Origin of the sequence: Agromyces subbeticus DSM 16689 (assembly GCF_000421565.1) — a bacterium.
GTDB classification, from domain to species: domain Bacteria; phylum Actinomycetota; class Actinomycetes; order Actinomycetales; family Microbacteriaceae; genus Agromyces; species Agromyces subbeticus.
On the sequence record NZ_ATXG01000013.1, the window covers coordinates 1 to 57387 of the forward strand.

At 69.9% G+C, this 57387-nt stretch carries 51 protein-coding genes; 42 read left to right on the plus strand and 9 right to left on the minus strand.

Translation table 11 applies throughout. The features are described 5' to 3' along the window. Nucleotides 1-1133, plus strand: a 1133-nt coding sequence (locus H521_RS23760; RefSeq protein ID WP_022893965.1) for an IPT/TIG domain-containing protein, incomplete at its 5' end; no start/stop codon positions are given. Nucleotides 1134-1227: 94 nt separating this feature from the next. On the opposite strand, the gene H521_RS0115660 is transcribed toward H521_RS23760, so the two are convergent. Beyond that, complete coding sequence (locus H521_RS0115660) at nucleotides 1228-1599, minus strand: TraR/DksA family transcriptional regulator (protein WP_022893966.1); 372 nt, start codon at nucleotides 1597-1599, stop codon at nucleotides 1228-1230. A gap of 78 nt (nucleotides 1600-1677) precedes the next feature. Between H521_RS0115660 and H521_RS0115665 the strand changes: the two genes are divergently transcribed. From H521_RS0115665 to H521_RS0115675, 3 genes are read left to right on the plus strand one after another with little or no spacing between them, the layout of a single operon-like run. Further along, nucleotides 1678-4206, plus strand: coding sequence for a DNA polymerase III subunit gamma and tau (locus H521_RS0115665; protein ID WP_022893967.1), 2529 nt, complete (start codon nucleotides 1678-1680; stop codon nucleotides 4204-4206). Nucleotides 4207-4209: 3 nt separating this feature from the next. After that, a complete protein-coding gene (gene recR, locus H521_RS0115670) occupies nucleotides 4210-4806 on the plus strand; it encodes a recombination mediator RecR (RefSeq protein ID WP_022893968.1) in 597 nt (198 codons plus the stop codon). Between the two features lie 39 nt (nucleotides 4807-4845). Then, nucleotides 4846-5205, plus strand: a complete 360-nt coding sequence (locus H521_RS0115675) for a nuclear transport factor 2 family protein (protein WP_022893969.1) — start codon at nucleotides 4846-4848, stop codon at nucleotides 5203-5205. 27 nt (nucleotides 5206-5232) lie between these two features. On the opposite strand, the gene H521_RS0115680 is transcribed toward H521_RS0115675, so the two are convergent. Then, complete coding sequence (locus H521_RS0115680) at nucleotides 5233-5724, minus strand: hypothetical protein (RefSeq protein ID WP_022893970.1); 492 nt, start codon at nucleotides 5722-5724, stop codon at nucleotides 5233-5235. A gap of 112 nt (nucleotides 5725-5836) precedes the next feature. Between H521_RS0115680 and H521_RS0115685 the strand changes: the two genes are divergently transcribed. The 10 genes from H521_RS0115685 (at nucleotide 5837) to H521_RS0115730 (ending at nucleotide 17495) form a co-directional block, all read left to right on the plus strand. After that, nucleotides 5837-7111, plus strand: a complete 1275-nt coding sequence (locus tag H521_RS0115685) for an aspartate kinase (RefSeq protein ID WP_022893971.1) — start codon at nucleotides 5837-5839, stop codon at nucleotides 7109-7111. A 166-nt stretch (nucleotides 7112-7277) separates the two neighbouring features. Further along, the gene (locus H521_RS0115690; RefSeq protein WP_026482356.1) at nucleotides 7278-8339 is read left to right on the plus strand and encodes an aspartate-semialdehyde dehydrogenase; all 1062 of its coding nucleotides are present in this window, start codon (nucleotides 7278-7280) and stop codon (nucleotides 8337-8339) included. 41 nt (nucleotides 8340-8380) lie between these two features. Beyond that, nucleotides 8381-9067, plus strand: coding sequence for an SGNH/GDSL hydrolase family protein (locus tag H521_RS0115695; RefSeq protein WP_245561004.1), 687 nt, complete (start codon nucleotides 8381-8383; stop codon nucleotides 9065-9067). 185 nt (nucleotides 9068-9252) lie between these two features. Further along, complete coding sequence (locus H521_RS0115700) at nucleotides 9253-10551, plus strand: ABC transporter substrate-binding protein (RefSeq protein WP_022893974.1); 1299 nt, start codon at nucleotides 9253-9255, stop codon at nucleotides 10549-10551. After that, nucleotides 10548-11564, plus strand: a complete 1017-nt coding sequence (locus H521_RS0115705; RefSeq protein WP_022893975.1) for a carbohydrate ABC transporter permease — start codon at nucleotides 10548-10550, stop codon at nucleotides 11562-11564. Before H521_RS0115700 ends, H521_RS0115705 begins: the two co-directional genes overlap by 4 nt. After that, nucleotides 11561-12508 carry a carbohydrate ABC transporter permease gene (locus tag H521_RS0115710; RefSeq protein ID WP_022893976.1) on the plus strand — a complete coding sequence of 316 codons (948 nt, stop codon included), beginning with the start codon at nucleotides 11561-11563 and terminating at the stop codon, nucleotides 12506-12508. Before H521_RS0115705 ends, H521_RS0115710 begins: the two co-directional genes overlap by 4 nt. Continuing rightward, complete coding sequence (locus tag H521_RS0115715) at nucleotides 12505-14274, plus strand: amylo-alpha-1,6-glucosidase (RefSeq protein ID WP_022893977.1); 1770 nt, start codon at nucleotides 12505-12507, stop codon at nucleotides 14272-14274. Before H521_RS0115710 ends, H521_RS0115715 begins: the two co-directional genes overlap by 4 nt. A gap of 82 nt (nucleotides 14275-14356) precedes the next feature. Beyond that, nucleotides 14357-15673 carry an ABC transporter substrate-binding protein gene (locus H521_RS0115720; RefSeq protein ID WP_022893978.1) on the plus strand — a complete coding sequence of 439 codons (1317 nt, stop codon included), beginning with the start codon at nucleotides 14357-14359 and terminating at the stop codon, nucleotides 15671-15673. Further along, a complete protein-coding gene (locus H521_RS0115725) occupies nucleotides 15673-16593 on the plus strand; it encodes a carbohydrate ABC transporter permease (RefSeq protein WP_022893979.1) in 921 nt (306 codons plus the stop codon). The genes H521_RS0115720 and H521_RS0115725 overlap by 1 nt, the downstream gene beginning before the upstream one ends. Next, complete coding sequence (locus H521_RS0115730) at nucleotides 16590-17495, plus strand: carbohydrate ABC transporter permease (protein ID WP_022893980.1); 906 nt, start codon at nucleotides 16590-16592, stop codon at nucleotides 17493-17495. Before H521_RS0115725 ends, H521_RS0115730 begins: the two co-directional genes overlap by 4 nt. An 11-nt stretch (nucleotides 17496-17506) precedes the next feature. Here H521_RS0115730 and H521_RS0115735 read toward each other — a convergent pair whose 3' ends face one another. Beyond that, the gene (locus H521_RS0115735; protein WP_022893981.1) at nucleotides 17507-18163 is read right to left on the minus strand and encodes a GntR family transcriptional regulator; all 657 of its coding nucleotides are present in this window, start codon (nucleotides 18161-18163) and stop codon (nucleotides 17507-17509) included. A gap of 141 nt (nucleotides 18164-18304) precedes the next feature. On the opposite strand from H521_RS0115735, the gene H521_RS23765 reads away from it, so the two are divergent. From H521_RS23765 to H521_RS25140, 6 genes are all read left to right on the plus strand, one after another. Then, entirely contained in the window at nucleotides 18305-20425 is a 2121-nt protein-coding gene (locus tag H521_RS23765) for a beta-galactosidase (RefSeq protein WP_022893982.1), read from the plus strand. A gap of 7 nt (nucleotides 20426-20432) precedes the next feature. Next, the gene (gene gcvPA, locus H521_RS23770) at nucleotides 20433-21878 is read left to right on the plus strand and encodes an aminomethyl-transferring glycine dehydrogenase subunit GcvPA (RefSeq protein ID WP_022893983.1); all 1446 of its coding nucleotides are present in this window, start codon (nucleotides 20433-20435) and stop codon (nucleotides 21876-21878) included. Then, complete coding sequence (gene gcvPB / locus H521_RS0115750) at nucleotides 21875-23449, plus strand: aminomethyl-transferring glycine dehydrogenase subunit GcvPB (protein ID WP_022893984.1); 1575 nt, start codon at nucleotides 21875-21877, stop codon at nucleotides 23447-23449. The genes gcvPA and gcvPB overlap by 4 nt, the downstream gene beginning before the upstream one ends. A gap of 2 nt (nucleotides 23450-23451) precedes the next feature. Beyond that, nucleotides 23452-24594: an ATP-NAD kinase family protein gene (locus H521_RS23775; RefSeq protein ID WP_022893985.1), complete on the plus strand. Its 1143-nt coding sequence runs from the start codon at nucleotides 23452-23454 to the stop codon at nucleotides 24592-24594. Continuing rightward, complete coding sequence (locus tag H521_RS0115760; protein WP_022893986.1) at nucleotides 24584-25342, plus strand: SDR family NAD(P)-dependent oxidoreductase; 759 nt, start codon at nucleotides 24584-24586, stop codon at nucleotides 25340-25342. The genes H521_RS23775 and H521_RS0115760 overlap by 11 nt, the downstream gene beginning before the upstream one ends. Nucleotides 25343-25483: 141 nt before the next feature. Further along, entirely contained in the window at nucleotides 25484-26524 is a 1041-nt protein-coding gene (locus tag H521_RS25140) for an LGFP repeat-containing protein (RefSeq protein ID WP_084512521.1), read from the plus strand. A gap of 85 nt (nucleotides 26525-26609) precedes the next feature. Here the strand turns inward: H521_RS25140 and H521_RS0115775 are convergent, their stop codons facing one another. The 4 genes from H521_RS0115775 to H521_RS0115790 form a co-directional block, all read right to left on the minus strand. Further along, nucleotides 26610-27002 (minus strand): RidA family protein, encoded by a 393-nt coding sequence (locus H521_RS0115775; RefSeq protein WP_022893989.1) that lies wholly within the window; start codon nucleotides 27000-27002, stop codon nucleotides 26610-26612. Nucleotides 27003-27107: 105 nt separating this feature from the next. Beyond that, entirely contained in the window at nucleotides 27108-27839 is a 732-nt protein-coding gene (locus H521_RS0115780) for an IclR family transcriptional regulator (RefSeq protein WP_022893990.1), read from the minus strand. Between the two features lies 1 nt (nucleotide 27840). Beyond that, nucleotides 27841-29568 carry an N-acyl-D-amino-acid deacylase family protein gene (locus H521_RS23785; RefSeq protein ID WP_022893991.1) on the minus strand — a complete coding sequence of 576 codons (1728 nt, stop codon included), beginning with the start codon at nucleotides 29566-29568 and terminating at the stop codon, nucleotides 27841-27843. An 8-nt stretch (nucleotides 29569-29576) separates the two neighbouring features. Then, nucleotides 29577-30893 (minus strand): type III PLP-dependent enzyme domain-containing protein, encoded by a 1317-nt coding sequence (locus tag H521_RS0115790; protein WP_022893992.1) that lies wholly within the window; start codon nucleotides 30891-30893, stop codon nucleotides 29577-29579. Nucleotides 30894-30992: 99 nt separating this feature from the next. On the opposite strand from H521_RS0115790, the gene H521_RS0115795 reads away from it, so the two are divergent. The 10 genes from H521_RS0115795 (at nucleotide 30993) to H521_RS23790 (ending at nucleotide 41933) form a co-directional block, all read left to right on the plus strand. Next, nucleotides 30993-31955 carry a sugar kinase gene (locus tag H521_RS0115795; protein WP_022893993.1) on the plus strand — a complete coding sequence of 321 codons (963 nt, stop codon included), beginning with the start codon at nucleotides 30993-30995 and terminating at the stop codon, nucleotides 31953-31955. Continuing rightward, the gene (locus tag H521_RS0115800; protein ID WP_022893994.1) at nucleotides 31952-32560 is read left to right on the plus strand and encodes a bifunctional 4-hydroxy-2-oxoglutarate aldolase/2-dehydro-3-deoxy-phosphogluconate aldolase; all 609 of its coding nucleotides are present in this window, start codon (nucleotides 31952-31954) and stop codon (nucleotides 32558-32560) included. Before H521_RS0115795 ends, H521_RS0115800 begins: the two co-directional genes overlap by 4 nt. Before the next feature lie 211 nt (nucleotides 32561-32771). Then, complete coding sequence (locus tag H521_RS0115805; protein ID WP_026482364.1) at nucleotides 32772-34436, plus strand: ABC transporter substrate-binding protein; 1665 nt, start codon at nucleotides 32772-32774, stop codon at nucleotides 34434-34436. A 49-nt stretch (nucleotides 34437-34485) separates the two neighbouring features. After that, on the plus strand, nucleotides 34486-35490 hold the full coding sequence (locus tag H521_RS0115810) for an ABC transporter permease (protein WP_022893996.1): 1005 nt from the start codon (nucleotides 34486-34488) through the stop codon (nucleotides 35488-35490). Beyond that, the gene (locus H521_RS0115815; RefSeq protein WP_084512487.1) at nucleotides 35483-36577 is read left to right on the plus strand and encodes an ABC transporter permease; all 1095 of its coding nucleotides are present in this window, start codon (nucleotides 35483-35485) and stop codon (nucleotides 36575-36577) included. The genes H521_RS0115810 and H521_RS0115815 overlap by 8 nt, the downstream gene beginning before the upstream one ends. Then, nucleotides 36574-37491 carry an ABC transporter ATP-binding protein gene (locus tag H521_RS0115820; RefSeq protein ID WP_084512489.1) on the plus strand — a complete coding sequence of 306 codons (918 nt, stop codon included), beginning with the start codon at nucleotides 36574-36576 and terminating at the stop codon, nucleotides 37489-37491. Before H521_RS0115815 ends, H521_RS0115820 begins: the two co-directional genes overlap by 4 nt. Further along, nucleotides 37488-38336 (plus strand): ABC transporter ATP-binding protein, encoded by an 849-nt coding sequence (locus H521_RS0115825; protein WP_022893997.1) that lies wholly within the window; start codon nucleotides 37488-37490, stop codon nucleotides 38334-38336. The genes H521_RS0115820 and H521_RS0115825 overlap by 4 nt, the downstream gene beginning before the upstream one ends. A 54-nt stretch (nucleotides 38337-38390) precedes the next feature. After that, nucleotides 38391-39566 (plus strand): ROK family transcriptional regulator, encoded by a 1176-nt coding sequence (locus H521_RS0115830; protein ID WP_245561005.1) that lies wholly within the window; start codon nucleotides 38391-38393, stop codon nucleotides 39564-39566. 106 nt (nucleotides 39567-39672) lie between these two features. After that, nucleotides 39673-40932 (plus strand): family 4 glycosyl hydrolase, encoded by a 1260-nt coding sequence (locus tag H521_RS0115835; protein WP_022893999.1) that lies wholly within the window; start codon nucleotides 39673-39675, stop codon nucleotides 40930-40932. Further along, nucleotides 40929-41933 carry an N-acetylglucosamine kinase gene (locus H521_RS23790; protein ID WP_040424806.1) on the plus strand — a complete coding sequence of 335 codons (1005 nt, stop codon included), beginning with the start codon at nucleotides 40929-40931 and terminating at the stop codon, nucleotides 41931-41933. Before H521_RS0115835 ends, H521_RS23790 begins: the two co-directional genes overlap by 4 nt. Nucleotides 41934-41946: 13 nt before the next feature. On the opposite strand, the gene H521_RS0115845 is transcribed toward H521_RS23790, so the two are convergent. Further along, nucleotides 41947-42567: a MerR family transcriptional regulator gene (locus tag H521_RS0115845; protein ID WP_022894001.1), complete on the minus strand. Its 621-nt coding sequence runs from the start codon at nucleotides 42565-42567 to the stop codon at nucleotides 41947-41949. 88 nt (nucleotides 42568-42655) lie between these two features. On the opposite strand from H521_RS0115845, the gene H521_RS0115850 reads away from it, so the two are divergent. From H521_RS0115850 to H521_RS0115900, 10 genes are all read left to right on the plus strand, one after another. Then, nucleotides 42656-43075 (plus strand): hypothetical protein, encoded by a 420-nt coding sequence (locus H521_RS0115850; RefSeq protein WP_022894002.1) that lies wholly within the window; start codon nucleotides 42656-42658, stop codon nucleotides 43073-43075. Nucleotides 43076-43215: 140 nt separating this feature from the next. Next, nucleotides 43216-43662 carry a VOC family protein gene (locus H521_RS0115855; RefSeq protein ID WP_022894003.1) on the plus strand — a complete coding sequence of 149 codons (447 nt, stop codon included), beginning with the start codon at nucleotides 43216-43218 and terminating at the stop codon, nucleotides 43660-43662. A 65-nt stretch (nucleotides 43663-43727) separates the two neighbouring features. After that, entirely contained in the window at nucleotides 43728-45230 is a 1503-nt protein-coding gene (locus H521_RS0115860) for a malate:quinone oxidoreductase (protein ID WP_281167457.1), read from the plus strand. Nucleotides 45231-45582: 352 nt separating this feature from the next. Continuing rightward, nucleotides 45583-47448: an ATP-binding cassette domain-containing protein gene (locus H521_RS23795; protein ID WP_022894006.1), complete on the plus strand. Its 1866-nt coding sequence runs from the start codon at nucleotides 45583-45585 to the stop codon at nucleotides 47446-47448. Between the two features lie 86 nt (nucleotides 47449-47534). Further along, on the plus strand, nucleotides 47535-49685 hold the full coding sequence (locus H521_RS26315) for an intein-containing Rv2578c family radical SAM protein (protein WP_022894007.1): 2151 nt from the start codon (nucleotides 47535-47537) through the stop codon (nucleotides 49683-49685). A 92-nt stretch (nucleotides 49686-49777) separates the two neighbouring features. Then, nucleotides 49778-51088, plus strand: coding sequence for a sensor histidine kinase (locus tag H521_RS0115880; RefSeq protein WP_022894008.1), 1311 nt, complete (start codon nucleotides 49778-49780; stop codon nucleotides 51086-51088). Continuing rightward, complete coding sequence (locus H521_RS0115885; RefSeq protein ID WP_156891493.1) at nucleotides 51085-52236, plus strand: hypothetical protein; 1152 nt, start codon at nucleotides 51085-51087, stop codon at nucleotides 52234-52236. Before H521_RS0115880 ends, H521_RS0115885 begins: the two co-directional genes overlap by 4 nt. After that, the gene (locus H521_RS0115890; protein ID WP_022894010.1) at nucleotides 52223-52906 is read left to right on the plus strand and encodes a response regulator transcription factor; all 684 of its coding nucleotides are present in this window, start codon (nucleotides 52223-52225) and stop codon (nucleotides 52904-52906) included. Before H521_RS0115885 ends, H521_RS0115890 begins: the two co-directional genes overlap by 14 nt. After that, on the plus strand, nucleotides 52907-53521 hold the full coding sequence (locus H521_RS0115895) for a thymidine kinase (RefSeq protein ID WP_022894011.1): 615 nt from the start codon (nucleotides 52907-52909) through the stop codon (nucleotides 53519-53521). Between the two features lie 76 nt (nucleotides 53522-53597). Further along, on the plus strand, nucleotides 53598-54458 hold the full coding sequence (locus tag H521_RS0115900) for a universal stress protein (RefSeq protein WP_026482368.1): 861 nt from the start codon (nucleotides 53598-53600) through the stop codon (nucleotides 54456-54458). Nucleotides 54459-54476: 18 nt separating this feature from the next. Here the strand turns inward: H521_RS0115900 and H521_RS0115905 are convergent, their stop codons facing one another. Continuing rightward, nucleotides 54477-55133 carry a CPBP family intramembrane glutamic endopeptidase gene (locus H521_RS0115905; RefSeq protein ID WP_026482369.1) on the minus strand — a complete coding sequence of 219 codons (657 nt, stop codon included), beginning with the start codon at nucleotides 55131-55133 and terminating at the stop codon, nucleotides 54477-54479. 174 nt (nucleotides 55134-55307) lie between these two features. On the opposite strand from H521_RS0115905, the gene H521_RS0115910 reads away from it, so the two are divergent. Both H521_RS0115910 and H521_RS0115915 read left to right on the plus strand, forming a co-directional pair. Beyond that, complete coding sequence (locus H521_RS0115910; RefSeq protein ID WP_022894012.1) at nucleotides 55308-56735, plus strand: tyrosine-protein kinase domain-containing protein; 1428 nt, start codon at nucleotides 55308-55310, stop codon at nucleotides 56733-56735. Nucleotides 56736-56746: 11 nt separating this feature from the next. Next, nucleotides 56747-57343: an arsenate reductase/protein-tyrosine-phosphatase family protein gene (locus H521_RS0115915; protein WP_281167455.1), complete on the plus strand. Its 597-nt coding sequence runs from the start codon at nucleotides 56747-56749 to the stop codon at nucleotides 57341-57343. Nucleotides 57344-57387: the final 44 nt, after the last annotated feature.

Consider the following 57387-nt stretch of genomic DNA (forward strand, 5'->3'; position numbering starts at 1 on the left):
CGGCTCCGGCGCTGACGTCGCTGGCTCCCGATGAGGGTCCGGTCGCGGGCGGCACGTTGGTCACCATCACCGGCACCGACCTGTCGGATGCCTCGGCCGTCACGATCGACGGTGCATCCGTGCCGTTCACGCAAGTGAGCAGCACCGAGATCACGTTCGTCACTCCGCCGCACGCAGCAGGCGCGGTCGACGTGGTGGTGACGACACCGGGCGGCCCGAGCAATGCCTTGCCGTTCACCTACCTGGAGGTGCCAGCGCTGACGTCGCTCGCGCCCGATGAGGGACCGACTGCAGGTGGCACGTTGGTGACGATCACCGGCACCGATCTCGCCGGTGCGACCGAGGTGACGATCGACGGGGCATCCGTGCCGTTCACGCAAGTGAGCGCTACGGAGGTCACTTTCGTGACTCCGCCGCACGCAGCAGGCGCGGTCGATGTCGTCGTGACGACGCCGGGCGGTGAGAGCAACGCGTTGCCCTTCACCTACGTGCCGGTTCCGGCTCCGACGAGTCTCAACCCCGACAACGGTCCCGAGACGGGTGGCACCACGGTGACCATCATCGGTACCGACCTCGGCGGGGCGACGAGCGTCACGGTCGACGGGGTGGAGGTGCCGTTCACCCAGGTGAGCGACACCGAGATCACGTTCGTGACGCCGCCGCACGCACCCGGTGAGGTGGACATCGTGGTCACCACCCCCGGTGGCCCGTCAGCACCGCTCGTGTTCACCTACACGCCGGTCACCACGATCGACGGGGTCACCCCGCCGAGCGGGCCGACGACGGGTGGCACGCAGGTGACCATCTCGGGCCACTGCTTCACGGGTGCGACCGGAGTGCTGTTCGGCTCGAAGCCTGCCACGTCGTTCCGGGTCGTGAACGACACGACGATCGTGGCGGTCTCGCCGGCCGGCACCGGCAAGGTCGACGTCACGGTGATCGGAAGCGCGAGCTGCGGCACGGCGATCCTGCCGGGCGGATTCACCTACATCGCGGCGGGCGCTTCGGCCGGGGGCGGCATCGCCGCGACCGGCATCGAGGCGATCGCGCCGATCGCACTCGGCGGAATCGCGATCGTGCTCGGCATGGTGGCGCTGTTCATCGCACGACGCCGGCGGCTCTCGCAGCACTGATCGGTGAACGGATGACCCGGGCGAGCGATCGCCCGGGTCATCCGTCTGCGCGGCTCGCGATTCGTCGGGGGAGTGCCCGGTCGTGTCGCGACCGTCAGCGGGCGAGCCGAGCGCAGTCGATGCAGAGCTCGGCGGTGGGTCGCGCGTCGAGCCGGGCTACGGTGATGCGCTTGCCGCAGTTGCGGCAGATGCCGTAGGTACCGTCGACGATGCGGGCGAGCGCGTGATCGACGTCGGCGAGCTCCGCGCGGGCATCGGCGAGCACGGCGCTGCGCTGCGACCACTCCTGCGTCATCGTCGGGCCCTCGGGGTCGTGCTCGTCGTCGGCCGACGCACCCGATCTGGCGGCGCGTACCTCGCTCATGACGTCGTCGAACTCGGCGAACCGGCCCTCCGCGTCCGCGCGCTCCTTCAGGAGCTTCGCCTGGAACCGCTCGAGTTGCGCTGGGGTCATCGTCGAGGTCATCACCCCTCCTTCCGATCCCCGAATGCTACGCCTTCGGCATCCGGCCGTGGTGTCGGACGCGGCAACTACGATTGAGTCGTGGTCACCGCCCTCTATCGCCGCTACCGGCCCGAGACATTCGCCGAGATGATCGGCCAGTCCCAGGTGACGGAGCCGCTCATGACGGCGCTCCGCACCGATCGTGTCAATCACGCCTATCTCTTCAGCGGCCCTCGCGGCTGCGGCAAGACGACCTCGGCGCGCATTCTGGCGCGCTGCCTCAACTGCGCAGAAGGGCCGACGGATGTCCCGTGCGGGGTCTGCCCCAGCTGCGTCGAGCTCTCGCGGGGCGGCGGTGGTTCGCTCGATGTCGTCGAGATCGACGCCGCGAGCCACAACGGCGTCGACGATGCCCGCGACCTGCGCGAACGCGCGGTGTTCGCGCCGGCCCGCGACCGATTCAAGATCTTCATCCTCGACGAGGCCCACATGGTCACGCCGCAGGGCTTCAACGCACTGCTGAAGCTCGTCGAAGAGCCGCCCGAGCACATCAAGTTCATCTTCGCGACGACCGAGCCCGACAAGGTGCTCGGCACCATCCGCTCGCGCACCCACCACTACCCGTTCCGGCTCGTGCCACCCGGGCCGATGCTCGAATACGTGCAGCAGCTCTGCACCGAAGAGGGCGTCGAGGTCGCGCCCGGCGTGCTGCCGCTCGTGGTGCGTGCCGGTGGTGGCTCGCCGCGAGACACACTGTCGCTGCTCGACCAGCTCATCGCCGGCTCAGAGGGGCCCACGATCGACTACGAGCGCGCCGTGGCGCTGCTCGGCTACACCCACGGCGCCCTGCTCGACGAGGTCGTCGACGCGATCGGAGCCGGCGATGCCGCCGGTGCGTTCGCAGCGGCCGACCGGGTCGTGCAGACCGGGCAAGACCCGCGGCGCTTCGTCGAAGACCTGCTCGAGCGCCTGCGCGACCTCATCGTGGTCGCCGCATCTTCGCCCGAAGCCGCTGCGGCGGTGCTGCGGGGCATGCCCGAAGACGAGTTGGTCCGCATGGCGGCGCAATCGGCTGCCTTCGGGCAGGCAGAGCTCTCGCGGGTCGCCGACCTGGTCAACCAGACCCTCACCGAGATGACCGGGGCCACGTCGCCGCGGCTCCACCTCGAGCTCATGCTGGCACGCGTGCTCGTGCCGGCCGCCGACGCGACCGAGCGCGGTGCGCTCGCCCGGGTCGAGCGACTCGAGCGTCGGGTCGGCGTCGCCGGCTCGTCTGCAGCTGAGGCGCAGGCACCCGTTGCATCGCAACCGCCCGCGCGAAGCTCGCGTGCGGCCGAGTCCGGCGCGACCACGGGCAACGCAGCGCCCGAGGGGGTCGCCGTGCGGCCGAGCTCCGGTTCGCCCGCCATTCCTGCACGTGCAGAATCAGCGGCAGCGGCCGAGCCGTCTCCCGTCGAACCGCCCGTCGCCGTTCCGGCCGCGGGTGCGTCGCCCACCGCGGCGGCGGTGCCTGTTGCGGGCTCGGACGCCCAGCCATCGACCGCAGCCTCCGAGGCGGTGAAACCCGTCGGTCCGGTCACCCTCCAGCAGATTCGCGATGCCTGGCCCGAGGTGCTCGCCTCGCTCCAGCGCACGAAGCGCAGCGCGTGGATGGTGGCCTTCACGGCGCAGGTGCGCGACTTCCGCGACGGTGACGTGCTCGTGCTGACCTTCCAGAGCGAGCACGACGTCGCGGGCTTCCGCGGCGGTGCGCCCGGTCAGAGCGTCAGCGAGTTGCTGCGCGGCGCCATCGTCGACGTGCTCGGCATCCGCGTGAAGTTCATCGCCAAGGTCGACGGCTCCGGGGGAGCGCCGGCGGCACCGCCGGTGCCGCCGCCCGCGGCACCGACCGTCGCCCCGTCGGCCCCGGCCGGTCCGTCGGCTCCGGCAGCCCCGTCGGGCCCGGAAGCGGCACAGACGTCTCAGCAGGCACCGGCATCCGCGCCATCCTCGGCATCTCCGGTTGCCGCGTCCGGCCGACCCGCTGGGCCGAGCAGCGCAGCGCGTGCGGCCGCCACAGGGTCGGGCGGAGCGACATCCGTGCCGCAGGCGTCGCCAGTGCCCTCCGGCCCGGTCGACTCCTGGGCGACGGTGGCGATCCCGCGCGATCCGGTGGCCGACGACAGCGAGACCGTCTCGACGGCGTCGCGCACGGTCACGGCCGTGGCCGAGCGCCCGGCCGTCACGGCGTCCGATGGTGCGCCGACGGTCATGACCGGCGCCGCTCAGGCTCCGGGGCGCGACGACGACGGTGACGTGCCCGACGATGCAGACGCGCCGCCCGAAGACGAAGAGCCCCCGTTCGATCCCGGCCCCGTGCCCGACGGCTTCGAGACGCCGGCGGCCGTTCAGGCTCCCGCGGCCTCGGTTCAGGTCGCTCCGGTCCAGGCCGCTGCCGCTGCCGCTGCGGCTGCGGCCGCGGCCCCCGCTCCGCGTCGCGCCCCCCGGTCGTCGCCGACCATGGGCCCGGCGTCGGGCAATGGCGGCATCCAGCGTTACGGCGAGGCCGTCGTGCGCGAGGTGCTCGGCGCCACGTTCCTCGAAGAGGTCGAGGCGCCGGCGCGCCCCGGCTTCGGGGAGCGTGGGTAGACCATGTACGAAGGCATCGTTCAAGAGCTGATCGACGAGCTCGGCCGCCTGCCCGGCATCGGGCCGAAGTCGGCGCAGCGCATCGCGTTCCACATCGTGCAGACCGAGCACTTCGACGTCACCAGGCTCGCCGAGATCCTCATGCAGATCCATGAGAAGGTGCGGTTCTGCGAGATCTGCGGCAACGTCTCCGAAGAGGCGACGTGCGGCATCTGTCGCGACCCGCGACGCGACCCCGCCCTCATCTGCGTCGTCGAAGAGGCCAAAGACGTCGTCGCCATCGAGCGCACCCGCGAGTTCCGCGGGCTCTACCACGTGCTCGGCGGGGCGATCAGCCCGATCGACGGCATCGGCCCCGATGAGCTCCGCATCCGCCAGTTGATGCAGCGCCTCGCCGACGCCACCGTCACCGAGGTGATCATCGCGACCGACCCGAACCTCGAGGGGGAGGCCACCGCGACCTACCTCAGCCGGCTCCTGACCACCCTCGAGATCCGCGTCACGCGCCTCGCCTCGGGTCTGCCCGTCGGCGGCGACCTCGAATACGCCGACGAGGTCACCCTCGGTCGTGCGTTCGAGGGCCGCCGCGTCGTCAGCTGACCCTTGACGCTCCCGGCACGCGCAGCTAGAACGGGAGACATGGCGAGCAACGCAGAGAACTGGGTCGCGGGCTACGTCGCGGCATGGGAATCGAACGATCCCGAGCAGATCGGGGCGCTCTTCACCGACGATGCCCGGTACCTCCCGAACCCCGATGACGAGCCGCGCGTCGGCCGTGATGCCATCGTGGAGGGCTGGCTCGAAGACCTCGACGAGCCCGGCACCTGGTCGTTCGAGTGGCACATCGTGCACGAAGACGGCGACTTCGTCGTGGTGCAGGGCCGCACCGAGTATCCCGCGAGCAAGGACTACCTGAACCTCTGGATCCTCCGTCTCGCCGATGATGGCCGGGCGACCGAGTTCACCGAGTGGTACATGGCGAGGCCGCACGAGAGCTGAGGCGCGAGGCCAGCCGTTGCGGCTGCGTCAGCGCAGCACCTCGACGAGCACGATCCACGCGTGCAGGATCGCTGAGGCGACGGCCAGGATGCACGCGGCGGCGAGCAACCCGAGCCCCGCTTCCGGGGCGCCGGCCAGCACGGCGACCGCGCCGGCGACGAAGAGTGCGACCGGCAGCCACCCGGCGGCGGCCTTCGCGATCGGCGACCCGTGCTCGCGGCCCTCTGCGACGATGAGGCGCATCGCTCGGTACTCGAACACCGTGGCGAGCACCGCCGCGAGCAGCGCCCCGAGTCCGTACACGATGACGGGCATGTCGGGCACGAGCCCGAGCGCAGTCACGATGATCGCCGCCATGAGTGCCGCGAGGGCGGCTGCCGCGCGACCGGGCAGCGACGGTGTCTTCAGGATCTCGCCGATGTTCACCGACATCGCGACGATCAGAAGGCCGGCGAGGGCGGCGGTCGCGCCGAGCATCGCGACGTTGAACTCCGACCATCCATCGAGGAGCGTTGCCATGCCCGCACTCTAGCGCCGTCACATAGCGAGCGGCGTATACGCGCCGCCGTATGATGGTGACTCCGGCGTTCCGAGGTGCAATCCGGCGCCATTCCTACCCCTTGGAGACCACGTGAGCTTGATCGTGCAGAAGTTCGGCGGGTCATCCGTCGCCGATGCCGAGAGCATCAAACGGGTCGCCAAGCGCATCGTCGAGACCCGCAAGGCGGGCAACGACGTCGTCGTGGCCGTCTCCGCCATGGGCGACACGACCGACGAACTGCTCGATCTCGCGAACGAGGTCACACCCCTTCCCGCGCCGCGCGAACTCGACATGCTGCTGTCGGCCGGCGAGCGCATCTCGATGGCCCTGCTCGCGATGGCGATCAAGAGCATGGGGCACGACGCACGCTCGTTCACGGGCAGCCAGGCCGGCATGATCACCGATGCCACGCACGGCGCGGCCCGCATCGTCGACGTGACTCCGGTGCGACTGCGCGAGGCGCTCGACGACGGCGCGGTCGTGATCGTCGCTGGCTTCCAGGGCTTCAATCGCGACACCCGCGACATCACGACCCTCGGCCGCGGCGGCAGCGACACCACGGCCGTCGCCCTCGCGGCGGCGCTCGACGCCGACGTCTGCGAGATCTACACCGACGTCGATGGCGTCTTCACCTCCGACCCGCGGGTCGTGAAGCAAGCGCGCAAGCTCGATCGCATCACCAGCGAAGAGATGCTCGAGCTCGCGGCATCCGGGGCCAAGGTCCTGCACATCCGCGCGGTCGAGTACGCACGCCGCCACGGCGTGACCCTGCATGTGCGCTCGTCGTTCAACAACAGCGAGGGGACCATCGTCTACGACCCCGCTCGCCTGCCCGAAGGAGAAGCTGTGGAAGAGTCCGTCATCGCCGGAGTCGCCGTCGATCTGACCGAGGCGAAGATCACGGTCGTCGGCGTGCCCGACAAGCCTGGCGTCGCCGCGAAGATCTTCAAGATCGTGGCCGGCACGAACGCCAACGTCGACATGATCGTGCAGAACGTGTCAGCGGCCTCGACCGGGCGCACCGATATCTCGTTCACGCTGCCCAAGTCCGACGGTGAGAAGGCGCTCACGGCACTCGCGAGCGCGCAAGAGGCGATCGGCTTCCTCTCGCTCCAGTACGACGACCAGATCGGCAAGCTCTCGCTCGTCGGCGCTGCGATGCGCTCGGCCGCGGGCGTCTCCGCCCGTCTCTTCGAGGCGCTGTACACCGCCGGCATCAACATCGAGATGATCTCGACGAGCGAGATCCGCATCTCGGTCGTCACGCGCGCCGACAGCGTTCACGCCGCCGCACGGGCCGTGCACACGGCCTTCGAGCTCGACGGCGATGAAGAAGCCATCGTGCACGGCGGCACCGGGCGCTGACGCCCGATCGAGCGGAAGCGGCATCCGCTCGGTCATCGAAATCCTCGCGGATGCCGGGGCAATCCTGCCAAGATTCCGCGAACCGCCGAGAGCTGCCGCTGCGGCTGGGACAATGGAAGATCGCTTCCCGCGGGCCGGATGGCCCCTGGGTGACAGAGGAGTGCACGTGAGCAACACCAGTGGAGTGAACATCGGCGTCGTCGGCGCGACCGGCCAGGTCGGCGCGGTCGTGCGCAAGCTGCTCGAAGAGCGCGATTTTCCGGTCGCCTCGATCCGCTACTTCGCCTCGGCGCGCTCGGCCGGCTCGACGCTGCCGTGGAAGGGCGACGACATCGTCATCGAAGACGCCTCGACCGCCGACCCGAGCGGCCTCGACATCGCGATCTTCTCCGCCGGCGCCACGCTCTCGAAGGCGCAGGCGCCGCGGTTCGCGGCCGCCGGCGTCACCGTCATCGACAACTCGAGCGGCTTCCGCATGGACCCCGACGTTCCGCTCGTGGTCAGCGAGGTCAACCCGCACGCGATCGACGAGGCCGTCAAGGGCATCATCGCGAACCCCAACTGCACCACGATGGCCGCGATGCCCGTGCTCAAGGTGCTGCACGACGAAGCCGGCCTCGAGCGACTCATCGTGAGCACCTACCAGGCCGTCTCTGGCGCCGGACTCGCGGGTGGCGAAGAGCTGCTCGAGCAGGCCCGTGCCGCCGTCGGGCAAGACACCATCGGGCTCGTGCACGACGGGGCATCCGTCACGTTCCCCGTTGCCGAGAAGTTCCCGCGCACGATCGCGTTCGACGTGATCCCGCTGGCCGGCACGATCGTCGACGACGGCGACTACGAGTCCGACGAAGAGAAGAAGCTCCGCAACGAGAGCCGCAAGATCCTCGAGCTGCCCGGCCTGCGGGTCGCCGGCACGTGCGTACGAGTGCCGGTGTTCACCGGCCACTCGCTCTCGATCAACGCCGAGTTCGCGAACCCGATCACGCCCGAGCGCGCCACCGAGCTGTTGTCGGATGCCCCGGGCGTCGAGCTCTCCGAGGTGCCGACACCGCTGCAGGCTGCCGGCAACGACCCGAGCTACGTCGGTCGCATCCGCCAAGACCAGTCGGCGCCCGACGGCAAGGGGCTCGTGCTCTTCGTCTCGAACGACAACCTGCGCAAGGGCGCTGCCCTGAACGCCGTGCAGATCGCCGAGCTCGTGGCCGCGAAGCTGCCCGCGCGCGTCTGACGACGGGCGGTCCCGCCATGGCGGCACGATCGGTTCGGGCGGTGACGTCACACGTCGCCGCCGCATTGATCGCGGTCGCGGCCTCCGTGGCACTCGTGGCGTGTTCGGCCACGGGTGGCGACGCCCGATCGCCCGCGTCACCCACTGCGGGAGCAACGGTGGTCGCCTTCTATGGCGACTCGTACACACGTGGCACGGGTGCGACGTCGCCCGAACGGCGCTGGTCGACGATCGTCGCGGCCGACCGGGGCTGGTTCGAGTTCAACCCGAGTGTCGACGGGCTCGGCTTCGTGAACAATCGAGGCGGTGGCCTCGCAGGCCCGGGCGTCGACCTCGTCGATCAGATCGTCGACCATGAGCCGGCGCCCGACATCGTCATCGTCACGATGGGGCTCAACGACAACTTCTCGATGCCGAGCCGTGCCGACGAGATCGAAGCGGCCATCACCGATGACCTGGAGCGACTCCGCGAGGAACTGCCTTCCGCACGCCTGATCGTCGTCGAGCCGTTCTGGTACTCCGACGACCGGCCCGAGTCGGTCGAGCAGATCATCGGATGGGTCGAGGACGCTGCAGCCGAGGTCGGTGCCGACCACATCGCCGGCGCCTCGCGGTGGCTCGAAGGGCATCCCGAATGGATGGCCGCCGACCTCATCCATCCGAACGACGAGGGATACGCCGAGATGGCGCGCCGCATGGATGCGGAGCTCTCCGAGCTCGGGCTCTGAGATCGAACGACGGATGTCCCGTGGCCGGTCGGCCACGGGACATCCCTTCGTCGTTCGCGCCGCTCAGGTCTCGATTCTGCGTCGGGGCTTGACGAAGCTGAGTTTTGTATACAGAATACTGACGAAGCGATTCCCCGAGCCCCACCCAGGCGCGGCCCCCTTGCAATGACGAAAGAGGTAGCGGAATGCCCCGCGCGAACTCGAAGATGAGGCGCCTGTTGGCGATCGGTGCAGCAAGCGCCGTCGCCATCGGCTTGGCAGCATGCAGCGGCGGGGGAGGTGCGAAAGACGAGAACACCGTCGTGTGGTCGACGTGGGGCACAGCCGAAGAGCTGACCCGCTACGAGGACTTCAACGCCGAGTTCATGAAGCGCCACCCCGACATCACGGTCAAGCTGCAGCCGGTCGCGAGCTACGAGGAGTACCACTCGAAGCTGCTCGCCCAGCTCACCAGCAACACCGCTCCCGACGTCTTCTACCTCGGCGACGACAAGATCGGCCAGTTCGTCGACTCGGGCCGCCTGATGCCGCTGAAGAAGCTCATGGAGTCGAAAGACAGCCAGACGAAGCCCGACGACTTCTTCCCGGGCCTCTTCGGTGCGGCCGAACAGGACGGCGAGTACTACGCCGCTCCGAACGACTCCAACCCCGACGTGCTCTGGTACGACAAGCAGGCGCTCGAGGCGGCCGGCATCACCGCCGACCCCGCAACGCTCGCCGAGAACGGCGAATGGACGACCGACGCCTACCTCGAGATGAACGACAAGCTGAAGGCCGCGGGCCTCACCGGCTCGATGTTCTGGAACTACTGGGCGACGCACTACAGCTGGATTTCGTCGCAGGGCGGCACCGCCTATGACGACTCGGGCGCCTTCGTCGCGAATACCGACCCGACGAGCATCGAGGCGATCGACACCCTCGGCAGCTACTTCCAGGACGGCACCTTCGTCGTGGCCGACACGCTGCCCGACGGAGCAGGCGCCGACAGCGTGTTCGTCACGCACAAGGCCGGCTTCTTCGTGCAGGGCCGCTACACGATCGGCACGGTCGAGAGTGCCGGCGAGCCCGACAGCTACGACATCGTGCGCTGGCCGACGCCCGACGGCCAAGAGGCGCCGACCGGCGTGGCGACGTCCTACCTCGCCATCAACGGCAAGACCGATGCGAAGGATGCCGCGTTCACGTTCTGGACCGAGTTCCTGAGCGCCGAGGGGCAGACGTTCCGGCTCGAGGGCGGCGGCAACGCGGTGCCGTCGATCACGGGCGCCGACGAGGTCGTGCTCGAGGGCGGCTACCCTGCCCACGCGCAGACCTTCCTCGACATGCGTGACATCGGCTTCGAGGACTACCCCACCGAGGCGCGCGTGCCCGGCCTCTCGACCGAGATCAGCGAGATCTTCCTGAAGCTCTACCAGGGCAAGTCCGACACGCAGTCCGCCCTCGACGAGGTCGCCGACCTCGTCGCCGAGAAGACGGCGGAGTGAGCGCTGAGATGACCGGCATCGCAGGCGGCGCGACCGGGCAACCGGTCGCGCCGCCGGTGCGGCCGCGCGACGTCGTGGCGACAGCGGCGACTGCGCCGGCCAGGCCGACCGGGCCGCGCAAGGAGGCGGGCTGGCGCCGCCGCGACCGGCGCTGGGGCTACCTCTTCGTCGCGCCGCAGCTGATCGGCATGACCGTCTTCGTCGTGCTGCCGTTCACGGCGAGTCTCGTGCTCGCGTTCGCGAGCTGGGACGGCCTCACCGACCTCACCTGGGTCGGGTTCGAGAACTTCACCGCGCAGCTCCAAGACGAACTGCTGCTGCGATCGATCGTCAACACCCTGCTCATCGCCGTGATCACCGTGCCGATCGGCCTCGGCCTCGCCGTGATCATCGCCGTCGCGCTCGAGAAGCTCAAGACCCGCACCCTCTACCTGGTGCTGTTCTTCGCGCCGGTGGTCACGTCGACGGTCGCCGTCGCGATGATCTGGCAGCAGATGTTCCGCACTGATGGAGTGCTGTCGACCACGATCTCGACGATCTTCGGCATCGAACCGCCCGACTGGCTGGGCGACCCGAGGCTCGCCCTGCTCGCCGTCTGCATCGTGACGATCTGGTCGTCGCTCGGCCTCAACGTGATCATCTTCCTCGCCGGACTGCAGAACATCTCGCCGTCGGTCATCGAGGCCGCGCGCATCGACGGCGCCGGCGCCTGGCGGCTCTTCCGCAGCATCCGCCTGCCCCTGCTCTCGCCGATCGTCTTCTTCTCGTCGGTCGTCGCGTTCATCTCGTCGCTCCAGACCTTCGACACGGTGTACGTGCTCGTGTCGAACGCCGGGCCCGACAACGCGACCCGCACGATCGTCTACCACATCTACGATCTCGGCTTCGGAAAGTTCGAGTTCGGCCCATCGAGCGCCGCGAGCGTGATCCTGCTCGTGCTCACGCTCGTGATCACGGCGATCCAGTTCGGCGCCCAGAAGAAGTTCGTGCACTACGAGGATGACGCAGCATGAGCCTCACGAATCCGCGCCTGACCGACGGCGTGCAGTTGCCCCCGACCGACTCCACGATCGCGATCGCCGCGCCCGGCTATGACTACCGGCCGACGGGTCAACGCGTCGGCAAGGGTCGGCGTCGAGCGAGCGCGACGGTGCTGCACATCGTGCTGGTCGTCGCCGGCGTCGCGATGGTCTTCCCGTTCATCTGGATGCTGCTCACCTCGTTCAAGTCGCTGCCGCAACTGCTGCAGGACCCGCTCGCCTTCTGGCCGCAGCCGTGGACCTTCGACAACTACGCCGAGGCCTGGAACGCCGTGCCGTTCGGCCAGGCCTACGTCAACAGCATCTACATCGCGGCACTCGTCGTGGTCGGCACGCTGATCACCGCGTCCATGGCCGGCTATGCGTTCGCGCGTATCCGGTTCCGCGGCAGCAAGACGCTGTTCGTGCTCTTCCTCGCGACGCAGATGATCCCAGCCCAAGTCACGCTCATCCCGTTCTACCTGCTCATGACGCAGCTCGGATGGGTCGACTCGCACCTGGCGCTCATCGTGCCCGGCATGATGGCGAACCCGTTCGCGGTGTTCCTCATGCGTCAGTTCGTGCTGTCGCTGCCGAAAGAGCTCGAGGAGGCCGCGCTCGTCGATGGAGCAGGGCGCTGGCGCATCTTCTGGAGCGTCGTGCTGCCGAACCTCAAGCCGGGGCTCGCGGCGCTCAGCATCATCGTCTCGCTGAGCGTGTGGAACGCGTTCCTCTTCCCGCTCGTGCTGCTGAACACGCCCGACCTGTTCACGGTGCCGCTGCTGCTCGCCTCGTTCCAGGGCCAGTTCGGCTCGATCAACTACGGGCTCGTGATGGCGGCGTCGGCGATCTCGACGATTCCGATGCTGATCGTCTTCGTGATCGGGCAGCGCCGGATCCTCAACAGCATGGCCGCGTCGGGGCTGGGAGGACGATGAGCGCCTCGGATGCCGCGGAGCTGGCCAGTCTCGCCGGTCGTCATCTCGATCTCGTGCAGGCGCCGTTCACGTTGCCGCGCTCGCGCGTGCTCGTGTTCCGGAGCGATCACGTCGAACTCGCCGAGTCGGCCGCCACCGAGCCGGTCGCGGACGCAATCGGCACCGCCCCCGCGACCGCGCTGCGGGTGCATACCTCGGAGTACGAGCGCCGGCTCGACCAGTGCCGGGTCATCGACGAACTCGTGATCAGGGATGGCGACGGCGAGTCGATGCCGGTCACGGCTGTGCTGCCGCACGCCATCGAGTTCGCCGGGGGAGCGGTGACCCTCACCTTCGCCGGCACCGCCGCGCTGACCGTCGGCCTCGCCGCCGTCGGTCGAGTAGCGACGAACGAGCGTATCGAGACCACCGTCGAGTGGACGACCCCGGATGGCGCGCGAACCCGCGTCGAACTGACGGCAGAGGCGCCCGCGGTGCGATTGAGCATCGGGCCGGAGCGACGCGTGCGCCACGAGGCATCCGTGCTGCACGATCGGGATGCCGCCGCAACGCGCTCGCTGTGGGCCGACTGGTTCGCGAAGTGCCCGATCGTGCGCGACGACCTGCAATCGATGACCGCGTTCTGCTGGTGGGTGCTCGGCGCGAACATCGTCGAGCTGCCGTCGCTTGGCGAGGCGCGCGGCGTGGTGCCGTCGAAGATCGGGTACGTCGGTGTGTGGCAATGGGACGCCTACTTCATCGCGGTGGGACTGCGTCATGGCGACCCCGAACTCGCCCGTGAGCAGCTCGAGATCGCGTTCCGATTCGCGAGCGCCGACGGGCAATTGCCCGATGTCGTGCACGAGCAGGGCGTGCTCGCCACGAGCGACGACCTGCCCCAGGCCGATCGCGATCGACTGCGCCGTGCCGGTTCGCAGATCGCCGACCCGAACGCTCCCGTGCCGCTCACGAAGCCGCCGCTCGCAGCCTGGGCGCTGGCCAAGGTGCTCGAGGTCGAGGATGCGCCCGAGTGGGCGCGCGAGCAGCTCACCACGATCCGCCGCTCGCAGGACTGGTGGTTCGTCGGCAGCGACCTCGACGCCGACGGCATGCCCGAGTACGGCCACCCGTATTCGTCGGGTCTCGACGACAGCCCCATCTTCGACGGGCCACTGCCGACCACGGCGCCCGACCTCGGCGCCTACCTCGTGCTGCAGGACCTCGAACTCGCCAGGCTCGCCGAGCGATACGGCACGGATGCCGCGGGGGATTCAGCCGCGCACCGCGCCCGCGCGGAACGCACGCTCGCTCTGCTGCTCGAGCTGTGGAGCGGGGCCTCCGGTCGGTTCGCGGCACGTGCCGCCGGCGCGGTGGTCGCCAGTGATGCGATCGTCGGGTTGATGCCGCTGCTCACCGGCCGGCTGCCGGCTGATGTCGTCGAGGCCCTCGTGGGAGCGCTCGGCGATCCCGAGCGATACGGTCTGCCATGGACGGTGCCGACCGTCTCTGCGTCCGACCCCGACTTCTCACCCGAGCGCATGTGGCGCGGCCCCGTGTGGGTCAACACCAACGTGCTCATCGTCGAGGGGCTGCGGGCATCGGGGCATCCCGAGCTCGCGCGAGCGCTCGCCGAGCGAACCGTTGCACTCGTCGTGCACGCAGGCGGCCCCCACGAGTACTTCAATCCGCTCACCGGTCGCAAGGCCCGCACCGCGACGACGGCGTTCGGCTGGTCGGCCGCGCTGTTCATCGACCTCGCGGTCGGTCTGACGCACTTGCCCGACTAGGGAGCGTCGCGATCGATCCGGCATGCGGGATCAGTGTTCACTGCTGTTGTATTCAATATTCAGATCAGACAAGGAAGTCAGAATGAGATCACGCACCCTTCTCCTCCCGGCCGCATCCCTGGCCGCTGCCGCCCTGCTCGCCGGCTGCGCCATGGGCGGCGGGTCGTCGGCCGCGCCGGTCGTGCTCGACCCTGACGCGAAGGTCTCGGATGAGATCACCGTCTGGTCGTGGGACGTCGCGGCCACCGCGCTCGAGCGCCTCGGTGCCGAGTTCGAGGCCGACCATCCCGGCACCACGGTCAACGTGGTCGACGTCGGCTACGACAATGCGTACGACAAGCTCTCGGTGGGTCTCCAGGCCGGCAGCGGACTGCCTGACGTGGTGACGATCGAGACCGACCGCGCGCCCGGCTACATCAACGAGTTCCCGGCGGGCTTCGTCGACCTCACGCCAGTGCTCGGCGACGCTGAAGCGGACTTCGATCCGTTCAAGTGGTCGGCGCAGTCGGATGCCGACGGTGCGCTGAAGGTGGCACCGTGGGATTCCGGCACGGTCGGCCTCTTCTTCCGCAGCGACTACTTCGTCGACGCCGGCATCGACCCCGCCGCGATCGAGACCTGGGACGACGTCGTCTCCGCCGGCGAGACGATCAAGCAGACGACGGGGCATACCCTGCTCTCGCTCGACGTGGCCACCGGTGCCGGCTTCCAGATGCTGCTCCAGCAGCAGGGGCAGGGCCTCTTCGATGACGAGGGCGATATCACGATCACCTCGCCGGAAGCCGTCGAGGCGCTCACCCTGTTGCAGACCATGAACGAGAAGGGGCTGCTCAAGAACGTCAAAGGCTGGGACGGCCGCGTCACTTCGGCGAAAGACGGCGACTCCGCCGTGACGCCGGAGGCGGTCTGGTGGATCGGCACCCTGCTCGGCGATGCGCCCGAGCTCTCGGGCACGTACGGCGTCACCGAGCTGCCGGCGTTCGAGATCGGCGGCGTGCGCACGTCGAACAGCGGCGGCTCCGGCCTCGCCGTGCCGGCGCAGGCAGAGAACCCGCAACTGGCCGCGGCCTTCGTCGAATACGCGCTCGCCGACGCCGATCGCCAGGCGTCGATGATGGAGCACGAGGGTCTCTTCCCCTCGTACCTGCCCGCGCTGCAGGGCGACTACTTCCACGAGCCGCAGGAGTACTTCGGCGGGCAACCGGTGTACGAGCTCTTCGCCGAGCAGACCGCGAACATCCCGCCGATCACCTTTACGACCGACAACGCCGAGGCGAGCGACATCGTCGCCAATGCGGTCGTCGCAGCGGTGCTGAACGGCGCAGATCCCGAGAGCGCGCTTCAGGATGCCGCGGAGCAGATCGCGACCGCGACCGGGCGCGAGATCGCGGGCGAGTAGTGGTCGCCAGCCCGCTCGCCGGGCGCCGCCCGGCGACGAAGGAGTCCGGGCGTCGCACCCTGGCCCGTCGACTCCAGCGCCCGGGCGTGTGGTTCGTGCTGCCCGCCGCGCTGCTGCTCGTGATCTTCTTCACCTACCCGCTCGTCACTTCGCTCTGGCAGAGCTTCTTCGCAACCTCGGGCGGCGTCACCAGCTGGGTCGGGCTCGAGCAGTACGCGCGCCTCTTCGCCGACCCTCTGATCGGCAAGAGCCTCGCGAACGCGGCACTCATCCTCATCGTGCAGGTGCCGCTGATGATCGCGCTTGCAGTGGGCCTCGCGTACCTGCTGAACCAGTCGTGGCTGCGGTTCCGCGGGGGCTTCCGGCTGTTCGCGTTCCTGCCGGCCGTCACGACGCTCGTCGCGTACGCCGTCGTGTTCCGGGTGATGCTCGCGACAGACGGGGGCGCCGTGAACCAGGTGTTCGCCGTGTTCGGCGTCGAGCCCGTCGATTGGCTGAACAACGAGTGGTGGGCTCGCGTCGCCCTCATCGCGGCGATCACCTGGCGCTGGACGGGCTACAACATGGTGATCATCCTCGCCGGGCTGCAGTCGATTCCCGCCGAGCTCTACGAGGCCGCTCGCATCGATGGCGCGGGGCGGTGGCAGATCTTCACGAGGATCGTCATTCCGCAACTGCGGCCGGTCCTCATCTTCACGACCGTCACGTCGACGATCGGTGCGCTGCAGCTGTTCGACGAGAACTACATCCTCACCGAGGGCGGGCCGAACGACGCGACGCTCACGCCCGTGCTCTATCTGTACAAGGTCGGGTTCCGGCAATTCGACTTCGGGTACGCCTCCGCGATCGCATGGCTCCTGGTCGTGCTGACCGCGGTCATCGCGATCATCCAGTTCCGGCTCATGAGGGAGAAGAAGTGAGCGTCACCTCGACCCTGACGTCCGTCAACCCACGCACGACCGATGCGCGCGACTCGAGGCCCGCCGGCGCCGGGCCGGCGCTGCGCCGCGGCATCCTGCGCGCACCCGTCTACCTGCTGCTGGCGGTGACGAGCGTGCTCGCCGTGGTGCCGTTCCTCTGGATGGTCGTCGCGTCGACGCATCCGACCTCCGAGCTGTTCGGCACGCCGCTCCCGGTGCTGCCCGGCGGCGAGCTCTGGGCCAACCTCGCCCGGCTGCAGGAATCGGTGAACTTCAGCCAGGTGATGCTGAACAGCCTCGGCATCGCGGTGATCTATACCGTGTTCTCGTCGATCGTCAGCATCATGTGCGGCTACGGCCTCGCGACGTACCGGTTCCGCGGCCGCGGCATCCTGCTCGGTGTCGTGCTCGTCACGATGATGATCCCGATGCAGGTGCTCCTGGTGCCGCTCTTCCAGATGATGGCGAGCGCCGGATGGATCGACAGCTACCAGGCCGTGATCCTGCCGTTCCTCGCGAACGCGTTCGGCATCTTCCTCATGCGGCAGGGGTTCCTCGATTTTCCGGTGAGCCTCATCGAGGCAGCGCGCATCGACGGGGCGAGCGAGTTCCGCACCTTCTATCGCATCGTGCTGCCGGTCGCCCGGCCGCAGATCGCCGCGCTCGTGATCTACACCTTCATCAGCCAGTGGAACGCCTTCATCTGGCCGCTGCTGATGCTCAACACCGAGGACCGGTACACCGTGCCGGTCGCCCTCAACACGATGATCGGCATGTCGCGCGTGGACTACTCGGGCCTCATGCTCGGCTCGCTGCTCGCAACGCTGCCCCTCATGCTGCTGTTCCTGGTCTTCCAGAAGCAGTTCGTCTCCGGCCTGCTCGGCGGCGCCGTGAAGGGGTAGGCCCAGTGGCGTCAGGCGCTGAAGTACGGGCTCGAGGCGTTGTCGAGGATGCGGCGCATGCCGTTCATCCAGTTGGCCTCGAGGGCGACAACGGCCCCGGGCACGTCGCCATCGGCGAGGTGCTTCGCGATCTCGGCGTGCTCGGCCGCCACTCGGCCGACCATCACGTCGTTGGGCACGAGCAGCGACTCGTAGCGATGGAATGCCCCGCGCACGCTCGCGATCACGTCGAGCAGGCGCTGGTTCGGGCACGCCGAGAGCATGATGCCGTGCCACTCGTCGTCTTTCGAGACCACGAGCGCGTGCTCGACGACCTCTTGCGAGAACTCGGCGGCGATCGTCGCGAGCCGGCCTCCGATCACGCGAAGCTCGTCGAGAGGGCTGAGCTTCAGCGCGAGACCCTCGAGCGCGGCCATGACGGGCGCGAGGTCTTCGAACTCGCGGGCGCTCAGTGGTACGAAGCGGAAGCCCTTGCCGTTCTCGCTCTCGATCTGGCCCTCGCTCTCGAGAGCGATGAGCGCCTCGCGCAGCGGTGTGCGGCTGACGCCGAGTTCTGCGGCGAGCTGTACCTCGTTGATGCCCTCGCCGGGTTGCACCGCGCCCGTGCGCATGCGCGCCAGCAGCTCTTCACGAACCTGCGACCGCAGGTTCTTGCGTTCGATCGCCATAACGTCGCCCTCCGGGCCGCTCCGGCCGTCGCGGCAAGCCTAGGGCTTGACCGCTTCCGGCATCCGGCATACTGTGTCTGTATACAGAATACATTCTGCAATTCAGACTGTACACCCCGAAGCTACTCAGAGAGGAGCGGCATGGCCGACGAGTCCCCACGGCGCATCCGTCTCGACGCACTCGCCTACGGCGGCGACTACAACCCCGACCAGTGGGCCGAGCACATCTGGCTCGACGACGCGCGCCTGATGCGCGAGGCCGGCGTGAACCTCGTGAGCCTTCCGGTCTTCTCGTGGCCGCAACTCGAACCCGAGCCCGGCGTCTACGACTGGGGCTGGCTCGACCGGGTCATCGAGGTGCTTTGGGGCGCCGGCATCCGCATCGACCTGGCCACCGCGACGGCGACGCCACCGTCGTGGCTCATCCGCAGCCACCCCGAGATGCTGCCGTGGAACGAAGACGGACAGCGACTGGAGTTCGGCTCGCGACAGGCCTACTGCCCGAGCTCGCCGGTGTGGCGGGAACACGTCGGGCGGATGACGCGCGCGATCGCCGAGCGCTACGGCGAGCACCCCGCGCTCGCCCTCTGGCACGTCTCGAACGAGTACGGCGATCATGTGTCGCGGTGCTGGTGCCCTGAGTCATCCGCCCACTTCCGCCGCTGGCTCGAGGCGCGCTACGGCGACCTCGACGGCCTCAACGAGGCGTGGGGCGTGAACGTGTGGGGGCAGCGCTACGTCGCGTGGGAGCACATCGAGGCACCGCGTCGTGCGACCGGCCCGGTGAATCCGACACAACTGCTCGACTTCGAGCGATTCTCCTCCGACGCGCTGCTCGAGCTCTTCCAGCTCGAGGTCGACGTGCTGCGCGAGGTCACGCCCGACATCGCCGTGACGACGAACTTCATGAGCCTGCTGCGCGACCTCGACTACTGGGACTTCGCCGCAGCCGAAGACCTCGTCACCGACGACGCCTACCCCGACCCGGCCGATGCGAACGCGCACGTGCCGGCAGCCCTCAACTACGGGCTCATGCGCTCGCTGAAGGGCGGCCGGCCGTGGTTGCTGCTCGAACAGGCCGCGAGCGCCGTCAGCTGGCGCGACGTCAACGTGCCAAAGGCACCCGGTCAGATGCGCGTCGACAGCCTGCAGGCGATCGCCCATGGCTCCGACGGCGCGATGTTCTTCCAGTGGCGCCAGGCCAAGTACGGCCAGGAGAAGTTCCACTCGGCGATGCTCGGACACCGCGGCGAGGCGTCGCGCAGCTTCCAGGAGACGAAGGCGTTCGGCGCCGAACTCGCGAGGCTCGCGCCGGTGCGCGGCACGCGGGTGCGGGCATCCGTCGCCCTCGTCGTCGACTGGGACTCGTGGTGGGGCTCCTCCGCGACCGAGTCGCTGCCCTCACAGCGCCTGGACTGGCTGACACAGGCCCGCGCGTGGAACGCCGCGTTCTTCGCGCTCGGCCAGCCGGTCGACACGGTGCGCGCCACCGGCCCCTTCGACGGCTACGACGTCGTCGTGGTGCCGAACCTCTACGTTTCGGATGCCGCGCAGGCGGGCGCGCTCGCCGACTTCGTCGCCCGAGGCGGCCAACTCGTCGTCGGGCCGTTCTCGGGCGTCGTCGATGCCACAGAGAAGGTGCACGACGGCGGCGCGCCCGGGCCGCTGCGCGAGCTGCTCGGCATCGAGGTCGACGAGCAGTGGCCCGTGCCGGACGGAGTGTCGGAGAGCGTCGAGTTCGTTCCCGCCGGCCTGGCGGGTCTCGGTACGCTCGCTGGCGCTCGCTACTCGACCGGCGTGTGGAGCGAGTGGCTCGAGGTGCACGAGGGCACCGAGGTGCTCGCCAGCTACGCGAGCGGCGAGCTCGCCGGGCGGGCCGCGATCACGCGGCGGCCCGCGGCATCCGCCGACTCCGCGGCATCCGCTGCCGGTGGCGCTTGGTACGTGAGCGCCGTGCTCGAACCCGCCGGTACCGTCGAGCTGTTCCGCGAGGTGCTCGCCGCGGCCGGCCTGCCGGCGCGCGACGCTCTCGACACCGATCTCGAGGCCGTGACCCGCTCGGACGAGACCACCGACTTCACCTTCGTGCTGAACCACGGGCGACGCGAGCTCGTCGTCGACGTTCCCACCGGCGCTGCCGAGCTGCTCACCGGCGAGACGACGACGGGCCGGCTCACCCTGCCGCGCTTCGGCGTCGCCGTGCTCGCCACCCCGCGTGCGGCGATCGCACCCTTCATCACCCTGTCCGACACCACCGACTGAGGCAACAATGACCGACCCCTTCGTACATCCGTACATTCCGAACACCGCGCCCGAGTCGAAGGCGGCGATGCTCGCGGCCGTCGGCGCGGCATCCGTCGACGAGTTCTACGCCGACGTGCCGGCCGAGCTGCGCCTCGACCGTGCGCTCGACCTGCCGGCGCCCTTCACGGCCGAGCAGGACCTCGTGCGCCACGTCGAGGGCCTGCTCGCGAAGAACGTCTCGACCCGGAATCGACTGAGCTTCCTCGGCGCCGGCACCTACCACCACTACGTGCCCGCCGTCGTCGACGAGGTGATCAACCGCAGCGAGTTCCTCACCGCCTACGCGGGCGAGCCCTATGAAGACCACGGCCGCTTCCAGGCCCTGTTCGAGTACCAGTCGCTCATGGCCGAGCTGCTCGCGATGGACGTCGTGAACGTGCCGACCTACGACGGCTACCAGGCCACGGCGACGGCCCTCTCGATGGCCGGGCGGATGTCGGGCCGCCGCCGGGTGCTCGTCGCGAGCGACGTCCTGCCCGCGAAACTCTCGAAGGTGCGCGACTTCGTGCGCGTGCACCTCGACCTCGAGTTCGTCGACACCGTCGACGGCGTGACGGATGTCGCGGGCCTCGCCGCGCGACTCGGTGACGACGTGGCCGCGGTCTGGGTCGAGACGCCGAGCCACACCGGCGCGGTCGAGGCGCGCCTGCGCGAGATCGCGGATGCCGCGCATGCCGCCGGTGCAGTGCTCGTGGTCGGCACCGACCCCATCGGCTACGGCGTGCTCACGCCGCCCGCCGAGCAGGGCGCCGACATCGTCTGCGGCGACATCCAATCGCTCGGGCTGCACCAGTGGTTCGGGGGCGCGCATGGCGGCTTCATCGCGGTGCACGACGACCCGAAGTTCATCATGGAGATGCCGTCGCGCCTCTTCGGCCTCGCGACGACCGACGTGCCGGGGGAGTACGGCTTCGGCGATGTCGCGTACGACCGGACGTCGTTCGCGCAGCGAGAGGACGGCAAGGAGTGGGTCGGCACGGCCGCCGCCCTCTGGGGCATCGCCGCCGGCGTCTACCTCGCCCTCATGGGGCCCGAGGGCATGCGCGAGCTCGGCGAGGTGCTGCTCGCGCGCACCCGGTACGCGCAGCAGGCACTCGTCGCCGTTCCGGGCATCGCGCTCGGCGACGACGCGCTGCACCTGCGCGAGTTCACGATCGACCTCGCCGGCACCGGCCTGACGGCGACCGCCGTCATCGCCGCGCTGCGCGCACAGGGCCTCGAGCCCGGCGTGCGCGTCGGCGAGCACACCCTGCTCGTCTGCGTCACCGAGATGACCTCGCAGCTCGACATCGACCGGCTCGCCCGCGCGCTGCGCGAGCTCGTCAGCGGCACGGGCGCCGAGGCATCCGACCCCACCGACTCCGGCGCGACGACCGTGTCCGCCCCGATCCTCGAGGAACAGAGCGCATGAGCCTCCCCGTCGCCCCCAAGCCCGCCCTCCGCCGCTTCCACCAGGCCAGCTGGGACGAACCGATCATCTTCGAGCTCTCGACCCCCGGCGAGCGCGGCGTGCTCGTCACGAGCATCGAGCCCGGCGTGCGCGAGGCCGTCGGCGACGTGGTCGCCGCGCTTCCGGCGGGGCTGCGTCGCGATACCCCGCCCGCGCTGCCCGAGATGGGCCAGATGCGCGTGCTGAAGCACTACCTGCGGCTCTCGCAGGAGAATCTCGGCGCCGACTTCAACGTCGACATCGGTCAGGGCACCTGCACCATGAAGTACGCGCCGAAGGTCAATGAACAGCTCATCCGCACCCCCGGGCTGACGGCGATGCACCCGCTGCAGAACCCCGATGACGCGCAGGGCGTGCTCGAGATCGTCTGGAACACCGAGCGCATGCTCGCCGAGATCTCGGGCATGGACGAGGTGTCGCTGCACACCCAGGGCGGCTCGGCGGCGATCTGGTCGAACGTCGCGATGATCCGCGCGTACCACGAGGCCAACGGCGAGGGGGAGCAGCGGCGCGAGGTCATCACGACGATCTTCAGCCACCCGTCGAACGCGGCTGCCGCGAAGGCGGCCGGGTACGACGTCGTGACGGTGCACCCCGATGCCGACGGCTATCCCCACCTCGAGGCGCTCAAGCGCGCCCTGTCACCCCGCACCGCGGCGATCATGGTCACGAACCCCGAGGACACCGGCATCTACAACCCGGCCATCAAGCAGTGGGTCGATGCCGCGCACGCGGTCGGGGCACTCGCCTCCTACGACCAGGCGAACGCGAACGGCATCCTCGGCATCACGCGGGCGCGCGACGCCGGCTTCGACGTCTGCCACTTCAACCTGCACAAGACGTTCGGCACGCCGCACGGGTCCGGAGGCCCGGGAGCCGGCGCCAATGGCGTGAGCGCTGCGCTCGCCCCGTTCCTGCCGGGTCCGAGGGTCGCCCGCGAGGGCGACCGGTTCGTCGTCCGCGAGGCGGGCGAGCGGTCGATCGGCGCCGTGGCACCGTTCTTCGGCGTCATTCCGAACATCGTGCGGGCCTACTCGTGGATGATGGCGCTCGGGGCTGAAGGGCTGCGCACGGTCGCCGAGATCGCGGTGCTCAACAACAACTACCTGCTGCAGCGCGTGCTCGAGATCCCCGGCGCCTCCGCACCGTACGCGACCGGCCGGCGCCGCATCGAGCAGGTGCGGTACTCGTGGCAGCAACTGTTCGAGCAGACCGGCGTCACGTCGGAGGAGATCGGCGTGCGGGCAGCCGACTTCGGCATGCACTACTGGACCAGCCATCACCCCTACGTCGTGCCGCAGCCGTTCACGCTCGAGCCCACCGAGTCGTATTCGATGGCGGAACTCGACGAATACGTCGCCGTGCTCGCCGAGGTCGCCCGCGAGGCGCGAGAGCAGCCCGAGATCGTGCGCACGGCCCCGCACAACCAGACGGTGCACCACACGCACCACGATGACCTCGACGAACCCGAGCGCTGGGCGATCACCTGGCGCGCGTACCAGCGCAAGTACTTCGCCGAGGCGGCCGCCTGACCATGCTCGCCCTGCTCGTCAATCCCGTCGCCGGCATCGGTGGACCGGCCGGCCTCGCGGGAAGCGACGGTGCTGCGGTGCAGCAGCGTGCGAACGAACGCGGTGCGTCGTCACGTGCGACCGAACGTGCGCTCGCCGCGCTCGCCGAGGTCGCCGCGGCGCATCCCGGTGCGCGAGTGCTGACGGTGGTGGGCACGATGGGAGCGGATGTCGCGCGCGCGGCCGGACTCGAGCCGGTCGTGATCGCCCGGCACGGCGAGCCGAGCGACGCCGCAGACACCACGGCGGCCGCCCGTGCGCTCGCCGACGGCGGGGCATCGCTGCTCCTCTTCGTCGGCGGCGACGGCACGGCGCGGGATGTCGCGGCGGGGCTCGGTGCCGGCGGGCGCACCGCCGTGCTGGGCGTGCCGGCCGGCGTGAAGATGTACTCGCCGGTGTTCGCGGTGAGTCCCCGCGCTGCGGGCGGGGTCGCCGCCGCGTGGCTCACCGACGGCGGGCTCCCGGTTCGCGAGCAGGAGGTGCTCGACATCGACGAGGAGGCCTTGCGACACGCTCGTGTCGAGCCGCGCCTCTTCGGCACGCTGCCGGTTCCGTTTCGGCCGGGGCGAACCCAGGCGCGAAAGGCGGCAACACCCGCCGACGAGCAGGCGGCCGTGCGTGCCGCGGCGCGAGGCGCGGCATCCGCTCTTCGCCCTGGAGTGCGCTATCTGCTCGGCCCCGGCGGCACGATGACCGAGCTCGCCCGCCTGCTCGGCGTGCCGAAGACGCCGCTCGGCGTCGACGTCGTGCTCGACGGGCGGCGAGTGCTCGCCGGAGCCTCGGAGCACGAGTTGCTCGACGAGATCGCCCGCGGGCCCGCGGCCGCCGTGATCACCGTCATCGGCGGGCAGGGCTTTCTGCTCGGCCGCGGAAACCAGCAGCTCTCGGCGCGCGTGCTGCGCGCCCTCGGTGCCGACGCGCTGATCGTCGTTGCACCCGAGCAGAAACTCATCGACCTCGGCGGGCGCCCCCTGCTCGTCGACACCGGCGACCCCGAGGTGGACGCCGGCCTCGCCGGCTTCATCCGGGTCATCACCGGAACATCCACCACGAGCATCTACCCTGTCGATGCACCGGAACACGAAGGAGAAGGCCATGCGCCTTGAGCACAAGCAGGCGATCGTCACCGGCGGAGCCGGCGGCATCGGCCGCGCCACCTCGATCGCCCTCGCCGCAGAAGGCGCCGCGGTCGCGGTCGTCGACATCGACGCCGAGGCGGCAGAGGCGGTCGCCGCCGAGATCCGCGAGGCCGGTGGTACGGCCATCGCCATCGCAGCGGATGTCTCGAGCGAGCCCGACATCGAACGCATCATCGCCGGCACCGTGGCCGAGTTCGGGGGCGTGAACATCGTCTTCAACAACGCCGGCATCATTCGCCGCACGACGGCGGTCGAGACCACGGTCGAGGAATGGGACCGGGTGTTCGGCGTGAACGTGCGCTCGATCTTCCTCATGTGCAAGCACGTCGTGCCGATCATGGCGGCATCGGGCGGCGGGTCGATCGTCAACACCGGCTCGGGCTGGGGCCTCAAGGGCGGCGGCCAGGCGATCTCGTACTGCGCCTCGAAGGGCGCTGTCGTGAACATGACGCGGGCTCTCGCGATCGACCACGGCCCGCAGGGAATCCGGGTGAACTCGGTGAACCCGGGCGACGTGAACACGGGGATGCTCCGCGACGAGGCGCGCCAGCTCTCGCAAGACGCCGACGCATTCCTCGCCGAGGCCGCCGACCGCCCGTTGCAGCGCATGGGCGAGCCGCGCGAGATCGCGGCGGCGGTCGTGTGGCTCGCGAGCGACGAGTCGAGCTACGTCACGGGCTCTGCGCTCGTCGTCGACGGCGGCGGCATCGCCTGAGCCGAATGGAGGGGCGGCACTCCGGGCCCGTACGGATGCCGCCTCAACGCATCGTGATCAGAGTGGGCCTCGCCGCAGAACGTCAACCGGCGCTCCGCGGAGCGGCGCCCGACAGGGCGCACGAGTGTCAGGAGCATGACGATGTCCGATATCCGACAATTGCGGCGGTTCACGATCAGTGAGTCCGCGAAGACCATCGCGGTGAAGGCCGAGCTGTACTCCCCGCCCGGACTGATCGCGGCGAAGCACGCCGCCACAGCGTGGCTCGGCGCTCCGCAGAACGAGCCGACCCGCACGCCGAACGGTCGCGGGTGGTACCGCCACTTCGAGCACGGTTCGATCTACTACACGCCCGAGCTCGGCGCGTTCGAAGTGCACGGAGCGATCCGTGACAAGTGGGCGAGCTTCGGTTGGGAGCAGGGATTCCTCGGGTTCCCGACCACCGACGAGACCACGACCCCCGACGGTGTCGGTCGGTTCACGCACTTCGAGGGAGGCTCCGTCTATTGGACGCCGTCCACTGGTGCCTGGGAGGTGCACGGAGACATCCGCGGTCGATGGGCAGCGCTCGGCTGGGAACGTTCGTTTCTCGGTTACCCCGTTTCCGACGAGCACGACGGACCCGACGGAACGCGCGTCAGTGATTTCCAGTCGGGCCAGATCGCGTGGTCGTCCGCCATCGGCGCCGCCGTTTCGGCGACCTCCTTCGTGCGGGGCCAAGCCGGTCCGGGCGGAGTGACGATCCAGGGTCTCGGCGGAGCCGCCGGGCCGGGCGCTCCGGAGGTGCGCCGCCGCGTGGTGATCAGCGCTCACATGGAGCTCACCGACGACGAGACGTTCGGCAGCAACGAGCACGGTTCCGGCGACAAGTCCGGTGAGGTGGTCGTGACGAACGGTTCACCCCAGGAGATCATCAACATGGTGACCACCGCGGGCGGCGAGATGCGCGTCGAACTGCCGATCAGCGTGCAGGTGCGCGACACCGGCGACACGAAGGCGACCGGTACCGCGAAGCTCTACGAGGGAACGAGCGAGCAGACTGACGATCTCGACGGAACTCTCGACGTCGACTTCCTGATTCCCCGCGATGGCTTCGTCTCGAAGGAGTACACGATTCGCAACACCGACGAGGGCGGCGACTTCGCCGTCATCAAGCTGACGGCGAGCAACTTCCCGTCGTGATCGGTCGGAGCCGGTCGTTCGCCCCGAATGCGAACACTGATGCCGCGTGGTCGGTCGACCACGCGGCATCCGTCGTTCGACCGGTCTACCCGTAGGTGCGCGTCGGGATCGCCGCGACCACGTCGATCTCGACGAGGATGTTCGCGAGGCGCGAGCCGACCGTGGTGCGCACGGGGTAGGGCTCGGTGAAGAACTCGGCGTAGGCCACGTTGTACTCCGCGAAGTCGGCGAGGTCTTCGAGATGGGCCGTGACCTTCACGACATCGTCGAAGGTGAGGGCGTACTCGGCGAGCACCGCGCCGATGTTGCGCAGCACCTGGCGGGTCTGCTCCGCGACGCCGCCGGGCACGACCTCACCGGTCGCCGGGTCCTGCGGGCCGAAGCCCGCCGTGTAGAGAAAGCCGTTGGCGACGACGCCGTGGCTGTACGGGCCCGCGGGCTTCGGGGCGTTCGGCAGGGTGACGGCGATCTTGGGCATGGTTCCTCCTGGGTGGTGAGCGGTCGGTCTCGTGGCTGGTTCGTGCGGTCGTTCGATGGTCGATCGGGTCACGGTCGGTGAGCGGATGCCGCGGCATCCGCTCGCTCAGTCGAGCTCGCCCGCGATGAGCTCGGCGGCCTCGCGCATCGCCGGCAGGTTCGCGCGCAATCGGTCGAGATCGGCGACCATGTGGATGGCGGTCACCGAGAGTGCGCCGACCACGCCCAGCGGCGTGCGGATCGGCACGGCGATGCAGTTCACGAACGCCTCGAACTCGCGGTCGTCGACGGCCCACCCGCGCGAGCTCGTCAGGGCGAGCTCGCGGTCGAGCCGCTCGCGGCTGGTGATCGTGAAGTCGGTGTGCCGCTCCCACGTGACGCCGGCGAGCACCGCGTCGCGCCGGGCGGGGTCGAGTTCGGCGAGGATCGCCTTGCCGACGGCCGAGCAGTAGGGAATCACGGCGCGGCCGATGCGCGAGTACATGCGCACGCCCGACTCGTCTTCGGCCTTGTCGACGTAGACGATCGACCGGTCCATGAGCGCGGCGAGATGCACGGTGTTGCCCGTGCGGCGCTGCAGCCGGCGCACGTGCTCGGCGCCGGCCTCGCGCAGGTCGAGCGTGTCGAGCGCCTCCTTCGAGAGCGAGACGAGTCGCATGCCGAGCGCATAGCGACCCGAGCGCCGCTTGCGCACCCAGCCCACCTCTTCGAGCGCCTGCAACTCGCGGAACATCGTCGAGCGGTGCAACCCGAAGGCCTCGGCGAGTTCGGCGACCGTGCGCGGATCGGCCGCGATCGCGTCGATGATGCGGGCGGCGCGTTTCACGCTCTGCGACATGTCAGGCCTCCTCGGACACGAGTGGTCCCGAACCGAGCGCGGCGGAGTCGGCAGATGCGCGACGGATGCCCCGCCCCGGCGTCGCCCCAGTGAGCTCGCTGCCCGCGAGCACGGGCACGCCCGCGACGAGCACGTCGTCGATGCCGACTCCGAGGCCGAGCGGCGAGTCGTACGTCGACGTCGCCCGCACCGCGTCGGGGTCGACGAGCACGAGGTCGGCGATGAACCCCTCGCGCACGGCACCGCGCTCGCCGAGGCCGAACCGGGCCGCCGCACGGGCAGACACGAGTGCCGAGGCACCAGCCCAGTCCATGACCGACTGCTCGCGCACGAGAAGCGACAGGAAGCGCGAGAACGAGCCGCGGGCGCGCGGATGCGGATGGCGGCCGAGGAAGATGCCGTCGGAACCGCCGATCGCGGCCGGGTGCGCGAGGATCTCGGCCAGCTCCGCGTCGCTGCGCTCGTGCTGCACCGACATCACGACGTTGACCTCGAGGTTCGACGCGACGAGCACGTCGAGCGCGAAGTCGATCGCGTCGATCGTGTCGACCGGCCCGCCCGGCCCGCCCCGGTCGCGTGCGGCGCCACCCGCGACACCGTTCGCTGCTGCGCGAGCGGATGCCGCCGCTGCACCCTGCGCGATGGTGAGGCCGTGCGCCCAGTCGTAGCCGGGGGCGGCGACGTGGGCGAGCGTGAGCATCGACGGCCAGTCGGGCCCGAGGCTCGCGTACCCGGCGATGCCCGGGAACCACTCGGCCCGAAGACGTGCACGGGCGGCTGGATCGGCGAGCTCCGCGACGACCTCGGCGGTCGGCCGCACGGTGAGCGCTGCGGGCAGGAGCGGCATCGCGAGCATCGAGCAGCCGCGGGTGAACGGGTACGCGTCGAAGCTCGCGTCGATGCCCTCGGCGGCGAGCGATGCGAGCAGGCCGTGCACGAGCTGCGGCTCGGCGTGGAAGTGCGACACGTGCACTCGGGCTCCCGATGCGTGCGCGATGGCCGCGATCTCGGCGATGCCGTCGCCCGAGTTCGCCTCGTAGCCGCCGCGCATGTGCGAGACGTAGACGCCGCCGGCATCGGCCACGAGGCCGGCCAGCTCGGCGAGCTCGCCGGTCGAGGCGAAGATGCCGGGCGCGTAGTCGAGTCCGGTCGAGATGCCGAGGGCGCCCTCCGCGAGGCCCTCGACCACGAGGGCCCGCATCGCGGTGAGCTCGGCCGGCGTCGGGACATCCGTCGACCGGCCGCACACCACGAACCGCACGGTGCCCGCCGGCACGAGATAGCCGGCGTTCAGCGCGGTCGCTCCGTCGTAGGCGGCGAGCAGCGAGGCGACCCCGCCGCCGCGATAGCCGGGATGCCGGCCGTTGATCGCCGCGAAGTACTCCGTGGCGTAGTCGCCGCCACCCGGCGCGTACGACACGCCGTCTTGACCGCCGATGACGGTCGTCACGCCCTGCCGCAGCAGCGCGAACTGCACGTCGGGGTCGAAGAGCGCGCCGTCGGCATGCGAGTGGGCGTCGATGAAGCCCGGCATGAGCAGGCGGCCACGGCCGTCGATTCGGTGCGGGGCCCCACTGCCGTCGCTCGCGTCGCTCGCGTCGCTCGCGTCGGCGAGCGTGCCCGCTGCGCCGACGCGCACGATGCGCCCGCCGTCGATGAGCACGTCGGATGCCTCGTCGCCGATGCCGTCGGCATCGGCGACGATCACGTTGCAGATCAGCACGCTCACGCTTGCCCCTAGAAGAACGTGCGCACGAGTTCGACGACCCGGTCGGAGCCGCCGCCCTCGACCACCGGGATGAACCGCCACTTGTCGAACGCCGTGCACGGGTGCGAGAGACCGAGCGAGACGACCTCGCCGATCGCGATCGGCAACGCCGAGTCCGAGCGCAGGTAGGCGTGCTGGTCGTTGAGCGCGGTGACGGATGCCGCGGCGAGCGGTCGCTCGTCGGCTCCCGGTGCTGCGGCGACGCCGAACGGCACCGGCAGCCCCTCGTCATAGGGGAAGTCGCGCTTGCCGCCGTCGAGCAGCGCGAGCCCTGGCTCCGGGTGCGAGACGACGCGCGCGTAGCCCCGCATGGCGGGCGTCAGCTCAGCGTCGAGGGGCGAGATGCCGCGGTAGAAGCCGTCGTCGTGCAGCAATGAGGCGCCCGAGCGCAGGATCCACCGCGTGCCGTCGCCGGCGGCCGTTGCGGCGCTGATCGCCGGCGCGAACACCTCGGCCACGAGGTCGAGGTAGGCGCTGCCGCCGGCCGTGATGATGAGCTCACGGGCACCGTCGTGGTCGGCGGCGGCGCCGTCGCCGCCGCCGCCGGTGATGGCGCCCACGATGTCGTGCAGCTCGAGCATCTCGGCGAGGTAGCCGCGCACCGCCGCGACGGCCTCGGGGGAGCGGTCGTGACCGAGGCTGCCCTCGTAGCCGGCGGTGCCCGCCAGTCGCAGCACCGGGGAGGCCGCGACCCGTTCGGCGACGCGCGCCGCCTCGCTGACGCCGCGTGCGCCCGTGCGCCCGCCGGCTCCACCGAGCTCGACGAGCACGTCGATGCGGCGAGGGAGCGGCGCCGGCGGCCCCGTGAGCCCGCGCTCCATCGCCTCGACCGACTCGACGGAGTCGACCCACGCACGGAACGCGAACCCGGGATCAGCCAGCTCGGCGGCGATGAACGCGAGGGCTGCCGGCGCCACCACGGTGTTCGCGAGCATGATCGAGGCGACGCCGAACGAGCGCGCCGTTCGCACCTGGCCCGGTGTGGCGAGAGTGAGGCCGGTGGCACCGGCATCGAGCTGACGCTCCCAGAGGGCCGGGGCCATGGTCGTCTTGCCGTGCGGCATCAACTCGAGGCCTCGGTCATTGCACCAACCCTGGATGACGCGGGCGTTGGCGGCGAGGGCGCGATCGTCGAGCGCGAGCAGGGGCGTCCAGAACTCGGCGAGCCGGGGCGAAGTCGCGAGGAACTCGCGCACGGTGAGGCCGTCGGCGCGAGCGGGCAGGCCCTTGTCGGCGGCAGTGAGCCGTTCGTCGCCGAGTTCGGCGAGCCGCGTGTGCTGTGACATCCGGTTCTCTCCCGCTTTCATCGCATCGGTACTTCGGGAAGTGTTGCATATGCTGCAACGCGTTTGCGCACTCTCTGCACATTCGACAGCATAGAGCGCGTGACCACCGCGCCGCTGCCCGAGATCGTCGCTCTCGGCGAGACGATGGCGCTCGTCGCGCCCGCACTCGCCGAACCGCTCGAGATCGCCGAGCACTTCCACGTCGACTCGGCCGGCGCAGAGGCGAACGTCGCCGCGCACCTGGCGGCCCTCGGGCGCCGCGCGGCATGGGCGGGCCGGGTCGGCGACGACGCGCTCGGCCGCCGCGTCGTGACGCACCTGCGTTCGCGCGGCGTCGACACCCGCTGGGTCGAGGCCGACCCCGAGGCGCCCACGGGCGTGTACTTCAAAGACCCGGGCCGAGGCGTGCTCTATTACCGCGCCGGCTCTGCGGCCTCGCGCATGGCGCCGTCATTCCTCGACGGGCTGCCGCTCGACACTGCACGAGTGGTGCACGTGAGCGGCATCACTCCCGCGCTCTCCGAATCCTGCGACGCGCTCGTCGACGCCCTGTTCGAACGGGTCGCGGCGTCGCCCGCCATGCTGAGCTTCGACGTCAATCACCGCGCGGTGCTCTGGCGGCCGGGCATCGCGCCGGGCCGGCTGCTCGACCTCGCAGCACGAGCCGACGTCGTGCTCGTCGGCCTCGACGAAGCCGAGGCGCTCTGGGGCACCGCCTCGCCCGAAGACGTGCGCGCTCTGCTGCCCGAGCCGGCGCTCCTCGTCGTGAAAGACGGCGACGTCGAGGCGATCGAGTTCCGCGGCCGGGCCGACGGCTCGCCGTCAACGCTCTCCGGCCTCCCGCTCACGCCCGGCGCGACCCGGGTCGCCGCGAGGTCGGTCGAGGTCGTGGAGACCGTGGGGGCAGGGGACGCCTTCGCGGCGGGCTATCTCGACGCGCTGCTCGCCGGTGCCGACCCCGATGATCGCCTCGCCGCCGGGCACGCTCGTGCCGTGACGGTGCTCGGCGATACCGCCGACTTCCCCCGCGCCGCCGCCACCTCGAGGAGCCTCCTGTCATGACCATCAGCAACGCCCGGTTCGACGACATCTTCGCCGGCCAGTCGCTCATGGCGATCTTCCGGGGCATGGGGGCCGAGCGCACGCTCGAGCTCGCCGAACGCGCCTGGAGCCTCGGCATCGACGTCGTCGAACTGCCCATCCAGAGTGAACGCGACCTCGAGGCGCTCGCCGTCGTGGCGGCCGCCGGGCGCAAGGCCGGTCGTCTCGTCGGGGCGGGCACCGTCGTCTCGGTGCGGCATGTCGAGCTCGCGGCATCCGCCGGCGCAGCCTTCACCGTGAGCCCGGGGTTCGATCCGCTCGTCTCCCGCGCGTCGGCCGAGGCCGGCCTGCCGCCGCTGCCCGGCGTGGCGACGGCTACCGAGGTGCAGGCTGCCATGGCCGATGGCCTCACCTGGCTCAAGGCCTTCCCGGCATCACTGCTCGGCTCGGCGTGGTTCCCGGCTATGGCCGGCCCGTTCCCCGATGCGCGATTCGTCGCCACGGGCGGCATGGATGCCTCGAATGCGCGAGAGTTCCTCGGCCGCGGTGTGCGCACGGTCGCCGTCGGTTCGGCACTCGAAGACCCGGCGCAACTGCCGGCGCTCGCCGACCTCGTCGCGAAGTAGCTCCGACCGACGCTTCTCGAACGCCCCGTCTCGCACGCCGAGACGGGGCGTTTCTGCGTGCTCGGAAGGCATGAGGACAGAAACTGAATATATTGTTTCCAGTTAGAACCTTTTCTGTTAGGGTCACTTTCAGTAACGCCGGAGCACGAGCACCAGCAGGCGGCGAACTGCACCACCTTCCATGCAACGAAGCTCGAGAGGAATGTCCGAGATGACTCGAACCAAACGCTCGCTCGCGGTGGCACTCGCCGCCGGAGCGGCCGCACTCGCCCTGGGAATGACCGGATGCACGCCCTCCGCCGGAGGAGGCGGAGACGACTCCTCGGTCCTCCGCGTCTGGGCCGGCAGCGCCACCCCCATCAACAACAACTTCAACCCGTTCGCCGTCGACACGGCCGTGCACGCCACCTTCGGCGCGATCTACGAGCCGCTGTTCTTCTTCAACCAGCTCTCGGCCGATGCGCCCGTCGGCCTGATCGGCGACACGTACGAGTACAGCGAAGACGGCACGACCCTCACGGTCACGATCAAGCCCGGCCAGAAGTGGAGCGACGGCGAAGACCTCACCGCCGCCGATGTCGCATTCACCTTCGGCTACGGCTCGAACAAGTCCGAGCAGTTCGTCTCGGCCGAGGCGACCGATGACAGCACGGTCGTGCTCACCTACTCCGAACCGCAGTTCACGAGTGCCTCGCTCATCCTCGGCTCGACCTACATCATTCCCGAGCACGAGTGGGCCGACATCGACGACTTCATGGCAGAGACCAACCCCGAGCCCGTCGGCTCGGGTCCGTTCGTGCTGAAGAGCTTCTCGGACGCCGCCTACACGGTCGAGGCGAACGAGCTCTTCCGCGACGGCGCCCCCGCGGTGAAAGAGGTGCAGTACCTCGGCCTCGACTCGAACCAGTCGTCGCAAGACCTTCTGACCACCGGCAAGATCGACTGGGTCGGTCAGTTCATCGCGAACCCCGACGCCGTCACGGGCGCTGGCGACATCACCACGCTGAACCTGCAGCAGGACCCGACGACGATCACGACGTGCTCGAACGCCGAGCTCGGCTGCGTCGGGCCGCAGACCGACTCGGCCGTGCGGCAGGCGATCGACCTCGCGATCGACCGCGCCACGATCGCCGAGAAGGCGTTCGCCGGTCTCGCGGGCGAATCGTCGCCGTCGTTCACCCTGCAGCCGCGCGACGAACAGTGGCTCAGCGACCCCGAGCTCGCCACGAGCCCGCAGGCAGCGGAAGTCGCTGAAGCCGGCGCGATCCTCGAGGCCGCCGGCTACACGAAGGACGCCGACGGCTTCTACGGCAAGGACGGTACGGCGATCGAGATCGACCTGTTCTCGCCCGACGGCTGGACCGATTACAACGACGCGGCGAAGCTCATCTCCGAGCAGGCCGCCGAAGCCGGCATCCGCATCAACGCACGCACCGTCTCCGATGCCGAGTACTGGACCCCCATCCAGTCGGGCGACTTCCAGATGGCGCTCTACGGCCTCACCCAGAGCCTCGTCGCCGACCCGTACTCGAACTACCACGAGTACTTCGCCGCGAGCTCGACCGTGAAGGTCGGCGAGAGCCCCCTCGACGGGCAGAACTACTCGCGCTATTCGAACCCGGTCGTCGACGCCGCGGTGCTCGCCGCCGGTGCGACGCAGGATGTCGCGGCCAAGCAGGCCGCCTACGCGACGATCCAGACCGAGATCGCCCGCGACCTGCCCTACATCCCGGTGGTGCTGAACGCCTCGCAGTCGTTCTTCAACACCGAGAAGTTCTCGGGGTGGCCGAGCGAGGGCGACCTCTACGCCGCACCACTGCCGTACCTCGCGGTGGCCAACGCGGTCGTGCTCTCGCACCTCACTCCGGCGAAGTAGCTCCTCGTCCCATGGAACGAACCTTCCCATTCTCGAGAACGGCAGCGGCATGAGCTTCTACCTTCGGCGGGTCGCCTTCTACCTGGTGACCTTCTGGGCAGCGATCTCGCTCAACTTCCTGCTGCCCCGGCTGCTGCCGGGCGACCCCGCAGCGATCATGCTCGGCAAGCTGAGGCGTGCCAGCGGCGGGCGCCCGCTCTCGGAAGAGACGATCGAGGCGATCACCTCGATCCTCGGCGCCGGGAAGGACATGTCCCTGTGGGACCAGTACGTCGCGTACTGGGGCCGGCTGCTTCAGGGAGACCTCGGCGTCTCCTCGACGAGGTATCCGGCCCCGGTCGCCGAGCTGATCGCGAACGCGCTGCCGTGGACGATCATCCTGGTCGGTGTCGCGACCGTCATCTCGTTCGTGCTCGGCATCGTCGTCGGCGCATGGGTGGGGTGGCGGCGCGGCACCTGGCTCGACCACCTGGTGCCGATCACGACCGTGTTCCAGTCGATCCCGTACTTCTGGCTCGCACTCGTGCTCGTGGCCGTGTTCTCGGTGCAACTCGGGCTGTTCCCGATCATCGGCGGGTACGACGTCTTCGAATTCCCAGCCGGACCCGAACTGAGCTGGGCCTTCATCGGCAGCGCGGTCACCCACGCCATCCTTCCCGCGATCACGATCGTGCTCTCGTCGGTCGGCGGCTGGCTCCTCGGCATGCGCAACATGATGGTGTCGACGATGTCGGAGGACTACGTCGTCACCGCAGAGGCGAAGGGCCTCACACCGCGTCGGGTGCGCACGAAATACGCGTCGCGCAACGCCGCGATCCCGAGCCTTGCGGGCTTCGGCATCGCGCTCGGCTTCGTCGTCGCCGGCTCCATCGTGATGGAGCAGGTGTTCAGTTACCCCGGCATCGGCAAGCTCATGATCCAGGCGGTGCAGGGGCTCGACTACGCGCTCATGCAGGGCGTGTTCCTCGTGATCACGCTCACGGTGCTCGCCGCGAACTTCTTCATGGACCTCATCTACGGCTTCATCGACCCGAGGGTGCGACACAATGGATGACTCTCAGCCCACCCTTGATCGCGAGGTGCTCGACTCGTACGCCACGGGTGACGACGCGCCGTTCCAATCGCCGGCCTCGGCCGAGGCGGTGCGCGAGACGGCGAGGGAGACGACCGCCACGGCGGCCATCGCCGCTGCCCGGTCGAGTCGCGGCGGCCGCTTCCGGCACATCCTGCCGAGCCGATCGGGCAAGCTCATCACGGGCATCGTGATCGTCGGCCTCATCGCCCTGTTCGGCATCTTCGGGCCGCTGATCGCCCAGCCGCCACGCGACTCCGACAACGATGCACTGCTGCCGCCGTCGCCCGAGCACTGGCTCGGCACGACGAAACTCGGTTACGACGTGTTCTCGCAGCTCGCGTGGGGCACCCAAGGCTCCCTCTTCATCGGTCTCGTCGCGGGCATCGTCGCCCTGCTGCTCGCCGTGATCTTCGGCGTGTTCGCCGGCTACTTCGGCGGCGTGCTCGACGAGGTGCTCACCCTGTTCACGAACATCGTGCTCGTCATTCCGGGCCTTCCGGTCGTGATGGTGATCGCCGCGTACGTGCAGAACGCCGAGGGCCTCGGCCCGCTCGCACGCAGCTCGCTGCTCGTCGCCCTCGTGCTCGGCATCACGGGCTGGGCCGGCTCGGCCGTGGTGCTGCGCGCCCAGGCGAGGTCGCTGCGCACCCGTGAGTACGTCGCCGCGGCCCGGGTCGCCGGCGAGAAGCCCGGCCGCATCATCTTCGTCGAGATCCTGCCGAACCTCGTGCCGCTGCTCGCTGCCCAGTTCATCTTCGGCGTCATCTTCGCGGTGCTCGGCGAGGCCGGGCTCTCCTACCTCGGTCTGGGACCGACCGGCTCGATCACGCTCGGCACGATGCTGAACGACGCCCAGACCGGGCAGGCCGTCGGCACCGGCGCCTGGTGGTGGTTTGTGCCGCCCGGCGCGATCATCGCTGCGCTCGGCGCCGGCCTCTCACTCATCAACTTCGCGATCGACGAGGTCGTGAACCCCAAGCTCAGGCTCGCGCCAGAGAACGCCAAACGCCAGCGCAAGGCCGCAAAGGCCGGCAAGGGCATCGCCGACACGGGAGCATTCGCATGAACGCCGGCACCGTCAACCACCTCACCGAGAATGCTGCCGATGGCGTCGTCGACGACACCGCGCTCGGCGAACCGGTGCTGAGCGCCCGCGGCGTCTCGATCGAATACGAGGTCGATCCGCCCGTGAAGGCCGTGCGCAACGCGACCATCACCCTGCACCGGGGCGAGATCCTCGGCCTCGCCGGCGAGTCGGGCTGTGGCAAGACGACCCTCGCCTACGGCCTCAACCGCCTCTTGAAGGCCCCGGCGCTGATGACCGGCGGCGAGGTGGTGTTCCACGATGCATCCGGCCGCGACATCGACGTGGTCTCGCTCGACGGCGAGGCCCTGCGCGCCTTCCGCTGGAACAAGGTCTCGATGGTCTTCCAGGGCTCGATGAACTCGCTGAACCCCGTCATGAACGTGCGCAAGCAGTTGCACGACGTGTTCACGACGCACCGGCCCGCGATGAGACGTGCAGAGCGCGAGTCGAGAAGCGCCGAACTGCTGAACCTCGTCGGCGTCGACCCCAGTCGACTCTCGAGCTTTCCGCACGAGCTGTCGGGCGGCATGCGCCAGCGCGTCATGATCGCGATGGCGCTCGCCCTCGACCCGCAGATCATGATCATGGACGAGCCGACCACAGCGCTCGACGTCGTCGTGCAACGCGGCATCATCCGCGAGATCATGCGGCTGCGCGAGCGACTCGGTTTCGCGGTGATCTTCATCACGCACGACCTGCCGCTGCTCATCGAGATCAGCGACCGCATCGCGATCATGCTCGACGGCGAGATCATCGAGCAGGGTGACGCCGAGCAGATCTACCGGGCGCCGGGGCATCCGTACACCCGGCGGCTGCTCTCGAGCTTCCCGAGCCTGCGCGGCGATCGCGGCGACTTCATCCGCACCGGCGTCGCGGCGGGAGGTGCGGCATGAGCGGGCGGGCGACGGCAGTCGAGGCCACGACCCTCGAGGCGCGCAACCTGGTGAAGGACTTCCGGTCGCGCAGCGGCACCAAGGTGCGCACGCTCCATGCGGTGAAGGATGTCTCGTTCACGCTCGAACCCGGTCGCACGATCGCCCTCGTGGGCGAGAGCGGGTCGGGCAAGTCGACGATCGCGCGCATGATGGCCAAGCTCGAGACGCCGAGCTCGGGCGAGGTGCTGCTCGACGGCGAGCCGAGCGCGAATCGTGGCCGCGGGCTCGCGCGGTACCGGCGCGACGTGCAGATGGTCTTCCAGGACCCGTTCGGCTCGCTCAATCCGTTCCACCCGATTCGGCACCACCTCGAGCGGCCACTGCACATCCACAACCCGCGGCTCTCGTCGCGGCAGATCCGCGAGCGAGCCGAGGAGCTGCTCGAGCGCGTGCGCCTCTCGCCGGCGGCGACGTTCGCCGATCGTCGGCCGCACGAACTCTCTGGCGGTCAGCGGCAGCGCGTCGCGATCGCGCGCGCGCTCGCCCCTGGCTCACGGTTCATCATCGCCGACGAGCCGGTGTCGATGCTCGACGTGTCGATCCGCCTCGGCGTGCTGAACCTGCTCGCCGAACTGCAGCGGCAGGAGCAGCTCGGCGTGCTGTACATCACGCACGACCTGGCGACCGCCCGGCACTTCTCCGACGAGATCCTCGTGATGTACCGCGGCGAGATCGTCGAGCGCGGGCCGAGCGAGCAGGTGATCCTCGATCCGCAGCACGACTACACGAAGACGCTGCTCGAGGCGGCGGCGGATCCCGAGCGACTCGGGATGCTGCGCGACGACGTGCGGAACGGCGGCTGAATCACCGTCGAACCTCAAACAGTAAAGATTCTTTTCAGATAGAGTACGAGCAGGATGACAACGGAAGGCGGCACGATGAACCAGATCGACCCGGGCACCCCGACCTGGCTCGCGGCGCGCAACGACCGCACCGCCTTCCGCCTGCTGCTCGAGCACGGACCGCTCACCCGCTCGCGTCTCGGCGAGCTCACCGGGTTGTCGAAGCCGACCGCCTCGCAGATGCTCGCCCGCCTCGAGCGGGTCGGGCTGATCCGCCCCGTCGGCGAGCGTTCGGGCGGCCGCGGCCCGAACGCCGTCACCTACGGCGTGCGCACCGACCGCATCACGGGCGTCGCGATCTCGATCCTCGACCGCTCGATCCAGGCCGTCGTGGTCGACGCCATCGATCACGACCACCCCATCGTGCAGATCGCGACCGATCCCGCTGACCGCACGCCCGAGGGTGACGTGCGCGCCGCCGTGCACGCGGCGTGCGCGGAGGCGGGCATCGACGAGGCAACCGTCAGTCGTGTCGTGATCGGCGTGCAGGCGGCGTTCTTCGTCGAGGGCGACGAGCTCTCGTTCACCGACACGCTCCCGGGCTGGCCGGCGGTCGGCGCGCGCGCCCGCATCGAGCGGGCGCTCGGCCTGCAGGTGACGATCGACAACGACGTGAACCTCGCGACGATGGCCGAGCGGTCGGCCGGCGCCGCGCAGCTCGCCGCGAGCTTCGCCCTGTTCTGGATCGGCGACGGCCTCGGCGTCGGCGTCGAACTCGGGGGAGTGCTGCACCGCGGCGCGTCGGGCGGCGCGGGCGAGATCGGCTACCTCGCGGTGCCGCGCACTGCGGCCAGGCTCGCTCCGGCGGCGGGCGACTTCACCGACCTGCTCGGCGGGCCGGCGGTGGCACGCCTCCTCGGCGGCGACGGCGAACCCCTCGCGGAGCTGCTGCCGCGGCTCTCGGGCGACGAGACGGCGCTCGCCGCGCTCGCCGACCGGGTGATCCTCGCCGTCAACCCACTGCTGGCCATCCTCGATCCGTCGATGATCGTGCTCGGCGGCCCGACGGGCGGTGCGGGCGGCGACCGACTCGCCGAGCTCGTGGCCGAGCGCGTCGATGCGTCGGCCCACCCGAAGCTCGCGGTACGCACGAGCGGCACGGGCGCTCAGCCGGTGTTGCTCGGCGCGCGCCAGCAGCTCGTCGAGCAGATCAGAGACCATCTCGAGGCCGACATCTCACTCGCCACCTGACGCACGTCGACTGCTCGCGGATGTCGCCGCGGCATCCGTCGACCGACCCCGAACCCCGCTCTCGCGCGCTTCTGCGCGCCACGAACCACGCACGGAATGAGGACCAATGAAGCTCGCCATCGTCGGCGGAGGTTCGACGTACACCCCCGAACTCATCGACGGCTTCGCGCGACTGCGCGACACGCTGCCGCTCGAGGAGATCCGACTCGTCGACCCCGACGAGCACCGTCTCGCACTCGTCGCGGGGATGTCGCAGCGCATGCTCGCGCATGCCGGGCATCCGGCACGGGTGATCGGCACGACCGACCTCGTCGCCGGTGTGGCCGACGCCGATGCCGTGCTGATCCAGCTGCGCGTCGGCGGACAGGACGCCAGGCACGCCGACGAGACCTGGCCGCACGAGGCCGGCTGCATCGGCCAGGAGACCACGGGCCCCGGCGGGCTCGCGAAGGCCCTGCGCACGGTGCCGGTGGTGCTGCGCATCGCCGACGTGGTGCGAGAGCACGCCAAGCCCGACGCGTGGATCGTCGACTTCACGAACCCGGTCGGCATCGTGACCCGCGCGCTGCTCGAGGCCGGCCACCGTGCCGTGGGGCTCTGCAATGTCGCGATCGGCTTCCAGCGGCGCTTCGCCTCGCTGTTCGACGTGGCGCACGATCGGGTGAGCCTCGGGCACGTCGGCCTCAACCACCTCACGTGGGAACGCAGCGTCGTCATCGACGGCGACGACCGTCTGCCCGGCCTGCTGCAGCACCGGCTCGGGGTGCTCGCCGACGAGGTGCACCTCGCGCCGGCGCTCATCGCGCAGCTCGGCGTCGTGCCCTCGTACTACCTGCGCTACTACTACGCGCACGATGAGGTGCTGCGCGATCAGCTGCAGGAGCCGACGCGGGCCGAGGCGGTGCGTGCGATCGAGCGCGAGCTGCTCGAGCTCTACGCCGACCCCGCTCAGCACGAGAAGCCGGCCGCCCTCGAAGGGCGCGGCGGCGCGTTCTACTCCGAAGCGGCGATCGAGCTGCTCGCCGCGATGCGCGACGGGGCGAGCCGAGCCCGCGTGGTCAACCTGCGCAACGACGGCGTGCTGCCGTTCCTGCCCGACGACCACGTGATCGAGGTGCCGGCCGTGTTCCGCGACGGGGGATTCGTCGCGGAACCGGTCGCGCCGCTGCCAGACGACATCCGGGGCCTGATCTCGGGCGTCGCGGGCTACGAGCGGCTCGCCCTCGACGCCGCCGTGCGCGGCGGACGCGACCGGGTGCTCCGCGCGATGCGCGCGCACCCGCTCGTGCTGCAGCACGATCGGGCCGAGCGGCTCACCGACCTGCTGATGGCCGAGAACGCGCCGTTCCTGGAGTGGGCTCGATGAACGGCGTCATCGTCGCGGTCGACGGCGGCGGCTCGAAGACCGACGCCGTGGCGCTCACGATCGACGGCGAGCTCGTCGCGCACGATCGCGGCCCGGGGTCGAGCCCGCACTTCGAGGGGCTCGCCGAGGCGGTGGCCGTCGTCGACGGGCTCGTGCGCCGTGTCGCGGCTGGCGAGCGCGTCGCGCAGGCGAGCCTCTACATCTCGGGCCTCGACCTGCCGTCCGAGATCGAGCAGTACGCCGCCGAGATCTCGCGGCTCGACTGGGCGGGGAAGTCGACCGTCGTCGACAACGACCTCTACGCGCTGCTGCGCGCCGGCACCGACGAGCCCGATGCGGTCGCGATCGTGTGCGGCACGGGCGTGAACGCGATCGGCGTGCGCGCCGACGGCGCCCAGGTGCGGTTCCCGTCGCTCGGCGGTATCTCGGGCGACTGGGGCGGCGGCAGCGGCATCGGCGAGCAGGCCCTCTGGCACGCCGCACGCCACGCCGACGGCCGCGGCCCGGCCACGATGCTCTCGGCGATCATCGTCGAGCAGCTCGGCGTCGCGTCGGTGCCCGCGCTCATCGAGGAGCTGCACTTCGGTCGCCGCGAGTCGAGCGAGCTCACGGCGTTGGCCCCGGCGGTGTTCGCCGCGGCGCGAGTGGGCGACGCCGTCGCGATCGGCCTCGTCGACCGCCAGGCCGAGGAGCTCGTGGCGTTCGCCCGCGCGTGCGTGGTGCGACTCGGGCTCGAGTCCCGAGCGATTCCGATCGTGCTCGGCGGAGGCATCGTGCGCGCGGGTGATGAGCGCCTGATCGCCGGCATCACGTCGGGCCTCGCGGAGGTGGCGCCCGAAGCGCGCATCGAGATCCTCGATTCGCCGCCCATCGTCGGCGCGGCGCTGCTCGCGCTCGGGCACGCCGGTGCGAGCGGCGAGGCACTCGACCGGGCGCGCACGGAAGTGGCAGCCGCGACGCGGTCGGATGTCGCACGCGAGGGGCAGCCCGTCGGGTCGTGAAGCCGTCGAGGGCTCAGCCGGGCCGACCGAGCCGGCGCACCGCGGCGTCCTGGTGCGCGAGCCGGCGCAGCGCGAGCAGCACCGGTTCGTAGAGCGCCGTGCCGAGCACCGTGTACTCCACCGCGGCGTGGGGCTCCGCAGGCATCCGCTCGAGGTCGTAGGCGGCCAGCTCGGCGGTCGTGCGTCCGTAGTGGGCGAGTCTCTCGGGAGAGATCGGCATGCCCGCGTCTGCGGCAGCGGCGAGCGCGCGCTCGAGCTGCGCGACGGCCGCGAAGTCGGGGTCGTAGACCTGGCCGAGCGACTCGAGGGCGGCTCGGGCGCGCGGAAACGGATCGGACGCTTCGCCCGGCTCTGCGCCGCCGGGGGGAAGTGCGCCGACGGCTCGACCGAGAGTGGAGTAGAGGTCGTCGCCGGGTTCGTCGACGAGCTGCAGCACGGCCCGCGCCTGCTGCACGCTGAGCCCGACCGGCCCGGTGAGCGCGCGCACGAGGCGGAGCCGTCGCACATGTCCGTCGTCATAGCTCGCCTGCGTGGCCGAGCTCGCGGCGCCGGCGTGCAGCAGTCCCTCGCGCAGGTAGAACTTCACGGTCGCGACCGGGAGGCCGACCTCGGCGGCGAGTGCGGAGATGCGCATCTGGGCTCCTTGCATTGGATAGTGCAACTCTCTAATATTGGAGAGTCCCACTATCCAATCACGCCTCACCACCCAGGAAGGACCGGCCATGCCGTCCGCAGACGACCTCATCCTCATCGGCATCCTGCTGCTCGCCCTCGTGACCGTCGAGAGCGGCGGCTACTTCCTCACTCGCGTGCTGCGCGGCAGGGTGCCCGCGAACGGGCTGCAGCTCAGCTTCTTCCGGGCGGGGCACGCGCACGCCGCAGTGCTCCTCGTGCTGTCGATCACGATCCTCGCGGTGATCTCGCACGCGGCCCTCGACGGATTCTGGTTCTGGCTCGCCCGCACGGGCGTTCCGATCGCCGCGATCCTGATGCCGGCGGGTTTCTTCCTCTCCGTGATCGGGCGCGACCCCGAGAAGCCCAATCGTCTCATCGTGCTGCTCTGGCTCGGCGTCGCCTCGCTCACCGCGGCGCTCATCACGGCGGGCATCGGCCTGATCGCGGGCGGTGTCGCCGCGCTCTGAGCCGCCTCCCGCCTCGCCGCCGTGCCGCAATTCAGGAGCGGAGTGGCGTGTCTCACCGGCAAGCCGCTCGGTATCGCCCGCGACACGCCTCCCATCCTGAATTGCTGCACGGCCGCGGCGACAGGCGTAGCGTCGAGCGCATGGCCATTCCGCAGCGCTACTCGCTCATCACGCTCGGCGTCGCCGACGTCGAGGTCGCCACGGCGTTCTACCGAAGACTCGGCTGGCACGAGGCGCCGTCGTCGGTCGCCGGCGAGGTCTCGTTCTTCGCCACGCCGGGCGGCGTGCTCGCCCTGTGGGAGACCGCAGAGCTCGCGAAGGATGCCGCATTGCCGACGATGCACGCGAACGCGCCCGGGTTCCGCGCGGTGGCGCTCGCCATCAACCTCGCCTCGAAAGAAGAGGTCGACGACGCCGTCGGCGACTGGGTGCTCGCGGGCGGGTCCATCTCGAAACGCGCCGCCGAGACCGAGTGGGGCGGCTACAGCGGCTATGTCGCCGACCCCGACGGCAACCTCTGGGAACTCGCGTACAACCCGTCGTGGCCGCTCGACGAGCGCGGCCTGCCGGTGCTCCGCGGCGCGTGACCGGCGCGTGATCGCGGCGTGATCGCGCGTGGTCTGCGCCTGATCGGCGCCGGTCGGGCACACCTCTGTCGGCATCTACACTGGAATCCGTGACTTCAGAGGAAACCGTCGACGTCGTGCTGATCGGTGGCGGCATCATGAGCGCCACGCTCGGCTCCCTGCTCTCGCAGCTCCAGCCAGACTGGTCGATCCGCGTCTACGAGCGACTCGGCGAGGTCGCCCAAGAGTCGTCGAACGCGTGGAACAACGCCGGCACCGGGCACGCAGCGCTCTGCGAGCTCAATTACATGCCCGAGAACCCCGACGGCACGGTCAGCGCCGACAAGGCCGTCGCGATCAACGAGCAGTTCCAGATCAGTCGTCAGTACTGGTCGTATCTCGTGCAGCAGGGCGCGCTGCCCGAGCCTCACAACTTCATCAACTCGACGCCGCACATGACCTTCGTCAAGGGCAAGGCCAACATCGAGTACCTCAAGAAGCGCGTCGCCGCGCTGCGCGAGCAGCCGCTGTTCCCCGACATGGAGTACACCGAAGACCTCGAGCGCATCGCCGAGTGGACTCCGCTGCTCGCCAAGAAGCGCAACCCCAAGGCCCGCGTGGCCGCGACCCGCATCGTGTCGGGCACCGACGTCGACTTCGGTGCGCTCACCAAGCTGCTGCTGCGCGACATCGAACAGCGTGGGGCGCAGATCGCCACCAACCACCAGGTGACTCGCCTGAAGCGGCAGAGCGACGGCACGTGGAAGATCCGCCTGCGCCACGTCGTCGGCAATACGCCCAAGACCATCAACGCGCGATTCGTGTTCGTCGGTGCCGGTGGCGGCGCCCTCGCACTGCTGCAGCACTCGGGCATCCCCGAGATCAAGGGCTTCGGCGGCTTCCCGATCTCGGGCCAGTTCTTCCGCACCACGAACCCCAAGCTCGTCGCGCAGCACCAGGCGAAGGTCTACGGCAAGGCCTCGGTGGGTGCCCCGCCGATGTCGGTGCCGCACCTCGACACCCGCGTCGTCGACGGCGAGAGCGCGCTCCTCTTCGGCCCCTATGCCGGCTTCACGCCGAAGTTCCTGAAGACCTCGACGTGGTTCGATCTGCCGTTCTCGGTGCGCCTGCACAACATCGGCCCGATGCTGCAGGTCGCCTTCAAGAACTTCGATCTCGTGAAGTACCTCGTCGGCGAGCTGCTCGCGTCGCGCGACAAGAAGCTCGCCGCACTGCGCGAGTTCATGCCGACCGCCAAGCACGAAGACTGGGAGCTCATCACGGCCGGCCAGCGCGTGCAGGTCATGAAGAAAGACCCGGACAAGGGCGGCGTCCTGCAGTTCGGCACCGAGGTCATCACCGGTGCCGACGGCACGATCGCCGGCCTGCTCGGTGCATCGCCCGGCGCCTCGACGGCGGCTCCGATCATGCTCGACATCCTCGGTCGCTGCTTCCCCGATCGCATGGCCGGCTGGGAGCCGAAGCTGCGCGAGATGATCCCGAGCTACGGCACGAAGCTCACGAGCGACCCCGTGCGCGCCGCCGCGACGCTCGCGGCCACCGCGAAGGTGCTCGACCTCACGGCCTGACGTGCGACAGGCGCCCGGCCGCGGCTTCGGCCGGGCGCGCTGGCGGCGATAGGGTTTGCTTTCGCCGCGAGCTCTGGTACCGTCGTCTTCGCTATGAAGTGAGTACACACCATCGTCCCGCGCCCGAGGCGCCGTTGACGTTGGGTGTGCACACGGTTCTGATCACACCGTGTTGATCGCGACGGCATCTGCGCGCACCCATCGACGGCAATGCCCGGCGGGGCTCATCTCCGCTCCCGGGCGGTCGCCGGCGCCGCGCGCCCGCGTTCCGCCGATTCGGTGCACCGTTCCGAAGAACGTGCGCCGCGGCATCCGCCGACCGCCCGGGGGCATTCTCGCAAAGGGCGTTCGCATGCCTGCAACCGTCATCCATTCCCATCATCTCCGCGTCGACGGACTCTCGGTCTCGTACCCCGATCGACGCGTGTTCACCGACCTCGGGTTCACCGTGGCGCCGGGCCAGCGGCTCGGCCTGATCGGCGAGAACGGCGCCGGCAAGTCGACGCTGCTCCGGCTCATCGCCGGCGATCTCGAGCGAGCGGATGCCGCGGCATCCGCGCATTCGACCGACACCGCTTCGACCGGCACCGGCTCGAACGGTGCCCCGTCGAACGCCACCACCTCGGGCCGCATCACCCGGCCGCTTCGCACGGGCCTGCTTCGGCAGGAGCTGCCGTTCGCCCCGCAGGAGCGCATCGGCGAGGTGCTCGAGGCGGCACTCGCCGAGGTGCGCGCGATCGAGCGCGAGCTCGACGCCGCAGCAGCCGCACTCGCGGTCGCGAGCTCGGCCGCCGACGATGCGGCGGCCGCTGCACGGTACTCGTCGGCACTCGACGCGGCGGAACGCGCCGACGTCTGGAGTGCGGAAGCGCGCCGCGACGAGCTCCTCGACGGGCTCGGCGTCGGCTCGATCGCGCTCGATCGCGTCATCGCCGAACTCTCGGGCGGTCAGCGCTCGAGGTTCGCGCTCGCGGCGCTGCTGTTGCGGGCGCCCGACGCCCTGCTGCTCGACGAGCCGACCAACCACCTCGACGACGCCGCGGCGGAGTTCCTCGAGGAACGGCTCCGCGCCTGGCGCGGCCCGGTGATCTTCGCGAGCCACGACCGCGAGTTCCTCGACCGGGCGGCGACCGGGCTGCTCGATCTCGATCCGGGTCGGGCCGGTGCGCTCGCGCTCGCCGGTCGGGGCGCCGGGCCGAAGCGTGGCACGGCGTCGGGTGCGGGCTCGCTTGAGCTCTCGCGCGAGGCGTCGCTCGCGGCATCCGGCGGCACCGTTTTCGGTGGCGGCTTCTCGGAGTTCCTCGCCGTGAAGGCCGAGGAGCAGGCGCGCTGGCTCCGCCAGTACGACGACGAGCAGGCCGAGTTGAAGCGGCTGCGCGCCGACGTGGCCGGTGCCTCGCGCCGTGTGGCCCATGGCCGGGCGGCGACCGACAACGACAAGTTCATCCGCCACTTCAAGGGCGAGAACGTCGATCAGGCGGTCTCCCGCCGCGTGCGCAACGCCGAGCTCCGGCTCGCGACCCTCGAGCGCGAGCAGGTGCGAAAGCCGCCGGCGCCGCTGGCGTTCGCCGGCATCCCGTCGGGTTCGCACGCGCTCGAGGAGGCGGCCGGGCTGCTCGTGCAGGTGACGGATGCCGCCGTCGAGGGTCGGCTCGCACTCGACGCGCTGCAGATCGCGCCCCTGACGACCCTGCTCGTGACCGGGGCGAACGGCGCGGGCAAGTCGACCCTGCTGAACGTGCTCGCCGGCACGCAGCGCGTCGATCGCGGCGTCGTGCATCGGCGCAAGGGCCTGCGCGTGCAGCTGCTCGAGCAGGATGTGCGCTTCGCCGACCCGGATGCCTCGCCGCGTGCGCTCTACGAACGCGTGCTGGGGGAGCGGCGCGCCGAGCAGGTGCCGCTCGGCAGCCTCGGTCTGATCGCACCTCGCGACGAGTCGCGCCCGATCGGGTCGCTCTCGGTGGGGCAGCAGCGCCGGCTCGCGCTCGCGCTCGTGATCGCGCGGCCGCCGCACGTCTTCCTGCTCGACGAGCCGACGAACCACTTGTCGCTCGCTCTCGCCACCGACCTCGAGGCGGCGCTCGGCGCCTACCCGGGTGCGGTCGTGATCGCGAGCCACGACCGGTGGCTGCGGCGTCGCTGGTCGGGCGAGACGCTCGAGCTCGCGGCGGGGCGAGCGGTGCGGCAGGCAGCGCTGAGAGAGCCCTCGCTGCGCTGAGCACGACGAGCGAGCGGATGCCTCGGCGACACGCCGCGCCGAGGCATCCGCTTGCTTCTCATTCGAACATGTGTTCGACTGTCTGCATGCGGTGGAGCGGGCAGGAACTGGGCGTCGACCAGCTCGGCGCGCTGCCCGGGCTCGCGAAACTCAGCAACCTCGTGCGCTCGGTGCAGACGCCCGACTTCGCTGGCGTCACCTTTCACGAGGTGCTCGCGAAGTCCGCACTCAATCGCGTGCCCGGCCAGTCGGCGATGCCCTTCGGGTGGACCATCAACCCCTATCGGGGCTGCACCCACGCGTGCTCCTACTGCCTGCATCCCGACACGCTCATCACCATGGCCGACGGGCGGGAGCGGGCGTTGAGATCGCTGGAGGTCGGCGACGAAGTGCTCGGCACGCGTGTCGATGGGCGGTATCGGCGGTACGCGGCATCGACGGTCGTCGCGAAGTGGTCGACGCGCAAGCCGGCGTTCAGGGTCACGCTCGCCGACGGCACCCGACTCGTCGCGAGCGGCGACCACCGGTTCCTCACAGCACGCGGGTGGAAGCACGTGACGGGGCGAATGTCCGGAAGCGCTCGTCGCCCGTATCTCACGACGTCGAACTCGCTCATGGGATTCGGGAATCGCGGCAGGGGGGCCGCGCCAGGTTCATTCTCCGACGACTACAGACGCGGATACCTGACGGGCATGATCCGTGGCGATGGCATGATGCTGCGACGAACCTACCCGCGCGCGAACGGTGGCGAATACTTGGCCAGCCGCTTTCGACTGGCTCTCGCCGACGATGAGGCGTTGGCACGGACGCAGGATTTTCTCGCGGCCGTCGGCGTAGCGACGACGCGATTCCCGTTCAGCCCGGCAGCACCGACCCGGCGGGCAATGGATGCCATCCGCACGAGCCGCACCGCGGACTACGACCGAATCACGTCGACCATCGAATGGCCGACGAACAGATCGATCGACTGGAGCGCCGGGTATCTCGGAGGTGTCTTCGACGCCGAGGGCTCCTGCTCACGTGGAGTGCTGCGGATCAGCAATTCTGATGAAGCGATACTGACGGAGATCGAAGATGCACTCGACCGATTCGAATTCGCATTCGTGCGTGAGCCGCAGCGGGAGAACGGCGTCACGAACATCCGTCTGCGCGGTGGACTCCCGGTGCGAAACGCGTTCTTCGCACTCGCCAGACCGGCTATCTCCAAGAAGCTCGCGCTCGTGGGTTCCGCCGTGAAGACCTCGAGCAACCTGCAGGTCGTCTCGATCGAACCGCTCGATGACATCGTCGACCTGATCGACATCACCACGACGACCGGGGACTTCATCGCCAACGGCGTCGTCAGTCACAATTGTTTCGCCCGCCCGACCCACACCTACCTCGATCTCGACGCCGGCGACGACTTCGACCGTCAGATCATCGTGAAGGTCAATGTGGCCGATGTGCTCCGAGCCGAACTCGCGAAGCCGTCGTGGCGGCGCGAGCCGGTGGCGCTCGGCACCAACACCGACCCCTACCAGCGGGCCGAGGGGCGCTATTCGCTCATGCCCGGCATCATCGAGGCCCTCGCCGACAGCGGCACGCCGTTCAGCATCCTCACGAAGGGCACCCTGCTGCGGCGCGACCTGCCGCTCCTCGTCGCAGCGGCCGAGCGCGTTCCGGTCGACCTCGCCCTGTCGATCGCGATCTACGACCACGAGCTGCAGCAGTCGGTCGAGCCCGGCACGCCGAGCACGAAGGCGCGTCTCGCCACGGTCACCGCCGTGCGCGACGCCGGGTTCGACTGCTCGGTCTTCCTGATGCCGATCCTGCCGTACCTCACCGATTCGAAAGCGCACCTCGACGGGGCGCTCCGCAGCGTGAAGGCGGCGGGCGGCACGAGCGTGCTCTACACGGCCCTGCATCTGCGCGGCGGCGTGAAGCCGTGGTTCATGCAGTGGCTCGAGCACGCCCACCCCGAACTCGTGCCGAAGTACCGCTCCATGTACTACGGCAACAACGCCTACGCACCGAAGGCGTATCGACACTGGCTCGGCGAACGCATTCGCCCGCTGATCAGGGCGCACGGTCTCGAACGAGGGCGCGAAGACCCCGTCACCGGGGGAGTCCGCTCCTCTGCGCTCGCGCAGGGTCCAGCCACGTTTCGCAGGCCGCCGGTCGGGGTGCCCGCGCCGGTTTCGGGCGCAGAGCTCCCCGACGCCTTCGGGCTTCCCGTCGACCCATCGGCACTGTTCTGATCGAGTCGTCCACGCAGCGGGCCGTGGAACTGCGATAATCCGCAGGGGCCCGAACTTCGGTTCGGCGCGCGCAGCACGAGCGGAGGACGACGATGACCCTGGGGTTGCCGGGCCACCTCGCGCGGGAATCGTCGAGTCGCGCGCTCGCCAATGCCGGCCACTGGGCCGCCTTCGCCTGTCTCGGCATCGCGGCCATCCTCGGCATCGTCATGGCGACGATCGGCGGCGAAACGAGATCCTGGCCGGCGGTCGCGCTGGTGGGCATCATGGTCGTGCTGCTCGCCTTCGTCGTTCGATTCCCCTCGGTGACGCTGACGGTCGCGTACCTCGTCGTCGGCACCGGGGTGGTGTGCGTGCTCACCGTGCTGGTCATGGAGCCGGGGAGCGTGTTCACCACGACGAACAATTCGGTGCTCGCCCTGCCGCGAATCGCGTTGATCCTCGTGGGCGGCGCCGGCAGCGGCTCGGTCATCGCGGTCGTGTGGGCGACCCTCGGCTTCGGCCTCGGCGAAGCCGCCATGTTCCTCGGCGTCGCGCTCGTCGGCGGCACCTACGCGCCGAGCACGGCGACCACGCTCGCGTTCGCCCTGGTGGTGATCGCGCGGGTCTTCGACGGCGTCACGCGTCGACCCGACATGCGCCGCGAGACGGGCCTGCACCGGGCGAGCCAGCAGACCCGTGAGCTCGCGATCCGGCACGACATCGAGCTCCGCGCGACGGCACGCTTGCACGACACCGCGCTCAGCCACCTCGTGGCGATCGCCGCTGCCGGCTCCGGGCCCGTGGATGAACGCCTCCGCCTCGGCATCCGGCAAGATCTCGGTCTCATCGTCGGTCGTGACTGGGCGAGTGATCACGCAGCCGAGGCCGTGACGAGGCCGGCTACCGGCGCACCGCGAGGCCGGCGTTCGAGGGGCGACGGGAGGCCGCCCTGGGGCGGCAGAAGCACGCAGGCCACCGATGCAGTGCGAGCCGATTCGAGCCGACGCATCGACGGCACGACGCCCGACGATGAGGCTCCCTCGCTCACGAACGCGTTCTCGGCGGCGGCCAACGCCGGGCTCGAGGTGCGCGTCACCGGCGACGTCGCGGTGCTCGGCACGCTCGGCCCGGCTCGTGCGGCAGCGCTCGACGCGGCGGTTGCGCAGTGCCTCATCAATGTCGCCCGGCATGCCGGCGTCGACCAGGCAGAACTCGCGATCGGGCTCGGCGGCGGCGAGGTCACCGTTGCCGTGATGGACAGCGGCGCCGGGTTCGACGAGCGCGAGGTGCCGCCCGACCGCATCGGGCTGCGCACCTCCATCCGAGCCCGCATCGAGCAGGAGCGGGGCACGGTGCGGCTCTGGTCGACGAAGGGTATCGGCACGACCATCGTGCTGACCGTGCCCGAGGGCGGCGAATGAGCGGACGCATGCGGCTCACCCAGCAGGAGGCCGACCCGGTCGGGGCGATCACCGCGTACCCGATCGTGACGATCGGGGCAGTTCTGGCGTTCTCGCTGGCCGTGGCCATGACCTGGGTGCACTGGGGCGAGGTCGGCTCACCGATCGCGGCGGTGCTCGCGCTGCTGCTCGTCGCCGCGGCCGGCATCATCGCGGCCGTGTCGGCGACACCGGCCCGCGCGCCGTTCCCCGTCGAACGCCTCTGGCTCGTCGTGACGCTCTCGGTCGGAGCCGCGATCGCCGAGTATGTGAGCTCGATCGGCAACAACCGATTCCTCTACGACGACTTCGGCCCCGCCGTGATCGGCCTGCTGATCCTCTCGCTCGCCCCGTTCTGCACGTGGGTGTCGGCGGCGATGGCCGGAGTGCTGTCGGCGGCAGTGCTCTCGATCCTCGTGTTCGGGGCGGCGGCCTACACGGCATCGGATGCCCCGGTCGCCGCGCTCATCGCCGTGAACTCGGCACCGGTGCTGTCGATGTCGGCGGCCGCGGCCGGGTATTCGTACGGCATCATCTCGGAGACGCTCGCCTGGCAGCGGGAGGCGAATCGTGCGGCGTTGCACCGCGACGCCGAATTGCGTGCCGGCATCGCGCGATCGGTGCAGCAGGGCCGAGTGTCCGTGCTCGGGCGGGAGGTGCTGCCCTTCCTCGCCGGGGTCATGACGGCCGATCGCATCTCCGTCGCCGACGCAGACCGGGCGCGTGAACTCGCCGAAGCGCTGCGGCGAGCGCTTCGGGCCGGCATCGAATCGACGTGGCTCGACGATCTCGCCGCGAATGTGCGCTTGAGCCGCGGCATCGACACGATCATCGACGACCCGACCGGCGCGGCCGCCGATCTCAGTGCCGATCAGCGCTCCGCATTGACCGCGCTCATCTCGTGGCTCGGTGACGCCGAGCGGTCGCAGCTGATCAGGGTCGCGTTCACGAACGAGGGCGAAGACGGTGAGCGCGGCGCCATCACGCTCGTCACCGACGTCGGCGCGGCGGCGCCGACCCGACGCGAGCTCGATCGCTTCGTCGCCGTGGCGCGCGCGGTCGCGTTACGAGCGGATTCCGCGCTGACGCGAGAGAATGTGACCGTGGAGTTGAGCTATGACATCGACTGAGCCGTTTCCGTCGGCGGTCGCCCCTGCGCCGCCGCATCGGCTGGCGCTGCTCGACGACCACGAGCTCATCGTCGACAGCCTCGCCCGCTGGTTCACCGACTTCGCCCCCGATTTCGAGGTCGTGGTCCGCGCCACGAGCTGGATGGAGCTCGTGCGCGATCCCGCGTTCCCCGTCGACCTCGTGCTGATGGATCTCCAGCTCGGCGACACCGTGTCGATCGAATCGCGCATCAGGGCGTGCCGTGCTGCCGGGGCGAAAGTGCTCGTCGTCACGGCGATCGATGACGAGGACTCGCGGCAGCGCTCGCTCGTGGCGGGCGCCGCAGGGTTCGTCTCCAAGACGACGCCCGCTCACGACCTCGTCGACCACGCACGCCGCGTCATGCGCGGTGAGCGCTTGCAGCGGCATCCGCATGGTTCAGATCACGGCGACGCCGCGGCCGCCGGAGCGCACGAGCCGGTGGCCCTCAGCGCCGCCGAAGAGAAGGCGCTCCGCTACTACGCGCAGGGCCTCAGCACGGTCGAGGTCGGTCGGCGCATGGAGATCGGCTACGAGACGGCGAAGACGTACTTGCGGCGGGTGCGCGACAAGTACGCCAAGGCGGGGCGCCCGGCGAGCCGCAAGTCCGAACTGATCCGCCGTGCGGCGGAAGACGGGTACCTCGAATAGATGGCGAAGCTGTACTTCCGCTATGGGGCGATGAACTCCGGCAAATCGACGGCGTTGCTCCAGGCGGCCTTCAACTACGAGGAGCGCGGCCATCAGGTGCTGCTCGCGAAGCCGGCGGTCGACACGAAGGGCGACCGCGACATCGTGTCGCGACTCGGCGTGGTGCGCGAGGTCGACTTCACGATCGCGCCCGAGAGCAACGTGCTCGACCTGTTCCAGTCGTTGCGCAACCGCATCATCGAGCAGCACGGCCGAGACGTGAGCTGCCTCCTCGTCGACGAGGCGCAATTCCTGAACGCCGACCAGGTCGACGACCTGCTGCGCATCGCGCTCATCGACGGCGTGCCGGTGCTCGCCTACGGCATTCGCACCGACTTCCAGACCGTGGCCTTTCCCGGCAGCCGCCGCCTGCTCGAGATCGCGCACAGCCTCGAAGAGCTCAAGACCATCTGCCGCTGCGGCCGCAAGGCGATCTTCAACGCGCGGCTCATCGACGGCCTGTTCGTCTTCGACGGCGCCCAGGTCGCGATCGACGGCGAGGCCGTCACCTACGAGTCGCTCTGCGGCGTCTGCTATCTCGAAGAGAGCGGCGGGGTGCTGAACGGCCGCCACTGAGCGAGCGCTCGCGCAAGGGGCTGGCGCCGCCGTGCGCCGCGCGTGAAGATGGAGTGAGAACCCGCGGAGGTGCGCCATGAACGAGATCGCGGTCGGTGTCAGCACCGGAGGCTCCGCCACCATGCGGGCGGTGCGCTGGGCGGCGGAGCGCGCGTCGGCTCGAAGCCTCACGCTTCGCCTCGTGCACGTCGTCGACGAGTCCGAGGGTCTCGGCGCAGACCTCACGGGCGGCGAGCTGCTGCGTGCCGCAGAAGACCGCGCGCACGGATGCCTCGACGAGGCGTCGTTCGCGGCGGCGGGTGTCGACCCGGCCCTCGAGGTCGTGACCACGCTCGAGCGCGGATCGCCCGTCGAGGTGTTCGAGCGCATCTCCGATGGCGCCGCGATGCTCGTGGTCGGCAGCGACTGGCACGGCGGCCAGCGAGCGAGTCGCCGTCGCGTGCACAGCCTGCGCATCGCGGCGGCGAGCCACGCCCCCGTGGCGGTGATCCCCGATCTCGACCTGAGCGGGCGCAGCGGTGTCGTCGTGGGCGTCGACGGCTCGCACATCTCAGACAACGCGCTCTCGTTCGCCGCCGAAGAGGCCGATCGCATCGGTGAACCGCTCATCGCCGTCCACTCGTGGGACGTTGTGGCCATGGTCGGCGGCGAGTACGGCTACGGTGCGCCGGTGATCGCCACCGACGACCTGGCGCGAGCCGAGTCCGAGATCCTCGACGCCGCGCTCGCGCCGGTGGTGGCCGACCATCCCGGTCTCGAGCTGCGGCGGGTCGTGGTGGCGGGCGACCCGGTGCACGACCTGTCGGATGCCGCCGCGGGCGCGACACTGCTCGTGGTCGGCAGCCATGGGCGAGGCGTCATTGCACGATTCCTGCTCGGCTCGGTCAGCCAGGGCGTGCTGGCGAACCTCGAGGCGCCGACGGTCGTCATCAGGTGAGTCGGCGCGAATGCCGGATCAGCGCGCGAGCAGCGCGGCGATGAGGGTGCCGTTGAACACCACGTGAGCGATGATCGCGCTCCCGAGCCGGCCGGTGGTCGCGGCGAGCACACCGGTCGCGAGCCCGAGCACGAGGGCCCCGGTGAACGTCATCCACGCAGCCGTGCCCGAGAGCCCGACACTCACGGCGAGGTGCATGAGCGCGAAGACGGTCGCGCACACCACGACGGCGAGGGCCAGCGCCACGACGTGTGCACCTCGGGTGCGCCGAGCGAGTGCGCGGAGCAGGAGGCCTCGGTAGAACGTCTCTTCGACGAGCGGCGCCAGCACGACGGGTGCGAGGATCACGCCGAACCAGAGGGCGAACCCGGTCGGCAACGCGAGCACTCCTCCATCGAGCGACGTACGGCCGGTCGCGCCGAGCTCGACGAGGCTCGCGATGCCGCGGGCCACCAGGCCCGCACCGGCGCCCCAGAGCAGGTCGATCCAGGTGATTCCGAAGCCGAAGTCCCGCCACCTCGAGCGACGCCCGCGCACGGCGTCGGCCACCCAGAGCACGACCACGAGCGGCAGCCACACCGCGAGATAGCCGGCGAGCACCTGCAGCCACTCATCGATCACGACCGTGCGAGTGATCCACGTCCAGCCCAGCGAGCATGCGAACACGAGAAGCATGCCGATCGCGGCATCCGAAAGCCCCCAGCGCTGGCCATTCGCGTCGAAGATGGCAGATCGGGGAGTGTCGGTTGTTGACAGCCCCCCATCCGGCGGGGCATCTTGAGAGGGTGCCACGGGGCAAGCGTAACCGTGTCGCGTTTCAGCACGCTGTGGGGACGGGGACTGAACAACGTGGAATTGCGCGACTACATCCGTATCTTGCGGCAGAGTTGGGTGTTGATCGTGTTGCTCACGCTCCTCGGCCTGGCCGCCGGTGTGCTGCTCTCGATCGCACAGACGCCCAAGTTCAGCTCATCGGCGAAGGTGTTCGTGTCGACCTCGAACGGCGGCACGATCGGTGAGATCCAGCAGGGAAGCGCTTTCACGCAACAGCGAGTGAAGACCTACGCAGACCTCACGACGACGCCCATCGTTCTGCTGCCCGTGATCGCCGAGCTGCAGCTCGACCTGACGAGCGAGGAACTGGCCCGTGATGTCACGGCGGTCATCCTCCCCGACACGACCCTCATCGAGATCGCGGTGGTCGGCGAAGATCCCGCGCTCGCCGCCGAGGTCGCGACCGCGATCTCCGAGAGTCTGACGACGGTCGTCGAGTCGATCGAGACGACGGGAACCGGCGAGGCGGACGCCGAGGGCCAGCCCGTGACGGCCTCACCCGTGAGCCTCACGCTGGTGCAGCATGCCTCCGTGCCGCAGCAGCCCGTGAGCCCGAACGTCGTGCTCAACATCGCGCTCGGCGGACTCATCGGGCTCGTGCTCGGTGTCGGCGCAGCGGTGTTGCGCGAGACGCTCGACACGAGGATCCGGAATCAGCGCGACCTCGAATCGGTCACCGAGGTGCCGGTCATCGGCGGCATCGTCTTCGATCCGAAGGCGAAGGACCGACCGCTCATCGTGCACGCCGATCCGCACTCGCCGCGCGCCGAATCCTTCCGTGCGCTGCGCACGAACCTGCAGTTCCTCGATGCGGCTCGGCCCGAGCGCTCGTTCGTGGTCACCTCGTCGATCGAGTCCGAGGGCAAGTCGACCACTGCCGCGAACCTCGCGATCGCCTTGTCGGATGCCGGTGCGAAGGTGCTGCTCGTCGACGCCGACCTGCGCCGGCCGAAGGTCGCGTCGTATCTCGGCATCGAGGGGGCGGTCGGCCTGACCGATGTGCTGATCGGCAGAACCGAGCTCGTCGACGTGATCCAGCCCTGGGGTCGGAGCCAGATGTACGTCCTGCCCGCCGGCCGAGTGCCGCCGAACCCGAGCGAGCTGCTGGGCTCGTCGGCGATGGTCGAGACGGTCGCCGAACTGAACGCCGCATTCGACGTGGTGCTCTTCGATGCACCGCCGCTGCTCCCGGTCACGGATGCTGCGGTGCTGACCCGCGCCGCCGGCGGGGCCATCCTCGTGGTGGCCGCCGGGCGGGCGCACAAGGGACAGGTCAGGGGAGCGTTCTCCGTGCTCGAGAACGTCGACGCGAAGGTCTCGGGCATCGTGCTGACCATGCTGCCCACGAAGGGACCCGACGCCTACGGCTACGGCTACGGCAGCTACGGCTACGGGTATGGATACGGCTACGCACCCAAAGAGGAGACGGTGGGCGGCGTGTGAACGTGCTCGTCGTGTGCACCGGGAACGTGTGCCGTTCTCCCGTGGCCGAGCAACTGCTCGCCGCGCGGCTCGATGCCGCAGGCTTCGACGATGTGCGCGTCTCGAGCGCGGGAACCCGCGCGCTCGCCGGCAGCCCGATGACGCCTCAAGCTGCCGACCTCTCGCGCCGATACGGTGTCGACCCGGGTGATCATGTCGCGCGTCAACTGACCGAGCAGCTCGCGCTCGAGGCCGACCTCGTGCTCACCGCGACTCGCGCCCAGCGTGCCGAGGTCGCAGAGCTCGTGCCGCGCGCTGCCCGTCGCACCTACACCCTGCGCGAGTTCGCGAGAGTGCTTCACTTCCTCGCGAGCGATGACGCGCTCGAAGCTCCAGAGACGCTCGGCACCGGCGCCGGATCCCGCATGCAGCGGGCCGCGGATGCCGCCAGCCGATCCCGAGGCCTTGCGCCACCGCCGTCCGACCCGAACGACGACGACATCCTCGATCCGTACCGCGCTTCCCACGCGGTCTACGACGAGGCCGGCCGACTGATCGACGATGCCGTCGATGCTGTCGTGACCGCGCTCGCTGCTCCATCGGTGTCGGGCGGTCGCGGTGGCTCGTAACGATTCAGGAATCGGGCAACAGCGCGCGCACGCCCAGACGGGGG

Bases quoted from the DNA above. Each gene is read 5' to 3' on its own strand.
- H521_RS0115660 (WP_022893966.1), bottom strand. From the start codon at position 1,599: ATGACCTCGACGATGACCCCAGCGCAACTCGAGCGGTTCCAGGCGAAG.
- H521_RS0115680 (WP_022893970.1), bottom strand. From the start codon at position 5,724: ATGGCAACGCTCCTCGATGGATGGTCGGAGTTCAACGTCGCGATGCTC.
- H521_RS0115760 (WP_022893986.1), top strand. From the start codon at position 24,584: ATGCGCCTTGAGCACAAGCAGGCGATCGTCACCGGCGGAGCCGGCGGC.
- H521_RS0115720 (WP_022893978.1), top strand. From the start codon at position 14,357: ATGAGATCACGCACCCTTCTCCTCCCGGCCGCATCCCTGGCCGCTGCC.
- H521_RS0115830 (WP_245561005.1), top strand. From the start codon at position 38,391: ATGACAACGGAAGGCGGCACGATGAACCAGATCGACCCGGGCACCCCG.
- H521_RS25140 (WP_084512521.1), top strand. From the start codon at position 25,484: ATGTCCGATATCCGACAATTGCGGCGGTTCACGATCAGTGAGTCCGCG.
- H521_RS0115890 (WP_022894010.1), top strand. From the start codon at position 52,223: ATGACATCGACTGAGCCGTTTCCGTCGGCGGTCGCCCCTGCGCCGCCG.
- H521_RS0115825 (WP_022893997.1), top strand. From the start codon at position 37,488: ATGAGCGGGCGGGCGACGGCAGTCGAGGCCACGACCCTCGAGGCGCGC.
- gcvPA (WP_022893983.1), top strand. From the start codon at position 20,433: ATGACCGACCCCTTCGTACATCCGTACATTCCGAACACCGCGCCCGAG.
- H521_RS23775 (WP_022893985.1), top strand. From the start codon at position 23,452: ATGCTCGCCCTGCTCGTCAATCCCGTCGCCGGCATCGGTGGACCGGCC.
- H521_RS0115800 (WP_022893994.1), top strand. From the start codon at position 31,952: ATGACCATCAGCAACGCCCGGTTCGACGACATCTTCGCCGGCCAGTCG.
- H521_RS0115810 (WP_022893996.1), top strand. From the start codon at position 34,486: ATGAGCTTCTACCTTCGGCGGGTCGCCTTCTACCTGGTGACCTTCTGG.
- H521_RS0115880 (WP_022894008.1), top strand. From the start codon at position 49,778: ATGACCCTGGGGTTGCCGGGCCACCTCGCGCGGGAATCGTCGAGTCGC.
- H521_RS0115815 (WP_084512487.1), top strand. From the start codon at position 35,483: ATGGATGACTCTCAGCCCACCCTTGATCGCGAGGTGCTCGACTCGTAC.
- H521_RS0115715 (WP_022893977.1), top strand. From the start codon at position 12,505: ATGAGCGCCTCGGATGCCGCGGAGCTGGCCAGTCTCGCCGGTCGTCAT.
- H521_RS0115710 (WP_022893976.1), top strand. From the start codon at position 11,561: ATGAGCCTCACGAATCCGCGCCTGACCGACGGCGTGCAGTTGCCCCCG.
- H521_RS0115775 (WP_022893989.1), bottom strand. From the start codon at position 27,002: ATGCCCAAGATCGCCGTCACCCTGCCGAACGCCCCGAAGCCCGCGGGC.
- H521_RS0115675 (WP_022893969.1), top strand. From the start codon at position 4,846: ATGGCGAGCAACGCAGAGAACTGGGTCGCGGGCTACGTCGCGGCATGG.
- gcvPB (WP_022893984.1), top strand. From the start codon at position 21,875: ATGAGCCTCCCCGTCGCCCCCAAGCCCGCCCTCCGCCGCTTCCACCAG.
- H521_RS0115845 (WP_022894001.1), bottom strand. From the start codon at position 42,567: ATGCGCATCTCCGCACTCGCCGCCGAGGTCGGCCTCCCGGTCGCGACC.
- H521_RS0115820 (WP_084512489.1), top strand. From the start codon at position 36,574: ATGAACGCCGGCACCGTCAACCACCTCACCGAGAATGCTGCCGATGGC.
- H521_RS23795 (WP_022894006.1), top strand. From the start codon at position 45,583: ATGCCTGCAACCGTCATCCATTCCCATCATCTCCGCGTCGACGGACTC.
- H521_RS0115855 (WP_022894003.1), top strand. From the start codon at position 43,216: ATGGCCATTCCGCAGCGCTACTCGCTCATCACGCTCGGCGTCGCCGAC.
- recR (WP_022893968.1), top strand. From the start codon at position 4,210: ATGTACGAAGGCATCGTTCAAGAGCTGATCGACGAGCTCGGCCGCCTG.
- H521_RS0115805 (WP_026482364.1), top strand. From the start codon at position 32,772: ATGACTCGAACCAAACGCTCGCTCGCGGTGGCACTCGCCGCCGGAGCG.
- H521_RS0115895 (WP_022894011.1), top strand. From the start codon at position 52,907: ATGGCGAAGCTGTACTTCCGCTATGGGGCGATGAACTCCGGCAAATCG.
- H521_RS0115850 (WP_022894002.1), top strand. From the start codon at position 42,656: ATGCCGTCCGCAGACGACCTCATCCTCATCGGCATCCTGCTGCTCGCC.
- H521_RS0115780 (WP_022893990.1), bottom strand. From the start codon at position 27,839: ATGTCGCAGAGCGTGAAACGCGCCGCCCGCATCATCGACGCGATCGCG.
- H521_RS0115835 (WP_022893999.1), top strand. From the start codon at position 39,673: ATGAAGCTCGCCATCGTCGGCGGAGGTTCGACGTACACCCCCGAACTC.
- H521_RS23765 (WP_022893982.1), top strand. From the start codon at position 18,305: ATGGCCGACGAGTCCCCACGGCGCATCCGTCTCGACGCACTCGCCTAC.
- H521_RS0115790 (WP_022893992.1), bottom strand. From the start codon at position 30,893: ATGTCACAGCACACGCGGCTCGCCGAACTCGGCGACGAACGGCTCACT.
- H521_RS0115885 (WP_156891493.1), top strand. From the start codon at position 51,085: ATGAGCGGACGCATGCGGCTCACCCAGCAGGAGGCCGACCCGGTCGGG.
- H521_RS0115735 (WP_022893981.1), bottom strand. From the start codon at position 18,163: ATGGCGATCGAACGCAAGAACCTGCGGTCGCAGGTTCGTGAAGAGCTG.
- H521_RS23790 (WP_040424806.1), top strand. From the start codon at position 40,929: ATGAACGGCGTCATCGTCGCGGTCGACGGCGGCGGCTCGAAGACCGAC.
- H521_RS0115700 (WP_022893974.1), top strand. From the start codon at position 9,253: ATGCCCCGCGCGAACTCGAAGATGAGGCGCCTGTTGGCGATCGGTGCA.
- H521_RS0115900 (WP_026482368.1), top strand. From the start codon at position 53,598: ATGAACGAGATCGCGGTCGGTGTCAGCACCGGAGGCTCCGCCACCATG.
- H521_RS26315 (WP_022894007.1), top strand. From the start codon at position 47,535: ATGCGGTGGAGCGGGCAGGAACTGGGCGTCGACCAGCTCGGCGCGCTG.
- H521_RS0115905 (WP_026482369.1), bottom strand. From the start codon at position 55,133: ATGCTTCTCGTGTTCGCATGCTCGCTGGGCTGGACGTGGATCACTCGC.